Origin of the sequence: Stenotrophomonas sp. 8(2023) (assembly GCF_030345295.1) — a bacterium.
GTDB lineage: Bacteria > Pseudomonadota > Gammaproteobacteria > Xanthomonadales > Xanthomonadaceae > Stenotrophomonas > Stenotrophomonas muris.
In genome coordinates this window covers 4,397,970-4,455,640 of sequence record NZ_CP128404.1, presented here as the reverse complement: position 1 = coordinate 4,455,640, position 57,671 = coordinate 4,397,970, and the positions used below count along the sequence as shown (strand labels likewise).

Annotated in this window: 47 protein-coding genes and 1 riboswitch (2 of these 48 cut by a window edge); of the genes, 31 read left to right on the top strand and 16 right to left on the bottom strand. The window is 67.6% G+C overall.

Annotated elements, in window-relative coordinates; translation table 11 throughout:
* Nucleotides 1-718: the 5' portion of a ferrochelatase gene (hemH, locus tag QP609_RS20565; protein ID WP_046433311.1), read on the bottom strand. Its footprint begins 245 nt before the window's first position; only the first 718 of its 963 coding nucleotides appear in the window; it begins with the start codon at nt 716-718; the stop codon falls past the left edge of the window.
* A 165-nt stretch (nt 719-883) separates the two neighbouring features.
* Here hemH and QP609_RS20560 point away from each other — a divergent pair, with 165 nt between their 5' ends.
* From QP609_RS20560 to tatC, 4 genes are all read left to right on the top strand, one after another.
* Nucleotides 884-1,783, top strand: coding sequence for a YSC84-related protein (locus QP609_RS20560; protein ID WP_197621553.1), 900 nt, complete (start codon nt 884-886; stop codon nt 1,781-1,783).
* 75 nt (nt 1,784-1,858) lie between these two features.
* A complete protein-coding gene (gene tatA / locus QP609_RS20555; RefSeq protein WP_014648907.1) occupies nt 1,859-2,086 on the top strand; it encodes a Sec-independent protein translocase subunit TatA in 228 nt (75 codons plus the stop codon).
* Nucleotides 2,087-2,101: 15 nt separating this feature from the next.
* Nucleotides 2,102-2,560 carry a Sec-independent protein translocase protein TatB gene (gene tatB / locus QP609_RS20550; RefSeq protein ID WP_197621552.1) on the top strand — a complete coding sequence of 153 codons (459 nt, stop codon included), beginning with the start codon at nt 2,102-2,104 and terminating at the stop codon, nt 2,558-2,560.
* Complete coding sequence (gene tatC / locus QP609_RS20545; RefSeq protein ID WP_005420449.1) at nt 2,557-3,306, top strand: twin-arginine translocase subunit TatC; 750 nt, start codon at nt 2,557-2,559, stop codon at nt 3,304-3,306. Before tatB ends, tatC begins: the two co-directional genes overlap by 4 nt.
* Before the next feature lie 85 nt (nt 3,307-3,391).
* Here tatC and QP609_RS20540 read toward each other — a convergent pair whose 3' ends face one another.
* From QP609_RS20540 to QP609_RS20530, 3 genes are read right to left on the bottom strand one after another with little or no spacing between them, the layout of a single operon-like run.
* Nucleotides 3,392-4,303 (bottom strand): BPSS1780 family membrane protein, encoded by a 912-nt coding sequence (locus QP609_RS20540; RefSeq protein WP_014648905.1) that lies wholly within the window; start codon nt 4,301-4,303, stop codon nt 3,392-3,394.
* A 49-nt stretch (nt 4,304-4,352) separates the two neighbouring features.
* Nucleotides 4,353-5,099: a glutamine amidotransferase gene (locus QP609_RS20535; RefSeq protein ID WP_014648904.1), complete on the bottom strand. Its 747-nt coding sequence runs from the start codon at nt 5,097-5,099 to the stop codon at nt 4,353-4,355.
* On the bottom strand, nt 5,071-6,906 hold the full coding sequence (locus QP609_RS20530; protein ID WP_169411260.1) for a GspE/PulE family protein: 1,836 nt from the start codon (nt 6,904-6,906) through the stop codon (nt 5,071-5,073). The genes QP609_RS20535 and QP609_RS20530 overlap by 29 nt, the downstream gene beginning before the upstream one ends.
* A gap of 83 nt (nt 6,907-6,989) precedes the next feature.
* On the opposite strand from QP609_RS20530, the gene glyQ reads away from it, so the two are divergent.
* The 4 genes from glyQ to QP609_RS20510 all read left to right on the top strand — a co-directional run bounded on the left by glyQ (nt 6,990) and on the right by QP609_RS20510 (nt 15,927).
* A complete protein-coding gene (gene glyQ, locus QP609_RS20525; protein WP_014648902.1) occupies nt 6,990-7,901 on the top strand; it encodes a glycine--tRNA ligase subunit alpha in 912 nt (303 codons plus the stop codon).
* Between the two features lie 87 nt (nt 7,902-7,988).
* A complete protein-coding gene (gene glyS / locus QP609_RS20520; protein WP_197621551.1) occupies nt 7,989-10,064 on the top strand; it encodes a glycine--tRNA ligase subunit beta in 2,076 nt (691 codons plus the stop codon).
* Nucleotides 10,065-10,276: 212 nt separating this feature from the next.
* Complete coding sequence (locus tag QP609_RS20515) at nt 10,277-12,073, top strand: autotransporter assembly complex family protein (RefSeq protein ID WP_088375331.1); 1,797 nt, start codon at nt 10,277-10,279, stop codon at nt 12,071-12,073.
* Entirely contained in the window at nt 12,070-15,927 is a 3,858-nt protein-coding gene (locus tag QP609_RS20510; RefSeq protein ID WP_197621550.1) for a translocation/assembly module TamB domain-containing protein, read from the top strand. The genes QP609_RS20515 and QP609_RS20510 overlap by 4 nt, the downstream gene beginning before the upstream one ends.
* Nucleotides 15,928-15,938: 11 nt before the next feature.
* Here the strand turns inward: QP609_RS20510 and QP609_RS20505 are convergent, their stop codons facing one another.
* The 3 genes from QP609_RS20505 to QP609_RS20495 are packed head-to-tail and all read right to left on the bottom strand — an operon-like array spanning nt 15,939 to nt 20,322.
* Complete coding sequence (locus QP609_RS20505; protein WP_197621549.1) at nt 15,939-17,186, bottom strand: heat-shock protein; 1,248 nt, start codon at nt 17,184-17,186, stop codon at nt 15,939-15,941.
* Nucleotides 17,183-18,637, bottom strand: coding sequence for a heat-shock protein (locus tag QP609_RS20500; protein WP_234413115.1), 1,455 nt, complete (start codon nt 18,635-18,637; stop codon nt 17,183-17,185). Before QP609_RS20500 ends, QP609_RS20505 begins: the two co-directional genes overlap by 4 nt.
* On the bottom strand, nt 18,634-20,322 hold the full coding sequence (locus QP609_RS20495; RefSeq protein ID WP_197621548.1) for a molecular chaperone HscC: 1,689 nt from the start codon (nt 20,320-20,322) through the stop codon (nt 18,634-18,636). The genes QP609_RS20500 and QP609_RS20495 overlap by 4 nt, the downstream gene beginning before the upstream one ends.
* Nucleotides 20,323-20,448: 126 nt before the next feature.
* Between QP609_RS20495 and QP609_RS20490 the strand changes: the two genes are divergently transcribed.
* From QP609_RS20490 to QP609_RS20475, 4 genes are all read left to right on the top strand, one after another.
* Entirely contained in the window at nt 20,449-22,596 is a 2,148-nt protein-coding gene (locus tag QP609_RS20490; RefSeq protein WP_049442105.1) for a S46 family peptidase, read from the top strand.
* A gap of 233 nt (nt 22,597-22,829) precedes the next feature.
* The gene (locus QP609_RS20485; protein WP_014648893.1) at nt 22,830-26,288 is read left to right on the top strand and encodes a PAS domain-containing hybrid sensor histidine kinase/response regulator; all 3,459 of its coding nucleotides are present in this window, start codon (nt 22,830-22,832) and stop codon (nt 26,286-26,288) included.
* A gap of 140 nt (nt 26,289-26,428) precedes the next feature.
* A riboswitch (yybP-ykoY riboswitch) is annotated at nt 26,429-26,518 on the top strand.
* Nucleotides 26,519-26,606: 88 nt separating this feature from the next.
* A complete protein-coding gene (locus QP609_RS20480) occupies nt 26,607-27,182 on the top strand; it encodes a manganese efflux pump MntP family protein (protein WP_010482394.1) in 576 nt (191 codons plus the stop codon).
* Nucleotides 27,183-27,328: 146 nt separating this feature from the next.
* Nucleotides 27,329-27,784, top strand: a complete 456-nt coding sequence (locus QP609_RS20475; RefSeq protein ID WP_197621847.1) for a transposase — start codon at nt 27,329-27,331, stop codon at nt 27,782-27,784.
* A gap of 102 nt (nt 27,785-27,886) precedes the next feature.
* Here QP609_RS20475 and QP609_RS20470 read toward each other — a convergent pair whose 3' ends face one another.
* Together QP609_RS20470 and acs are read right to left on the bottom strand one after the other, a co-directional pair.
* Complete coding sequence (locus tag QP609_RS20470; RefSeq protein ID WP_006477308.1) at nt 27,887-28,552, bottom strand: response regulator transcription factor; 666 nt, start codon at nt 28,550-28,552, stop codon at nt 27,887-27,889.
* 110 nt (nt 28,553-28,662) lie between these two features.
* The gene (acs, locus tag QP609_RS20465; protein ID WP_197621846.1) at nt 28,663-30,606 is read right to left on the bottom strand and encodes an acetate--CoA ligase; all 1,944 of its coding nucleotides are present in this window, start codon (nt 30,604-30,606) and stop codon (nt 28,663-28,665) included.
* 245 nt (nt 30,607-30,851) lie between these two features.
* On the opposite strand from acs, the gene QP609_RS20460 reads away from it, so the two are divergent.
* The 4 genes from QP609_RS20460 (at nt 30,852) to xth (ending at nt 36,669) form a co-directional block, all read left to right on the top strand.
* Nucleotides 30,852-32,279, top strand: a complete 1,428-nt coding sequence (locus tag QP609_RS20460; RefSeq protein WP_032957835.1) for a DcaP family trimeric outer membrane transporter — start codon at nt 30,852-30,854, stop codon at nt 32,277-32,279.
* A 193-nt stretch (nt 32,280-32,472) separates the two neighbouring features.
* Nucleotides 32,473-34,137, top strand: a complete 1,665-nt coding sequence (locus QP609_RS20455) for an MFS transporter (RefSeq protein ID WP_014648890.1) — start codon at nt 32,473-32,475, stop codon at nt 34,135-34,137.
* 200 nt (nt 34,138-34,337) lie between these two features.
* The gene (locus QP609_RS20450) at nt 34,338-35,747 is read left to right on the top strand and encodes a coniferyl aldehyde dehydrogenase (RefSeq protein ID WP_197621025.1); all 1,410 of its coding nucleotides are present in this window, start codon (nt 34,338-34,340) and stop codon (nt 35,745-35,747) included.
* 154 nt (nt 35,748-35,901) lie between these two features.
* Nucleotides 35,902-36,669, top strand: coding sequence for an exodeoxyribonuclease III (xth, locus tag QP609_RS20445; protein WP_046433277.1), 768 nt, complete (start codon nt 35,902-35,904; stop codon nt 36,667-36,669).
* Between the two features lie 72 nt (nt 36,670-36,741).
* On the opposite strand, the gene QP609_RS20440 is transcribed toward xth, so the two are convergent.
* Nucleotides 36,742-36,993 carry a GlsB/YeaQ/YmgE family stress response membrane protein gene (locus tag QP609_RS20440; protein ID WP_014648887.1) on the bottom strand — a complete coding sequence of 84 codons (252 nt, stop codon included), beginning with the start codon at nt 36,991-36,993 and terminating at the stop codon, nt 36,742-36,744.
* 84 nt (nt 36,994-37,077) lie between these two features.
* Here QP609_RS20440 and QP609_RS20435 point away from each other — a divergent pair, with 84 nt between their 5' ends.
* The 9 genes from QP609_RS20435 (at nt 37,078) to QP609_RS20395 (ending at nt 45,207) form a co-directional block, all read left to right on the top strand.
* Nucleotides 37,078-37,677, top strand: a complete 600-nt coding sequence (locus QP609_RS20435) for a 4'-phosphopantetheinyl transferase superfamily protein (protein WP_046433275.1) — start codon at nt 37,078-37,080, stop codon at nt 37,675-37,677.
* A 39-nt stretch (nt 37,678-37,716) separates the two neighbouring features.
* On the top strand, nt 37,717-38,355 hold the full coding sequence (gene rsmG, locus QP609_RS20430) for a 16S rRNA (guanine(527)-N(7))-methyltransferase RsmG (protein WP_014648885.1): 639 nt from the start codon (nt 37,717-37,719) through the stop codon (nt 38,353-38,355).
* A 112-nt stretch (nt 38,356-38,467) separates the two neighbouring features.
* A complete protein-coding gene (locus tag QP609_RS20425) occupies nt 38,468-39,265 on the top strand; it encodes a ParA family protein (protein WP_014648884.1) in 798 nt (265 codons plus the stop codon).
* Complete coding sequence (locus QP609_RS20420) at nt 39,265-40,188, top strand: ParB/RepB/Spo0J family partition protein (RefSeq protein WP_014648883.1); 924 nt, start codon at nt 39,265-39,267, stop codon at nt 40,186-40,188. The genes QP609_RS20425 and QP609_RS20420 overlap by 1 nt, the downstream gene beginning before the upstream one ends.
* A 126-nt stretch (nt 40,189-40,314) precedes the next feature.
* Entirely contained in the window at nt 40,315-41,049 is a 735-nt protein-coding gene (locus tag QP609_RS20415; protein WP_041863971.1) for a suppressor of fused domain protein, read from the top strand.
* Between the two features lie 46 nt (nt 41,050-41,095).
* Nucleotides 41,096-42,061 (top strand): NAD-dependent epimerase/dehydratase family protein, encoded by a 966-nt coding sequence (locus QP609_RS20410; protein WP_053494542.1) that lies wholly within the window; start codon nt 41,096-41,098, stop codon nt 42,059-42,061.
* A 91-nt stretch (nt 42,062-42,152) separates the two neighbouring features.
* Nucleotides 42,153-42,875 (top strand): glycosyltransferase family 2 protein, encoded by a 723-nt coding sequence (locus QP609_RS20405; protein ID WP_005420380.1) that lies wholly within the window; start codon nt 42,153-42,155, stop codon nt 42,873-42,875.
* Nucleotides 42,875-43,222, top strand: a complete 348-nt coding sequence (locus QP609_RS20400; protein ID WP_014648879.1) for a lipid-A-disaccharide synthase N-terminal domain-containing protein — start codon at nt 42,875-42,877, stop codon at nt 43,220-43,222. The genes QP609_RS20405 and QP609_RS20400 overlap by 1 nt, the downstream gene beginning before the upstream one ends.
* Before the next feature lie 212 nt (nt 43,223-43,434).
* The gene (locus tag QP609_RS20395) at nt 43,435-45,207 is read left to right on the top strand and encodes a DUF885 family protein (RefSeq protein ID WP_197621026.1); all 1,773 of its coding nucleotides are present in this window, start codon (nt 43,435-43,437) and stop codon (nt 45,205-45,207) included.
* Nucleotides 45,208-45,302: 95 nt separating this feature from the next.
* On the opposite strand, the gene QP609_RS20390 is transcribed toward QP609_RS20395, so the two are convergent.
* The 5 genes from QP609_RS20390 to QP609_RS20370 form a co-directional block, all read right to left on the bottom strand.
* The gene (locus QP609_RS20390; RefSeq protein WP_049442091.1) at nt 45,303-48,512 is read right to left on the bottom strand and encodes a CusA/CzcA family heavy metal efflux RND transporter; all 3,210 of its coding nucleotides are present in this window, start codon (nt 48,510-48,512) and stop codon (nt 45,303-45,305) included.
* Nucleotides 48,513-48,522: 10 nt separating this feature from the next.
* Nucleotides 48,523-49,728 carry an efflux RND transporter periplasmic adaptor subunit gene (locus tag QP609_RS20385; RefSeq protein ID WP_046433252.1) on the bottom strand — a complete coding sequence of 402 codons (1,206 nt, stop codon included), beginning with the start codon at nt 49,726-49,728 and terminating at the stop codon, nt 48,523-48,525.
* Nucleotides 49,725-50,978 carry a TolC family protein gene (locus tag QP609_RS20380; RefSeq protein ID WP_049407169.1) on the bottom strand — a complete coding sequence of 418 codons (1,254 nt, stop codon included), beginning with the start codon at nt 50,976-50,978 and terminating at the stop codon, nt 49,725-49,727. Before QP609_RS20380 ends, QP609_RS20385 begins: the two co-directional genes overlap by 4 nt.
* A gap of 56 nt (nt 50,979-51,034) precedes the next feature.
* On the bottom strand, nt 51,035-51,367 hold the full coding sequence (locus QP609_RS20375; protein ID WP_014648874.1) for a hypothetical protein: 333 nt from the start codon (nt 51,365-51,367) through the stop codon (nt 51,035-51,037).
* A 240-nt stretch (nt 51,368-51,607) separates the two neighbouring features.
* Nucleotides 51,608-51,997, bottom strand: coding sequence for a RidA family protein (locus QP609_RS20370; protein WP_014648873.1), 390 nt, complete (start codon nt 51,995-51,997; stop codon nt 51,608-51,610).
* Nucleotides 51,998-52,105: 108 nt separating this feature from the next.
* Here QP609_RS20370 and QP609_RS20365 point away from each other — a divergent pair, with 108 nt between their 5' ends.
* Nucleotides 52,106-52,999, top strand: a complete 894-nt coding sequence (locus tag QP609_RS20365) for a LysR family transcriptional regulator (RefSeq protein ID WP_180835586.1) — start codon at nt 52,106-52,108, stop codon at nt 52,997-52,999.
* Between the two features lie 146 nt (nt 53,000-53,145).
* On the top strand, nt 53,146-53,655 hold the full coding sequence (gene dnaQ / locus QP609_RS20360; protein ID WP_014648871.1) for a DNA polymerase III subunit epsilon: 510 nt from the start codon (nt 53,146-53,148) through the stop codon (nt 53,653-53,655).
* A gap of 13 nt (nt 53,656-53,668) precedes the next feature.
* Here the strand turns inward: dnaQ and QP609_RS20355 are convergent, their stop codons facing one another.
* Nucleotides 53,669-54,883: a glycosyltransferase gene (locus QP609_RS20355; protein WP_197621028.1), complete on the bottom strand. Its 1,215-nt coding sequence runs from the start codon at nt 54,881-54,883 to the stop codon at nt 53,669-53,671.
* Between the two features lie 280 nt (nt 54,884-55,163).
* On the opposite strand from QP609_RS20355, the gene rpmB reads away from it, so the two are divergent.
* The 4 genes from rpmB to cls all read left to right on the top strand — a co-directional run.
* Nucleotides 55,164-55,400 (top strand): 50S ribosomal protein L28, encoded by a 237-nt coding sequence (gene rpmB / locus QP609_RS20350; protein ID WP_005411638.1) that lies wholly within the window; start codon nt 55,164-55,166, stop codon nt 55,398-55,400.
* Nucleotides 55,401-55,410: 10 nt separating this feature from the next.
* Nucleotides 55,411-55,578 (top strand): 50S ribosomal protein L33, encoded by a 168-nt coding sequence (gene rpmG, locus QP609_RS20345; protein ID WP_169411268.1) that lies wholly within the window; start codon nt 55,411-55,413, stop codon nt 55,576-55,578.
* 484 nt (nt 55,579-56,062) lie between these two features.
* Nucleotides 56,063-56,311, top strand: coding sequence for a hypothetical protein (locus QP609_RS20340; RefSeq protein ID WP_049442085.1), 249 nt, complete (start codon nt 56,063-56,065; stop codon nt 56,309-56,311).
* Nucleotides 56,312-56,436: 125 nt separating this feature from the next.
* Nucleotides 56,437-57,671, top strand: the 5' portion of a protein-coding gene (gene cls, locus QP609_RS20335; protein WP_014648869.1) for a cardiolipin synthase. It continues 184 nt past the right edge of the window; only the first 1,235 of its 1,419 coding nucleotides appear in the window; its start codon is at nt 56,437-56,439; its stop codon lies off the right edge, out of view.

Sequence of the window (57,671 nt, the reverse complement as noted above, 5' to 3'; positions counted from 1 at the left end):
CGCGGCCGAAGCGCGACTGGTAACCCATCTGCCAGTCGTCCTTGCCCAGGCCCAGCGCGTTGGCGATGGCCTGCGCGCTGGCCTCGCAGCGCTGCGGATACGGATCACCCGCGTCGGCCAGGCGCTGCGGGATGCCGTGGAAGGAGAACATCAGTTTCTGGCTGCGGCCGTGCTGTTCCCAGTAGCGGCGGATCGAGCCGGCAACGGCCTCGACCCAGCCCGGGTCGACCGAGTAGTCGCGTACCAGACTGACGGTCACGCCCGGGTTGCGCCGCTGCCAGGCGTCGACGCGGTCCTCGACCGAGGCGGTGGTGGTGGTGGAGTACTGCGGGTACAGCGGCAGCACCACGATGCGGCGTGCGCCTTCGGCGGCGAGGCGGTCGAGCTCGTGGGCCAGGGCCGGTTCGCCATAGCGCATTGCGTGGCGCACTTTCAGGGTTGGCAGCAGGGCCTGCATCGCCTGCGCCAGCTGCCGGGTATGGACCATCAGCGGTGAGCCATCCGGCAGCCAGACCTGGGCGTACTTGGCCGCCGAACGACTGCTGCGCAGCGGCAGGATCAGCCCGCGCAGCAGCGGCTGCCACAGCAGTGGCGGGATCGCGACCACGCGGCGGTCGGACAGGAATTCGGCCAGGTAACGGCGTACGGCGGGGGCCGTCGGCGTATCGGGCGTGCCTAGGTTGACCGCCAGCACGGCGGTATCGGGTGCGTCGAGCATGGGGTGCATTGTCGCCGATCCGGTGTCGCACCGGGATGCAGGGTTCGGATTGCAGGCATAGCGGGCATCTATGTGAGCGGGGAGCGCTCATTGGCGATTCATGACAACACTACTAATTTCAGTCACTTGCTATATCTTCCTATGGACTGACTTCTGGAGCCTGCCATGCGTCGCCCGATCCAAGCCCTGCTGATCGCCGCCAGCCTGCTGTCCAGCCAGGCCATGGCCGGACCGCAGGAAGACCAGCGCGCCCGCAATGCCGTGCGCGTGCTGGCGGAGATCCAGGAAATCCCTGAACAGGGAATTCCGGACAAGTTGCTCGACGAAGGCCGCGCGGTCATCGTCATTCCCGACACGATCAAGGCCGGCCTGGTCATTGGCGGTCGTCGCGGCCACGGGCTGATGTCGGTGCGCATGCCCAATGGCGCCTGGTCCAGCCCGGTATTCGTCAAGCTGACCGGTGGCAGCATCGGCTTCCAGGCCGGCGTGCAGTCTTCCGACGTAGTGCTGGTGTTCCGCAACGACCGCAGCCTGGACAACCTGGTCAATGGCAAGTTCACGCTTGGCGCCGATGCCGGCGTTGCCGCCGGTCCGGTCGGCCGCAATGCCGCCGCCGCCACCGACGGCCAGCTGAAGGCCGAGATCTGGTCGTGGTCGCGCGCGCGCGGCCTGTTCGCCGGTGTCGCGCTGGATGGCGCGGTGCTGCAGATCGACGATGCCGCCAATCTGGACGCCTACGGCAGCAACACCACGCCGCGCATGATCTTCGAAGGTCGCGCCGTCGGTTCGCCGTCGATGGACGTGGTCGCCTTCCGCGATCGCCTGGAAGAGGCCACCTACGCCGCCCGCAACAACCGCAACGGCAACGGTGGCAATGCACCGCGTCCGGCGCCGGCGCCGGCTGCCGTCCCTGTGCCTGTGCCCGTTCAGGCAGCACCGGCGGCCCCGGCCGAAGCCACCACCGCGCCGCTGCAGAACGTTCCGCAGAACCCGCCGCCGCAGCAGCAGGGCTTCCAGCCGGTCAACGACGGCGAAATCCGCACGGAAACGCTGGGCGGAAACTGACTTTCGTCACGCGCGCCGGCTAACACCCGGTGCGCTATGCTCGACAGCCTGATCACTAACGTAACGAGCGTCTTTATGGGCAGTTTCAGCATCTGGCATTGGTTGGTCGTGCTGGCCATCGTCCTGCTGGTGTTCGGCACCAAGCGCCTGACCAGTGGCGCCAAGGACCTCGGTTCGGCGGTCAAGGAATTCAAGAAGGGCATGCGCGACGACGACAAGCCGAACGCGCAGCTGGGCGACGAGTCGCGCAGCCAGGACGCCTCGCGCACCGCGCAGGACGAGCACGACCGCACCCCTCGCTGATCCGGAGCGGTCGCGGTGTTTGATATCGGCTTCAGCGAACTGCTGGTGATCGCCGTGGTCGCCCTGGTGGTGCTCGGTCCCGAGCGCCTGCCCAAGGCGGCCCGCTTTGCCGGCCTGTGGGTGCGTCGCGCCCGCAATCAATGGGATTCGGTGAAACAGGAACTGGAGCGCGAACTGCAGGCCGAGGAGATCAAGCGGCAGATGCAGGACGTGCGCCAGGGCATGCAGGACACCGAGAACCAGCTGCGTGCCAGCGGCGAAGCGATCCGTCGCGAAGCGCAGGAGGCGCAGCAGCAGGGCGATACGCTGGCGCAGGAGGTACGCGCACCGGCGCCTGCGGATCTGCCGCCGCATATGAGCGGCCTGACCCGTGCCGATGCACCGGTACAGGAGGGCGTCGCTCCCGAGCCGACGCCGGCGCCCCCCCCTGAAGCCGGTGCGCCGCCGCCGCCGCGCACGGAGCGCCAGCCATGAGTGAACAGGATTTCGGCGAGAGCTCGCTGGTCGAACATCTGGTGGAACTGCGCGGCCGCCTGGTGCGCGCATTGCTGGGCCTGGGCGTGGTGCTGCTGGCGCTGCTGCCGTTCACCCAGAAACTGTACAACGCGTTGGCCGAGCCGCTGGTCTCGCAGCTGCCGAACGGGCAGACGATGATTGCCACCAATCCGGCCGGCGCCTTCTTCGCGCCGTTGAAGCTGACCTTCTTCGTTGCCCTGTTCGTGGCGGTGCCGTGGCTGCTGTACCAGCTGTGGGCCTTCGTCGCGCCCGGCCTGTATGCGCGCGAGAAGCGCCTGGCGGTGCCGCTGCTGGTGTCCTCGGTGCTGCTGTTCTACACCGGCTGTGCCTTTGCCTACTTCCTGGTGCTGCCGGCGGTGTTCCACTTCCTCACCACCTTCAGCCCGGACGTGATTGCGATCACCCCGGATGCAAATGCCTACCTGGATTTCGTGCTGGCGATCTTCTTCGCCTTCGGCGGCAGCTTCGAACTGCCGGTGGCGATGGTGATCCTGGTGCTGCTGGGCTGGGTGACGCCGCAGCAGTTCAAGGAAGGCCGCGGCTACGCGATCGTCGGCATCTTCGTGCTGGCGGCGGTGCTGACCCCGCCGGACGTGGTTTCGCAGCTGATGCTGGCGATCCCGATGTGCCTGCTCTATGAGCTGGGCATCCACGCCGCACGCTGGCTGGTGCCGTCGTCGGCAGTCAAGAAGCCCGCCGCCTGAAAGAAAAAAGGGGACGGAGGGGATTAAGTCGTTTATGCCCAGTGTGTGCAGCTAACGACTTAATCCCCTCCGTCCCCTTTTTTCATCAGGCGTGGAAGATGTCGCTCGAGGTCGGCGTGGTCGGGATCGGCGGTGCGGCGCGGCTGCCACGGTGCACGAACATCTGCTTCCACGCGGCGTAGACCGCGCCGACATACAGCGGCATCAGCACCGTGGTCAGCACCAGCTGGGCGATGAAGGCGGCGGCCAGCGGGCCGCCGATCAGCATCGCGATCTGGATCACGATCACGAACAGGATGTAGATGCAGAACGCGGCGATCAGGCCGAGCACGGCGAACACGATCATTGCGCCGATGTTCTCGATGCAGCCCTGCAGGCTCAGGCGCAGCGCGTGCATGCCGCTCTGCTTGTCGAACACCACCAGCGCCGGCTGGGTGAACATTGCCAGCGACAGTGCGACCGCGCTCAGGAACACCAGCAGCATCCACAGTGCGATGCGCTTGGCCGGCAGGTTGGCCACCAGCGCCGCAGCATCGTCCGGCTTGATCTGCTGGCCACTGCGGCTGATCTCTTCCATCTTGGTCATGACCTCGCTGAAGGCGGTGAAGCCTTCGCGGCCGATCATCAGGAACAGCAGCGCGCCCAGCAGCAGCACCGCCAGCACCTGGATCGCCAGCGGCACCAGCAGGTGGCTGACGCGGTGGTCGCGGATCGGCTGCAGCAGGTGCGAGGCCAGGCCCGGGCGACCTTCGTCGATCTCACCCACGGCGTACAGCATGCCGCCGAACATGATCGGCGAGATGGCCAGGGTCATCAGCTGCACGGCCATGCCGGCGGCGCCGGGAATCAGCGTCGACAACAGGGTGACCACCCAGCTCACCAGCAGCCAGGTCAGACCGATCCGGGCCAGCTGCAGCGGCGCACGCCGATACAGCGAGAACGTATCCAGCAACCACTGGGCGCCCGCCGAGGCCGGCAGCTTGCGAATCTCTTTCATGGACATCCGGGAAGGACAGGAGGGGCCGGGCGCTTGCCCGTGCCGCCGATTATCCCTGTTTTGCCGCCGGCTGGGCTGAAGACAGCCGCGCCTGGCGAACGAAGCGGCGCAGCAGCTGGCGCGCCAGCGGTGCGGCGCTGACCGCGCGCTCGATGCTGCGGGCACAGCCGCCATGGCGGCCGATGCAGTCGGCGCGGGCACGCACGTAGCCGCGCATGTGGTGGGTGGCGAACTCGGGGTGGAACTGCACGCCCCAGGCCTGGCGCCCCCAGCGGAAGGCATGGCAGCCATCCAGCGGCGAGCGTGCCAGTACTTCGGCGCCGTCGGGCGCGCGCAACACGGTCTGCAGGTGGGTGGCGTGGGCGGCGAAGTGCTGCGGCAGGCCCTGGAACAGCGGGTCCTGCGCGGCCTGCGGCTGCAGCTCCAGTTCGATCGTGCCGGACTCGCGCCCGGCCGGGTTGTAGGCCACCTCCCCGCCCAGCGCGTGCGCCAGCAGCTGGTGCCCGTAGCAGATACCGAACACCGGCAGGTCGTCGTGGGCGGCCTGGCGCAGCCATGCGGCACTGCGCTCACTCCATTCGGCGTGGTCGGTGACGAAGGCGGCCGAGCCGGTCACCAGCACGCCGGCGAAGGCATGCGGGTCGGGCAGGGCATCCCCGTGTTCGACATCGACCACCACCGTCTCGTGCTCTTCCAGCCCGGCGGCCACCCGGATCCAGTGCGGGAAGCGCCCGTAGCGGCGCAGCGACGGCACCGGGCGGCCGGTTTCAAGGATCAGGAACGGGGCTGGGTTCATCCGGGGGCGGCAGGACTGACAGGACTTCCTCGATTGTAGTCAGCCCCTGCGCCACCTTTTCAAGCCCGGCCTGGCGCAGGGTTCGCAGCCCTTCAGCCCGCGCGGCACGGGTGAAACCGGCCAGATCCATGTCGGCGCGGATCTGCCCACGCAGCCGCGAGCCCAATGGCAGCAACTCATACAGGCCGATGCGGCCGAGGAATCCGGTGCGCCGGCACTCCAGGCAACCAACCGGCCGACAGGGCGTGGCGGCATCTGGATATGCAGCTTGGCTATCAGCCAGCACCGCCCAGTCGGCAGCACCAAGGGTGTGCGGCTGCTTGCAGTGCGGGCACAGGGTGCGCACAAGGCGCTGGGCGAGGATGCCGTTGAGGGTGCTGGCCAGCAGGTAGTGCGGCACGCCCAGGTCGAGCAGGCGGGTGACCGCCGACGGCGCGTCGTTGGTATGCAGCGTGGACAGCACCAGATGGCCGGTCAGCGAGGCCTGCACCGCCATCTGCGCGGTTTCCAGATCGCGGATCTCGCCGATCATGATGATGTCCGGGTCCTGCCGCAGCAGGGTGCGCACGCCGCTGGCGAAGTCCAGGTCGATGTTGGCCTGCACCTGCATCTGGTTGAACTCGGGCGCGATCATCTCGATCGGGTCCTCCACGGTGCACACGTTCACGTCCGGCGTGGCCAGCCGCTTCAGCGTGGAATACAGGGTGGTGGTCTTGCCTGAGCCGGTCGGGCCGGTGACCAGCACGATGCCGTGCGGGCGTTCGACCAGTGCATTCCAGTCGGCGGCCTCCTGCGGGCTGAAACCCAGCTGGTCGATGCTCTTGAAGGCGGCATCCGGGTCGAAGATGCGCATCACGCACTTCTCGCCGAAGGCGGTGGGCATGGTCGACAGGCGCATCTCGACCTCGCGGCCGCCCGGCGAGCGGGTCTTGATGCGGCCGTCCTGCGGGCGCCGGCGTTCGGCCAGGTCCATGCGGCCGAGCACCTTGATGCGGCTGACCACGGCGGTCATCACCGCCGGTGGCACCTCGAAGACCTTGTGCAGCACGCCATCGATGCGGAAGCGCATGCGCCCCATCTCGCGGCGCGGTTCCAGGTGGATGTCCGAGGCGCGCTGTTCGTAGGCATATTGCAGCAGCCAGTCGACGATGTGCACGATGTGCTGGTCGTCGGCATTGACGTCGCCGGTACGGCCCAGCTCGACCAGCTGCTCGAAGCTGGGCAGGGTGGTGCTGGCTTCGCCGCGGACATCGCCGCGCGCGCCACGCACCGAGCGGGTCACCCCGTAGAACTCCATGGTGTAGCGGTGCAGGTCGAGCGGATTGACCACCGCCAGCTCGATGCTGCGGCGGGTCAGGTGCTGCAGGTCGCGGCGCCACTCCTGCACCAGCGGCTCGCTGGTGGCCACCAGCACCCGTTCGGCATCCACCGCCAGCGGCAGGAAGCGGTGGCGGCGGGCGTAGGCATGGGAGACCAGCGCGGTGACAGCAGCGACGTCGACCCGGGTCGGATCGATGCGCAGGTAGCGGCTGCCGGTGCGCCGGGCCAGCCATTCGGTCAGGCGTTCCAGGGTCAGTTCGCCACCGTCGCGGGCGGCCAGCTTGAGGTTGGACAGCAACACCAGCGGGTGCACTTCACTGGCATTGCGCGCGCCCTGTGCGGAAAACCGCATGCGCTCGACGTCGTGCTCGGCCACCAGGCCATCGGCCAGCAGCGCTGCGCAGACCTGTTCGAAATGCAGGCGGCCCCACGGCAGCGGGATGTCGCCTGGCTCGCCGGGCGTGCCCACCGGCAGCCGATGTTCCATCTGCCTGCTCCTCCCGGGTACGGAATGCCCCGCAGGTCGGCCGTTATACTAACGCACCCCCTTGCCGGCCAAGACTCGTACGCATGTCCGCGACCCCGACCGTTCCGATCACCTTCCAGGGCCTGATCCAGACCCTGAACCAGTTCTGGGCCCAGCAGGGCTGCGTGCTCATCCAGCCGCTCGACCTGGAGGTGGGCGCCGGTACCTTCCACCCGGCCACCTTCCTGCGTGCGATCGGTCCGGAACGCTGGAACGCGGCCTACGTGCAGCCCTCGCGCCGCCCGACCGACGGCCGCTACGGCGAGAACCCGAACCGCCTGCAGCGCTACTACCAGTACCAGGTGGCGATGAAGCCGGCGCCGGACAACATCCAGCAGCTGTACCTGGATTCGCTGAAGGCGCTGGGCATCGACCCGCTGGTGCACGACCTGCGTTTCGTCGAGGACAACTGGGAATCGCCGACGCTGGGCGCCTGGGGCCTGGGCTGGGAAGTCTGGCTCAACGGCATGGAAGTGACCCAGTTCACCTACTTCCAGCAGGCCGGTGGCCTGGAGTGCCGCCCGGTGCTGGGCGAGATCACCTACGGTCTCGAACGCCTGTGCATGTACCTGCAGAACTGCGACAACGTCTACGACCTGGTCTGGACCTACGGCCCGGACGGGCAACCGGTGACCTATGGCGACGTCTACCACCAGAACGAAGTCGAGCAGAGCACCTACAACTTCGAATACGCCGACGTGGACGAAATGTTCCACCGCTTCGATGCCTGCGAGCGTGAAGCGCAGAAGCTGGTCGAGGTGGGCCTGCCGCTGCCGGCCTACGAGCAGGTGATGAAAGCCAGCCACACCTTCAACCTGCTCGATGCACGCCGCGCGATCAGCGTGACCGAGCGCCAGCGCTACATCCTGCGCGTGCGCGCGCTGGCCCAGGCGGTGGCCAAGGCGTACTACGAGCAGCGCGAGAAGCTGGGCTTCCCGGGTGCGAAGAAGGCCTGACGGGCCGTCGGCACCCACCCGCTTTTCATCAACTACCCGGGGCGCCGGACGCGTCGCGCGCTGCGCCCCCACCACAGGATCGAACCGATGAGCCAACTGTCCCCCCTGCTGATCGAACTGGGCACCGAGGAGCTGCCGGTCAAGGCGCTGCCGGGCCTGGCCCAGGCGTTCTTCGACGGTGTTGTCGAAGGCCTGCGCACGCGCGGCGTCGCGCTGGAACTGGGTGATGCACGCCCGCTGTCGACCCCCCGCCGCCTGGCCGTGCTGCTGCCGGGCGTGGGCCTGGAACAGCCGGAACAGCACAGCGAAGTGCTGGGCCCGTACCTGAACATCGCACTGGACGCCGAAGGCCAGCCGACCAAGGCGTTGCAGGGCTTCGCCGCCAAGGCCGGGATCGACTGGACCGCGCTGGAGAAGACCACCGACAACAAGGGTGAGCGCTTCGTGCACCGCGCGGTGACCCCGGGCGCACGCACCGCCAGCCTGCTGCCGGAGATCCTGCGCGAGGCGATTGCAGCGATGCCGATTCCCAAGCCGATGCGCTGGGGCGACCACACCTGGGGCTTTGCCCGCCCGGCGCACTGGCTGGTGCTGCTGCACGGTACCGAGGTGGTGGAGGCCGAACTGTTCGGCCTGCAGGCCGGCCGTGTCAGCCGTGGCCATCGCTTCCACCACGACCAGCCCGTGTCGCTGGCCCAGCCGCAGGACTATGTTGAAGCCCTGCGCGCCGCCTTCGTGCTGGTCGACCCGCGCGAGCGCCGTGCGCGCATCGTCGCCGAGGTCGAGGCCGCCGCGGCCAGGGCCGGTGGCAGCGCCCGCATCACCGACGACAACCTGGAGCAGGTGGTGAACCTGGTCGAGTGGCCGTCGGCGGTGCTGTGCAGCTTCGAACGTGCGTTCCTGGCAGTGCCGCAGGAAGCGCTGATCGAAACGATGGAGATCAACCAGAAGTTCTTCCCGGTGCTGGATGCCGCAGGCACGCTGACCGAGAAGTTCATCGGCATCGCCAACATCGAATCGAAGGACGTGGCCGAAGTGGCCAAGGGCTACGAGCGGGTGATCCGCCCGCGCTTTGCCGACGCCAAGTTCTTCTTCGACGAGGACCTGAAGCAGGGCCTGGCGTCGATGGGCGACGGCCTGAAGACGGTGACCTACCAGGCCAAGCTGGGCAGCGTGGCCGACAAGGTGGCGCGCGTGGCCGCCCTGGCCGAAGTGATCGCACCCCAGGTGGGTGCCGATGCCGTGCAGGCCAGGCGGGCTGCCGAATTGGCCAAGAACGACCTGCAGTCGCGCATGGTCAACGAGTTCCCGGAGCTGCAGGGCATCGCCGGCCGCCACTACGCCGTGGCCGGTGGCGAATCGACCGAGGTGGCGCTGGCCATCGACGAGGCCTACCAGCCGCGCTTCGGCGGTGATGACATCGCGCTGTCGCCGCTGGGCAAGGTGCTGGCCATCGCCGAACGCGTCGACACGCTGGCCGGTGGTTTCGCCGCAGGCCTGAAGCCGACCGGCAACAAGGACCCGTTCGCCCTGCGCCGCAATGCGCTGGGCCTGGCCCGCACGATCATCGAAAGCGGCTTCGAGCTGGACCTGCGCGCGCTGCTGGCCAGCGCCAACGCCGGCCTGGCCGCGCGCAACGTGCAGGCCGATGTCGGCGAGCTGTACGACTTCATTCTCGACCGCCTGAAGGGCTATTACGGCGACAAGGGCGTGCCGGCCACGCACTTCAACGCGGTGGCCGAACTGAAGCCGGCCTCGCTGTACGACTTCGACCGCCGCCTGGATGCGATCGGCACCTTCGCCGCACTGCCGGAAGCCGAAGCACTGGCTGCGGCCAACAAGCGCATCCGCAACATCCTGCGCAAGGCCGAGGGCGACATTCCGGCGCAGATCGACCCGGCGCTGCTGCAGGAAGAGGCCGAGCGCGCGCTGGCCGAAGCGGTCACCGCCGCCATCGACGACACCGGCGCCAGCCTGCACCAGAAGGACTACGTGGCCGTGCTGGCACGCCTGGCGCGCCTGCGCCCGCAGGTCGACGCGTTCTTCGACGGGGTGATGGTCAATGCGGACGATCTGGCGCTGCGTGGCAACCGCCTGGCGCTGCTGACGATGCTGGGCGAGCGCCTGGGCAAGGTCGCGGCGATCGAGCATCTGTCGAGCTGATGCCCGTATCGGTAGTGCCGGCCGCTGGCCGGCATTACCCCGCGCACCGCATCGCCGGTGGATGTCCATCGGGGTCATTGCCGGCATCGCGCACGATGCCGGCATCCTCGTCTGCATTCACGATGATCGCCACAAAGGTGCGTATTTTGACCGCCACTTAACAACCGATCCCGAATGACGTGATGCATTTCGCATCGTCACCTTCGGTCGGTATGCTGTCCCGCATGCAGCCAAAGAAATACGCCCTGCCGCTGATGGTCCTGTCGTTGGCCGCCACTTCCGTGGCCCACGCGCGCGGCACCATCGACAAGGTGGACATCAAGGGATTGGACAAGGGCGACGACGCCGCAATCATCGAGAACATCCAGGAATCGCTGTCGCTGTACGACACGATCGGCAAGGAACAGGGCGAATCGCGCCTGGAATACCTGCTGTCACAGGCCGAGCGGCAGACCCGCCAGGCACTGGAACCGTTCGGGTACTACAACCCGGTGATCAAGGTCGAGGCACCGCGCGAGGACGAACACGTGCGCGTGCTGATCCATGTCGACAAGGGCACCCCGGTGACCGTGCGCCGCGAGCACATCGACATCACCGGCCCGGCGATGTACGACCAGTACCTGCAGGATGACCTGGCCGCGTTCAAGCCGCGCAAGGGCCAGCGCTTCGAGCACACCCAGTACGAAGCCAGCAAGATCACCATCACCCGGCGCCTGGCCGAGCGCGGCTACTTCGACGCCGACTACACCCAGCGCCAGGTGCAGATCACCCGCGCCGACAACGCCGCCGACATCGACCTGACCTGGGACAGCGGCCGCCGCTACAACATGGGCCCGGTGCGCTTCCAGCAGGACTACTTCGTCGACAAGCTGTTCGATCCACTGGTCTACTGGGACCAGGGCAGCTACTACCACGAGGGCAAGCTGGACCGGCTGCGCGAGTCGCTGACCAAGCTGGACTACTTCAGCGTGATCGACATCCAGCCGCGCCCGGACCAGGCCGACGAGAACGGCGAAGTGCCGGTGGACGTGAAGCTGACGCGCGCCAAGCGCACCATCTATACCGCCGGCCTGAGCTACGGCAGCGAGAGCGGCCCGGGTGTACGCGGTGGCATCGAGCGGCGCTTCCTGAACAACCGCGGCCACAAGATGAACACGCAGCTGGACTATGCGCAGAAGCGCAAGAGTCTGGTGACCAGTTACCGCATCCCCGCCTTCAACTGGCTTGACGGCTGGTACACCTTCGCCGCCAGTGCGTATGACGAGCAGACCGATTACATCGACCTGCGCAACTTCAAGCTGATCGCCAGCCGCAGCGGCGAGATCAACGAGCACTGGACCGCGATCGCCTCGATCAACGCACTGCGCGAGCGTTGGCGCTATGCCTCCGGCACTGAATTCACCGATGCCGTCTACAACACCTCGACGCTGGTGTACCCGCAGATGGTTGCCGACTACGTCAACGTCGACGACGAGATGTTCCCGCGCAAGGGCATCAGCGGTACTGCGACAATGCGCGCCGGCGTTGAAGGTGCCGGCTCGGACACCAGCTTCGTGCAGGCCAACGCCGTGCTGCGCTGGTACATCCCGGTGGGTGAAAGCAACCGCCTGATCCTGCGCGGTGAGGGGGGTACCACCTGGACCAGCGATCTGGTGGCGATGCCGCCGAGCCTGCGCTACTTCGCCGGCGGTGACCGCAGCATCCGCGGCTACGCTTACCGCGAAGTCGGCCCGCGCACACCCAAACCCGACAAATACGCGCTGGGCGCCAAGAACCTGGTGATCGGCTCGGCCGAGTACGAGCACTACTTCAATGGCGGCCCGTGGGGCGCGGCGGTGTTCGTCGATACCGGCAGCGCCTTCGACAACACCATTGACCTGCACACCGGCGTCGGCTTCGGCGTGCGCTGGAAATCGCCGGTGGGCCCGGTGCGCGTGGATATCGCGCATGGCCTGAACAACCCGGATTCGCAGTTCCAGCTGTACCTCAACATCGGAGCGGACCTGTGAGCACGCCCGCACCCACCCCGAACACGCCGCCGCCGCGCGTGCGTTTCTACCGCCGCCGCCGCTTCTGGGCCTGGTCCGGCGTCGGCGTGATCGGCGTGGTGCTGCTGGCCCTGCTGGCGGTGTACTGGCTGCTGCAGACCGTGGCCGGCCGCGATGTGCTGCTGGCCCAGGTGGTGGCGCGACTGCCGGTGGGCGCCAGCTTCACCTGGGACAAGGTGGAAGGCCCGGTGGCCGGTCCGCTGACCCTGTACAACGTCGACTTCCGCTACGACGACATCCATTTCCACGCCGAGCGCGCGCACCTGGAGCCGGACCTGCGCCCGCTGCTGGGCCGCAAGCTGCTGCTGGACAAGCTGGAGCTGACCAACGCGACGTTGAACCTGGCCAAGAGTGATGAGCCGTTCAAGCTGCCATCGTGGCCGGATTCGCTGCCGCAGATCGAGATGCCGCTGGCGATCCAGGCCGATGCCATCGCCATCGACGGCTTCCGCATCAGCCAGGCCAACGAACCGGTGATCGACATCCGCCGGGTGCGTGGTGGCATCGAGATCGCCAATGGCGAGTTCCAGGCGCACAAGCTGGTGGTGGACAGCGACATGGGCAACTTCACCGCCCAGGGCCGTTACATTCCGGCCAAGGACTACGACACCGATGTGACGGTGACGGCGGTGCTGCCAGCACCGCGTGGGCGCACCGCCGCTACGGTGGGCCTGGTCGCACGTGGCGACCTGTCGCACATGGAAGTGGCCGTAGCCGGGCGCGCGCCGAAGCCGCTGCACGCGATGCTGGTGTTCGATGGCCGCACCGACCCGAGCTGGAGCGCCAGCATCCGCAGTGACGAGCTGGATCTGGCGCTGTTGTCGCCAGCATTGGCGAGCTCGGCGATTGCGCCGTTGTCGCTGGACTTCACCGCCGCCGGCAAGGGCGGCAATGCCAACCTGCGCGGCAGGGTGAAGCAGGGCGACCAGGAGCTGGAACTGGCACCGTCGGTGGTGTCGCTGCAGGACCAGGTGCTGAAGGTCTCACCGCTGCTGGTGAAGGGCCTCGGTGGCGAAGCGCGGCTGGAAGGCACCGCCGACTTCAGCCAGGACGATCAGCAGAAACTCAATTTCTCGGTGGTCGCACGCGATCTGACCTACGTGCCGGCACCCGACCCGAACACGGCTGGCAGCGCACCGGTGCCGGTCACCCTGAAGGAAGCACGCTTCGGCCTGGCCGGTACCCTGAAGGCCTGGGCCGCGATCGGCCGTGCCGAGATCGAACGCGAGGTGCAGAAGGCGCAGCTGCAGTTCGACGTACGCGGCAATGACCAGGCCGCGTCGATCCACCAGCTGCAGGCGCAGACGCCGGGTGGGCAGCTGCAGGTGGAAGGCCAGGTGGCCTGGGCGCCGCAGCTGGACTGGGACGCCAAGGCCACGCTGAAGGACTTCGACCCCGGCTATTTCGTGCCGGGCTGGAACGGCCGCCTGTCCGGCAACCTGGCCTCCAAGGGCCGTCAGCTGCCGCCGCCGGCCAATGCCGCACCGGGCACGGCCGGCACGCTGGAAGCCACCGTCGACCTGCCGTCGCTGAAGGGCATCCTGCGCCAGCGCAACCTTGATGCACAGGGCAAGTTCGCGCTGCAGGGCGCGCAGGGCCAGGGTGACCTGAAGCTGTCGCTGGGCAGCAGCCGGGTGACCGCGTCGGGCAAGGTCGGCGACCGCCTCGACATCGATGCACGTTTCGAACCGCTGCAGCTGAGTGACCTGCTGCCGGGCGCCGACGGCGGCCTGCGCGGCCAGGTGCAGGTGAAGGGGCCGCGCGATGCGCCGGACATCACCGCCGACCTGGTCGGCAATAACCTCAACTGGGAGGGCTACGGCGCCGAGAGCGTGAGCATCAAGGGCCACCTGCCGTGGCGCGGCGACAGCGGCACGCTGGCGGTGCAGGGCCAGCAGGTCAACGCCGGCATGCTGCTGGAGCGCTTGAACGTGGATGCGCAGGGCAGTGTGTCCAACCTGCGCCTGGCTGCGCAGACCCGCAATGAGATGGGCGCGATCGAGCTGCAGGGCAGCGTGCGCCAGCAGGGGGCGCAGTGGCGTGGCGAGCTGGCCTCGCTGCGCATCGCACCGGTGAAGGGTGATGCGTGGTCGCTGCGTGCACCGGCGGCGTTCGCGATCAATGGCAGCACCTACACCCTGTCCGAAGCCTGCCTGGCCGCCGCCAGCAGCGGCGCGCTGTGCGCACAGGCCAACTGGCCGCGAGAAGGCCTGGTGCTGCGCAGTGACGCGCTGCCGCTGGCGCTGGTGCAGCCGTGGCTGCCGCCGCAGTCCGGCCGCCGCATCTACCTGCGCGGCGACGTCAGCCTGGACGCGCAGATCCGCCCGCGTGGCGCGGCCTGGGAAGGCCATGTGGAAGTGCGCTCGAAGGAAGGCGGCGTGCGCCTGGGCGAGAACCGCAACACCGTGGGCGATACCACCCGCGGCGAGCTGGTGCGCTATGACCAGTTCTCGCTGAAGCTCGACATGACCCCGGCCAGCATCAAGGGCTACCTGGGCATGGGCTTCCAGGGCAATGGCTTCGTCGACGCGAAGATGCAGACCGGCTGGGAAGCCAGTGCACCGCTGAACGGTGAGCTCTACCTCAACATGTCGCGGCTGTACTGGCTGGAGCTGTTCTCGCCGGACATCGTGCGCCCGACCGGCCTGATCGAAGGCCACGTCAGCCTGCGCGGTACGCGCGGGCAGCCGTCGCTGGGCGGCGACGCGCAGCTGAGCAACTTCAAGGGCGAATTCCCCGCGCTTGGCCTGACCTTCGACCAGGGCAAGGGCAGCTTCGTGGCCCAGCCCGACGGCTCGGCCAAGATCACCGCGCAGGCCAACTCGGGCCAGGGCACGCTGTATGTCGACGGCGGCCTGTCGTGGTTCGGTGATGCACAGCCGCTGCAGCTGAAGATCCACGGCGAGAACGTGCTGCTGTCCAACACCAGCGAGCTGCGCATCGTCGCCAACCCCAACCTCGACTTCACGTTGGCCAAGGCGGCGATGGAGCTGCGTGGCACCGTGCACGTGCCCGAGGCCGACATCGACCTGGAGCGCCTGGACCGTGGCACCTCGGTGTCCGAAGACGTGGTGGTGCTGGACCCGGCCGATCCGGAAGAGTCGCGCACCTCGCCGCTGGACATGGACCTGACGGTCAGCCTCGGCGACAAGGTGAAGATGACCGGGTTCGGCCTGAAGGGCGCGCTGACCGGCAAGATGCAGGTCTGGGCCAAGCCCGGCCGTGAAATGACCGCCAATGGCGGCCTGGAAGTGAGCGGCCGCTACAAGGCGTATGGGCAGGACCTGACCATCACCCGCGGCAACCTCACCTGGAACTACAACGCGGTGTCCGACCCGCGCATCAACATCCGCGCCGAGCGCCGGATCGGTGATGTCACCGCCGGCATCGACGTGACCGGGCGTGCGCAGCAGCCGCGCGCGGACGTGTGGTCCGATCCGGCAATGTCGCAGTCCGAGGCACTGGCCTATCTGGTGCTGGGACGCAGCCTGACCGGTGCCAGCAGCGACCAGGCGCAGCAGGTCAACGCGGCCTCGGCGGCGCTCTCGGCGGGCAGCGGCCTGCTGGCTTCGCAGCTGGGCGCCAAGCTGGGCCTGGACGACGCCGGCGTGAGCCAGTCGCGCGCGCTGGGCGGCTCGGTGATCGGTGTCGGCAAGTACATCTCGCCCAAGCTGTACGTCGGCTACGGCGTGTCGCTGGTCGGTGCCGGTTCGGTGATCACGCTGAAGTACCTGCTGCGCCGCGGGTTCGACGTGGAAGTGGAGTCGAGCACCGTGGAAAACCGCGGGTCGATCAACTGGCGGCGGGAGAAATAACCCGCTGCCCCTCAACCACCCTCTGTGTCGGGATCGGTCTGGCTGACAACGGCGAAGGAGGGGGCTGGCCTGCGCGGACGAGGCCCGTGCGTGAGCATGCCGTGCCCATCAAGCGCCGACGGTGGCTCGACGGGCGCTGGCGCGGACGCCGTCCGCGATGGGGTGCCTCCAACGAAAGGCGTCAGCATGAGGACGCCAGACACGATGACCACCGAGGCATGGATTGCCACGTGTTTCATGCTGGACGTGCTGATCGCGATAGGGCGAGCGGCATCACCGAGCAATGCCAGCGCCGCCAGAACGGCCAGCACGACGAGAGCGCCCAGCAGGCAGCGGACAATGGCCACCTGCATCTTCATGAGATTGAAGTGCCCGGGTTGGGATACCGCCATCCAGAAGGCGACCTGATCCGTGTCCAGTGGCGCCAGCGTGTCACGGACACCATGCACTCCCAGACGCTGCATCGTTTGCCGCATGATGCCAGCACGCCCGGGCACGCTGGCCGACAGCAGCGATTGCAACCAGTGCCACGGTCGGGTCAAGCGTTCCATGCGGGCATGGGCCTCGGTAGCGGACACCCGGTCATGCGGTCGGTCCAGGGCTGCGGTGAGGGCCGTGTGGTTGCGCGGCTGCAGCTGCCAGCGGCGATGCAGCAGGTTGCGCCGTGCGCGGACCCGGTAGGGATCGATATCAGCCCGGATCTCATCCCAGCAGAAGTATCGACCGAGCAGATCGAAGTTGGACTCGCACAGCGGCTGGCCCTGGTGCAGCAGCTGCTGCAGTACCACGTCACCGATACGCGGCCTGTCGGCCAATGACCACAGCTCCGGGCGATGGGCCAGCCAGTGCTCGAAGCTGGCCGGGTCGGCGTCGCCGGCGGTGTTGATCAGCAGGCGCGCAAACCGGGGCAGGTTCAATGATGGCTCCACCACATCGTCCGGCATGTCGGTGTCGGGCGTGCATGGATGATGCAGCACCGGCATGTGGTCCATCGGCGAATGGCTGTCGTACGGCGCCGGTGGGCCGGGTGGGCTGTTGTCTGCAGGTGGCGTCGACAGCGCTTCTGCACTGCTTTCCTCCTGCCATTGCGTGCGGCTGCGTGCCCACAGCAGGGCCTGCTGGTAAGCCTCGTGCAGCGCCTGGAATGCCACCGGGTCTTCGTCCGGGCGTGCCGCGCGCAGTCTCTGCGCGTAGGCGCGCTTGATCGCCTTTTCGTCGGCGCTGGCGTCGAGCCCGAGAGCGTCCAGTGCCCGGTTCACACGGTGTTTCCAGAAGCAGGTGGAGGCAGGTCGATCGACAGGCGACGGCACCTGTCACGCAGGAACCAAGTGGTCCATAGCAGCAGGACCAGGGCGCAGCCCACTTCGGGGACGAACATGCCGATGCCCGGTCCAATCAGGTTGCGCGGCCGGAATCCCCGGCCATCCTCGCGCCGGATCCAGCGTGCCGTCGCCAGAGCAAGGCCAGGGAACAGCAGCAGCGTACCTTCCAGCCGCAGATCCAGGCCATGGACCAGGATCAGGCTGGCGAGGGCGATCAGCGGCGCTGGCAACGCCAGTAGCCATCCCCAGCGCGAAGGGGGCAGATCCAGCGTCAGCTGGCGCAGCGCCCAACGGACATGGACCCACAGAGCGCCGGCCAGGGCGAGCAGGACCCCGAGCAGCACGCCGCCTATGCCGAGCGCGGCGGCGGTGCGCAGGTCACGCTGGGCAAGACTCATGAGAGTCGAGCCACCGGCAATCGCGAGCGTCAGGGCAGCCAACAGGCCGCCCCGCAGCGCATTGACCTGGCAACGCCAGCGGTTGGGACGGGAAACGTCGGCAAGGCTGCGCCAGAACTGCACCTGCTGCCGATCCCAGGCGGCGGGCAATGGCTCCTGGCCGCCGCGTTCCAGCGCATCCAGCAGCGCGTTGACCTCAATGATGTGCTCGGGCAGCTGCGCCTGCCAGAGGGATCGTCGCGCGTGCCATGGCTGCGACAGGTAGCGCAGGCAACGCGCAAGGGTGACCCTCCCCAGCCGCAGGCTGCCCTCCTCCTCCAGCAGCGCCGACAGCTCCGCCGCATTGCCGGATTCGGCAGCCCAGCGCCGATGACCGCGCGACTGGATCGATGCCAGCCTGTCCGGATCCACGCCATCGTGTACATCATCCCAGCCAAAGCAGCGTGCCAGCAGACCCATGTTGGCTGCGCTGACGCTGTTGTGACTGCGTGCCAGTTCATCCAGCAGCGCGTCGCCCACCAATGGCTTGTAGCGCAGCGACCACAGCACCGGCGTGGCCTCCAGCCAGGGGCCGAAGTCTTCAGGGGAAGACAGATGGGCCATGCGCAGGATCGTGTGCGCATGGCCCGATACGTGGACCGCTCCCTCCAGTTCCGCCACTGGTGCCGTGCGCAGCAGCACAGGCGTGCCGCGAGGTGGCCATGGAGGCGAGTACGAACGCGTTTCGGGCGGCGCCCATGCCACGTCTGCGTCGGGCGGCCAGGGTGCGATGTCGGTTGCATGCTCCGCCGGTTCGTCTTCGTCCGCGATATCGGCCAGCGCTTCCTGGCGGACCCAGTCCAATGCCGCCTGATAGGCCTCATGCAGGTGCTGGAAGGCGACCGGATCCTCGTCGGGTCGAGTCACCCGCAGGCGCTTTGCATAGGCGCGCTTGACCGCGCGCTCGTCAGCCGTTTGGTCCAGCTCCAGGACGTGCAGTGCCCAGCTCATGCATCGCGCTCGAGGGCGTCGAGTGCCTCGTCCAGCTGACGGCGATGACGCTCGACGGCAACGGCATCCTGGCTCTCCAGCACATGGCGGAAGCTGCTCAGCCACGACTGCAACTGTTCACGGTGATGGATGCGTTCCTCGTACAGGCGCTCGGTGCGGGCGATCACCGCGAGGTTGGGCTGGGCGTCACGCGGGTGGATCTTCAGCGCTTCCAGCGCGCGCAGGCGCTGCTGGATCTCTTCGGGTGACAGCAGCCCGGGATTCTGTTCCAGGATGAGCTCGTGGCGCCTGCCGGTGGCATCCTCGGTGACTTCGACCTGCAGCAGCCCGTTCACGTCGTAGGTGAAGCGGGCGGTGACGCTGCGTTCCTGCATCGGGACAGAATGGGTCAGCGGCACGGTCAGCTCACCGAGCTTGATGTTGCGATCCACCGTCGGGCTCTCGCCCTGGAACACGTCGATGCGGATGGCACTTTGCCGCTCGTGCAGCGGGTAGAAGCGATCTTCGCGGCTGACCGGCACCACGCTGTTGCGCTGGATGATCGGGTGGAAATAGCCGCTGCGCTCGCCACCGGCAGCATCCTGGCGGGAGACCTGCGTGCCAAGCGTGTAGGGGCAGACATCGGTCAGCACGACTTCGCGCAGCGATTCGTCGCGCGCCTTCAATCCCGCTGCAACGGCGGCACCCAAGGCAATCGCCTGGTCCGGATGGACATGGCGCAGCGGCAGCCGGCCGAACATGCGGGTCGCAAGCCTGCTGACCATCGGCATGCGTACCGCACCGCCGACCAGGATGATGTCGTCCAGGGCCTCGGGCTTGAGCCGGGCGTCGCGGATCGCGCGCTCGATGGGCGCGCGCATGCGCAGCAGCAGTGGCTCGCAGAGCTGGGCGTAGCGAGCTTCATCCAGCTGCCACTGGCGTTCGCTGCCGGCCAGGGACAACTGCAGGCTGGCAGTGCCGCTCTGGCTGAGTTCGCGCTTGAACAGTTCCAGCCGACGCAGCAGCTGCGCCTGCTCGGCAGCGGACAGGTCGCTGGCGGACGTGCCCTGGTCGGCGTGGAAGGCCTGCACGAGTACCTGCAGGAAATCCTCGCCGCCCAGGAAATTGTCGCCGGCGCTGGCATGCACTTCGACCACGCCATCGAACAGTTCCAGGATGGAGACGTCGAAGGTGCCGCCGCCCAGGTCCAGCACCAGCACGCGGCCTTCGCCGTCACGCTCCTGCAGACCATAGGCCAGCGCAGCGGCCGTGGGTTCATTGATCAGGCGCTCGACGCGGATGCCGGCCAGTTCGCCGGCGGCCCGGGTGGCCTTGCGCTGGGCGTCGGAGAAGTAGGCCGGCACGCTGATCACCGCTTCCTCCACCTTGTGGCCCAGGGCGGCTTCGGCGTCGGCCAGCAGCGAGCGCAGCACCATGGCCGAGAGCTCCTCGGGACGGAAACTGCGCTCACCCAGCCGGGTCTCACGGTCGCTGCCCATCCAGCGCTTGAAATGGGCCACGGTCTGCTGCGGATGGCTGACCAGGCGGTCACGGGCCGGCTGGCCGACCAGTACGGCACCATCGACGAGGCTGACCACCGAAGGGGTCAACAGCTCGCCATGGGCATTGGGGAACAGCTGCGGCCCTGCTGCCGTGTGCCTGCCGATGAGGGAATGGGTGGTGCCAAGATCGATGCCGACGATCATCTGCGAACGTCCGATGTGCAGAAAACGGCAATTCTAGGAGCGCGGCGCAGGCCTGACTATCGGGCGTTGCCCGACAGCGCCCCACGGGCTATGGTCCCGGGCTGTTCTGTCGTACCGGATTGCCTCATGTCACCACGCAAAGCCCTCCCCACCGCCCTGGCCCTGGGCCTGACCCTCGCCACCGGCGCCCACGCCGATGAAGGCATGTGGATGCCGACGCAGCTGCCGGACCTGGCCCAACCGCTGCAGGCCGCTGGCTTCAAGGGCAATCCGGCCGACCTGGCCAACGTCACCGCGCCGCCGCTGAGCGCCGTGGTGCGCGCCGGTGGTGGCACCGGTTCGTTCGTGTCCGCCGACGGCCTGCTGCTGACCAACCACCACGTGGCGATGGGCGTGATCCAGTACAACAGCTCGCCCGAGCACGACCTGATCGCTGGTGGCTTCATCGCCAGGGACCGTGCCGACGAGCGCCCGGCCAACCCGGACTTCCGCGTGCTGGTCACCGTCGGCTTCGACAAGGTGACCGACCAGGTGCTGGCGCAGGCCCGTGGCAAGACCGGCCGTGCCTACTTCGATGCCGTGGATGCAGCCAGCAAGCAGATCGTGGCCGAGTGCGAGAAGGACGGCAGCGTGCGCTGCTCGGTGGCCAACATGTACTACGGCACCGATTTCTACCGCATTGCCCAGCTGGAACTGAGCGACGTGCGCCTGGTGTATGCGCCGCCGCGTGCGATCGGCAACTACGGCGATGAGATCGACAACTTCATGTGGCCCCGCCACACCGGCGACTTCACCCTGCTGCGCGCCTACGTGGGCAAGGACGGCAAGCCGGCCGCCTACAGCAAGGACAACGTGCCCTACCAGGCGCCGGCACACCTGCAGATGTCGGTGGAAGGCCCGAAGGAAGGCGATTACGCGATGCTGGCCGGTTACCCGGGCATCACCTACCGCCACCGCACCGCGGCCGAATTCGCCGGCCAGATCGATACCGTGCTGCCGCGCCGCGTATCGGTGTTCCAGCAGATGATCGACACCATCGAGGCCGCCAGCGCCAAGGACGCGCAGGCGCGTACCCGCTACGCCTCGCAGCTGCAGTCGCTGAAGAACAACCGCAAGCGCGCCGCCGGCGAACTGGAAGGCCTGCTGCGCAGCGATGCGAAGGCCCAGCGTGCCGCCGACGAGACGGCCATGCTGGCTGCCACCGACCGCAGGTACCAGGGTGACATCAAGGCGCTGCTGGCCAACCTGTCGCAGGGTGCGGCGGTGGGCGAGCGTGACCTGCTGCTGGAGCAGATGGCCGCGCAGAGCCAGCTGCTGCGCTCGGCGCTGCTGCTGGAGCGCCTGCGCATCGAATCGGCCAAGCCGGACGCGCAGCGCGAGAGCGGCTACCAGCAGCGCGACCAGGCGATGATCGAAGGGGTGCTCAAGCAGGTCCAGCGCCGTTACGCGCCGGAGGTCGAGAAGGCCCTGCTGACCACCCTGCTGACCCGCTACCAGCAGCTGCCGGACGCGCAGCGCGTGGCCGAGTTCGACGCGGCCTTTGGTCGTACCCCACAGCAGCTGGCCAAGGCGCTGGACACCCTGTATGCCGGTACCCAGCTGGGTGAGGAAGCGCAGCGCCTGTCGCGCTTTGCCGCCGCACGCGAAGGCAAGGCACTGGCCGCCGATCCGCTGATCAGCGTGGCCGGTCCGCTGGTGGCCGCGCAGCTGCGCATCGAGAACGAGAGCAAGACCCGCGAAGGCGAGCAGCTGCGCCTGCGCCCGGCGTACATGCAGGCGCTGTTCGCCTGGCGTGCCAGGCAGGGCCGCGCGGTGTATCCGGATGCCAACCGCACCCTGCGCATCAGCTACGGCAAGGTCGAGGCGCTGCACCCGCGCGATGGCGTGACCTACTCGCCGGTGACCACCGTGGCCGGCATCGTCGAGAAGAACACCAACGCCTACCCGTTCGATGCACCCAAGCCGTTGCTGGCAGCGATCGCCAAGGGTGACTTCGGCAGCACCGCCGATCCGGCACTGAAGACCCAGACGGTCAACTTCCTGACCAACCTGGACACCACGGGCGGCAACTCCGGCTCGCCGGTGCTCAACGCCAGGGGCGAACTGATCGGCCTGAACTTCGACAGCAACTGGGAGTCGGTCAGCGCCAGCTGGTGGTTCGACCCGCGCTACAAGCGCGCCGTGCACGTGGACATGCGCTACCTGCGCTGGCTGCTGGCCAAGGTCTACCCGGCGCCCGAGCTGCTGAAGGAAATGGGCGTGCCGGCCCAATAGCGCCGGTACCTGGCAGGCGCCCACCGCTTCCTGGTGGGTGCCCATTGATTCCCGGTAGGTGCCCACTGTTAGTGGGCACGGATGTCCCCGTCACGACCAACGGTCGTGACCCACCAGACGGATCAACGATCGTGACCCACCAGACGGACCAATGGTCGTGACCCACCGCCATGACCTACCCGCACGACCAGCGGTCGTGATCTACTGACCCCTGTCCTGACGGAAACGCACGCGTGGTCTCCAGCTGGATCCTGCTGCTGGTCTCGGTTGCCTATGCCGCGCTGCTGTTCGGCGTGGCGTGGTGGGGCGACCGTCGGCCGATGTACCCCGACCGGCCGTGGCTGCGGCCGGTGGTCTACAGCCTGGCACTGGCCGTGTACTGCTCGTCGTGGACCTTCTACGGCGCGGTCGGCACCGCCGTGCGCAACGGCGTGGGCTACCTGCCCATCTACATCGGCCCACTGCTGCTGCTGCTGTTCGGCTGGCGCATCATCGAGCGCCTGGCGCTGATCGCGCGCAGCCAGAACGTGGTCTCCATCGCCGATTTCATCTCCTCGCGCTTCGGTCGCTCGCGGCGGCTGGCGGCGCTGGTGGCGATCATCGCGCTGATCGGCATCATTCCGTACCTGGCGCTGCAGTACAAAGCGGTGGCGATGAGCCTGCAGGTGCTGACCGGCAACACCGGCCCGACCGGCTTCTTCACCGATCCCGCGCTGTACGTGGCGCTGCTGATGGCGCTGTTCGCCACCCTGTTCGGTACCCGCCAGGTCGATGCCACCGAACACCACCACGGCATGATGCTGGCCATCGCCTTCGAATCGGTGATCAAGCTGCTGGCGATGCTGGCCGTGGGCGTGTTCGCCTACCTGTGGCTGAGCAACCGCACCGACGCGGTGGTCGAGTCGGTGCATACGCTGTTCACCGGCCTGCCGCCGGTGGGCTTCATCTCGCAGACGCTGCTCAGTTTCCTGGCCATCATCTGCCTGCCGCGCCAGTTCCACGTGGCCGTGGTCGAGTGCGGCGATGTGCGCGACGTGCGCCGCGCGCGCTGGATGTTCGGCGGCTACCTGGTGCTGATCTCGGGCATGGTGCTGCCGATCGCCACCGCCGGCGTGACCCTGTTCGGCACCGGCGGCAGCGTCGCCGACGACTCGATGGTGCTGGCCCTGCCGCTGGCCGAGGGCCGCAACGCGCTGGCGCTGATCGCCTACGTGGGCGGCTTTTCGGCGGCCACCGGCATGGTCATCGTGTCGTCCATCGCGCTGGCTACCATGGTCAGCAACGACCTGGTGATGCCGGTGCTGCTGCGTCGGAGCGGTGACCACCAGGAGGCCGCCGACGTCGCCTCGCGCGTGCTGTGGATCCGCCGCCTGGCGATCCTGCTGCTGGCGTTGATGGCCTACAGCTACTACCGCACCAGCAGCAACGACAGCACCCTGGCCTCGTACGGCCTGATGGCGTTCGCAGCGGTGGCGCAGTTCGCGCCCGGCCTGATCGGCGGCCTGTACTGGCGCGGTGCCAGCCGGCGTGGCGTCGAGGTGGGCATGCTGCTCGGCTTCGCCACCTGGCTGTACACCCTGCTGTTGCCGGCGATGACCATGGCCGGCTGGGTCGATGCCGCCTGGGTGCAGCACGGCCCGTTCGGCATTGAGTGGCTGCGCCCGCAGCAGCTGTTCGGCATGACCGGCTGGGATCCGCTGACCCATGGCACGTTCTGGTCGCTGCTGGTCAATGCGGCGACGATGATGCTGGTGTCCGCACGCTGGCGACCCGGCGTCGACGAGCGCCTGCGCGCTGCCCCCTTCCTCGACCCGTATGCCGAACGCCCGTCGGTGGCCGGCGGCTGGCCCGGCCACGTGCACGTGGGCGACCTGCTGGCACTGGCCTCGCGCGTGGTCGGCGAGCGCCACGCGCGGCGTTCGTTCTTCGAGCAGGCGCAGTCGCTGGGCCGCGAGCTGCAATCCTCGGCGCCTGCGGACCGGCCGTGGGTACAGTTCACCGAGCGTCTGTTGGCGGCCTCGATCGGCGCGGCATCGGCGCGCCTGCTGCTGACCAGCCTGCTGCGTGGCTCGGGCATGGACCTGGGCGAAGTGGTGGCGGTGCTGGACGAAGCGGGGCAGGAGCTGCGCTTCAACCGCGAGATCCTGTCGACCACGCTGGAGAACATCAGCGCCGGGGTCAGCGTGGTTGATCCGGACATGCGCCTGACCGCATGGAACCGCCGCTACCAGGACATGTTCGGCTACCCCGACGGCATGCTCTACGTGGGCCGCCCGGTGGCCGACCTGATCCGCTACAACGCCGAGCGCGGCGAGCTGGGCGAGGGCGATATCGAAGTGCAGATCAACCGCCGCATCGGCTACATGCGCGCCGGCTCACCGCACGTGTTCGAGCGCACCCGCAGCGACGGCAAGGTGATCGAGATGCGCGGCCAGGCGCTGCCCGGCGGCGGTTACGTGACCAGCTACAACGACATCACCGACTACAAGCACGCGGAAAAAGCACTGCTGGAGGCCAACGAGACGCTGGAACAGCGCGTGGCCGAGCGCTCGCACGAGGCCGAGGTCGCGCAGCAGTCGAAGACCCGCTTCCTGGCGGCGATCAGCCATGACGTGCTGCAGCCGTTGAACGCCGCACGGCTGTTTGCTTCGGCGCTGCGCGACAGCGACCATGTGAGTGACGAGCAGAAGCACCTGGCCGAGCGCGTGGATGCGTCGCTGCGTGCTGCCGAAGAGCTGCTTGATGGCCTGCTGGACGTGTCGCGGCTGGATGCCGGTGGCCTGCACCCGGTGATCGGCGAGTTCGACGTGAGCGCGCTGATGCGCGAACTGGCCGCGCAGTACACGCCGGTCGCCGCCGGCCGTGGCCTGCGCCTGGACCTGTTCACGCGTCCGGCCTGGGTGCGCAGTGATCGCCGCCTGCTGCGCCGCGTGCTGCAGAACTTCCTGGCCAATGCGCTGCGCTACACCCGCCAGGGCCGCATCGTGCTGGCGGTGCGCCAGCGTGGCAACGAAGTGGAGCTGCAGGTATGGGATACCGGCCCGGGCATTCCCGAGCACCACATGCGGCAGATCTTCGACGAGTTCCACCGCTACCAGCAGCCGTTCGATTGGGGCGAACAGGGGTTGGGCCTGGGCCTGTCGATCTGCCAGCGCATCTCGCGCCTGCTTGACCATCGCCTCAATGCGCGCAGCCGGGTTGGCAAGGGCTCGATGTTCTCGATCATCCTGCCGCGGGTGGCGCCGCTGCCGGGCTATACCGAACTGGCCGCGCCGGTACAGGCCGCAGCCGCGCCGCTGCGCAGCGATTCGCTGGCCGGCCTGCGCGTGCTGTGCGTAGACAACGACGAAGAGATCCTCGACGGCATGCGCGCGCTGCTCGGTCGCTGGCAGGTGCAGGTGATTACGGCATCGACGGTGGATCAGGCGCTGGAGAAAGTGGCCGAGCGGCCGCAGGTGATGCTGGTGGACTACCACCTGCACGACCGCATGGACGGCCTGGATGCGCTGGTGGCGCTGCGTGAAGCCGCCGGTTACCCGCTGCCGGGTGCGTTGTTGACCGCCGATGGCCGCGACGAACTGAAGCGGATGGCACGCGAACGCGGCTACCGCGTGCTGACCAAGCCGATCAAGCCGGCCTCGCTGCGCGCCTTCCTGGGCGCGCTGCGCGATGCCGGCAATAGCGATGCCTGATCGGCAATTGTAGAGCCGAGCCCGTGCTCGGCTCCCGAACGCATGGCGGCGCCGATATAGCCATCGCTATACAAACCAGCCCTGCCTGCGCGTTTCGCTGGAAATGCGCCACGTGCGGATCGCGATGCTAAGCTTCGCGTCCCCTTGGGGAGTAGCCGGATTCCTTCGCAGGAATCGTCCACGTCAACATACTCGGCCAGTGCGCCGTGGCGTGGACAACCATGATGGTTGGCGAGACCAGCGGCCCGCGCGCGCAACGTCAGGTTGGGCGCGAGCGCAGGCCGTGCGTCCGTCCCAGCCCGACCTCAGCCACCGCCCATGTCCCCCATTTCGATCCTCCTGATCGGCTTTGCCATGTCCACCGATGCCTTCGCCGCTGCAATCGGCAAGGGTGCGGCCATGCGCAAGCCGGTGTTCCGCGATGCATTGCGTGCCGGCATCATCTTCGGCGTCATCGAGGCGATCACGCCCATCATCGGCTGGCTGCTCGGTCGGGCTGCCCTGCAATACGTCGAAGCCTTCGACCACTGGATCGCCTTCGGCCTGCTCGGCGCACTGGGCATCCACATGATCTACAACGGCCTGCGCCCGGACAGTGCCGAGGAAGACGAAGACCCCTCGCAGCACCACGGCTTCTGGAAGCTGGCGCTGACCGGTTTCGCCACCAGCATCGACGCGATGGCGGTGGGCATCGGCCTGGCCTTCATGGACGTGCATATCGGCGTGATGGCCGCGGTCATCGGCCTGTGCACGCTGACCATGGTCACCGTCGGCATCATGCTCGGCCGCGTGCTGGGCAGCATGGTCGGCAAGCGTGCGGAGATCATCGGTGGCGTGATCCTGGTGATCATCGGCGCAACGATCCTGTACGAACACCTGCACGGCGTGGGGTAACGCCCGCCCCTGTAGAGCCGAGCCCATGCTCGGCTGCTTCACATGGCAGCCGAGCGTGGGCTCGGCTCTACATTGGAGCATTCGCCGACATGCAGCACGGCATTTCGCTGATGGAGAGGCTGTCATGCGTGCCATAGCCTCTTCGCATGGCCAGTCCCGCACTCCGCTTTGGTCGCTGGTCGCAGACCGGCAATGTCTACGCGATCACGGCTGTGACACGCGCACGCCGTCCCTGGTTCGACGACAAGGCCAATGTCGATCTGCTGATCGAAGCGCTGCGCACCGTAGAGCGGACGGGGCGGACCTCCTCCCTCGCCTGGGTGATCATGCCGGATCACCTGCATTGGTTGGTCGAGTTGCGTACCGGAACGCTGGCCGGCTGCATGCAGATCCTGAAGTCCCGGAGTGGAAGATCCATCGCCAGGCGCGTTGATGCGAACGCACCGATCTGGCAGGCGGGGTTCTACGATCATGCGCTGCGCAGCGATGAGTGCCTGCGCACGCAGGCGATGTACATTGCAGCCAATCCAGTGCGTGCTGGGCTGGCCACGCGCATCGGGGAATACCCCTATGTATGGAGTCGATGGGGGCTTTGGGGGTGATCGATATTGAGGCCAAGAGCAGCCGAGCATGGGCTCGGCTCTACAGGGGCATCATGAAGGCTGCGGAGCCGAGCACATGCTCGGCTCCGCAGTCCGTTACGATCAATCTTCTTCCGGCGGCAGCACGATGGCGTCGTCGTCGATGGCCAGCTTGCCGGCCATCAGCACGGCCTGGGTGCGGTTGGTCACGCCCAGCTTGCGCAGGATGGCGGTGACGTGGGCCTTGATCGTCGCTTCGGAGACGTTGAGGTCGTAGGCGATCTGCTTGTTCAAGCGGCCGGCGCCCAGCATCTGCAGCACGCGGAACTGCTGCGGGGTCAGCTCGCGCAGGCGCTGGCCGACTTCGCGTTCTTCGCTGCCGGTGGGTGGCACGTTGTGCGCTTCCGGCGGTGCCCAGGTCTCGCCATCGAGGATGGTGCCCAGTGCGTGGCCGATGGTGTCCGAGTCGGCCGACTTCGGAATGAAGCCCAGCGCGCCGTGGTCGAGGGCACGGCGCATCACCGTGGCTTCTTCGCGCGCGGACACCACCACCACCGGCAGGTGCGGATGCAGCGAGCGCATGTGCACCAGCGCGTTGAAACCCTGCGCACCGGGCATGTTGAGATCCATCAGGACCAGGTCGGCGTCATTGTGCTGGTCGGCCAGTGCATACAGCGCTTCCACGCTGTCGGCCTCGAACAGCTGCACGCCGGGGATGACCCGCTGCACGGCCCCGCGCAGGGCCTCGCGGAACAGCGGGTGGTCATCGGCAATCAGGAGGGTGGTCATGGTCGGGGGGAACCGTGGGGGGAAACTGCATGGGGCCAGATCCTCCGGGGTCAGAGCCCGTTCCTGGCGGAACGGGATCCGACCCCGGGGATCCGACCCCGGGTCGTACGTCAGCGCACCTTGCGCTCGTCCACCAGCGACGCCACCACCGACGGATCGGCCAGGGTCGAGGTGTCGCCAAGCTGGTCCGGCGCGTTCTCGGCAATCTTGCGCAGGATGCGGCGCATGATCTTGCCCGAGCGGGTCTTCGGCAGGCCCGGCGCCCACTGCAGGTGGTCCGGCGTGGCGATCGGGCCGATTTCCTTGCGCACCCAGGCAACCAGTTCCTTGTGCAACTCGTCGCTCGGTGCCTCTTCGGCCACCAGGGTGACGTAGGCGTAGATGCCCTGGCCCTTCACGTCATGCGGGAAGCCGACCACGGCCGCTTCGGCCACCTTCGGGTGCGAGACCAGCGCGCTTTCCACTTCGGCGGTGCCGATGCGGTGGCCGGACACGTTGATCACATCGTCAACGCGGCCGGTGATCCAGTAGTAGCCGTCCTCGTCGCGGCGGCAACCGTCGCCGGTGAAGTAGCTGCCCGGGTAGGTGCGGAAATAGGTATCGATGAAGCGCTGGTGGTCGCCGTACACCGTGCGCATCTGGCCCGGCCAGGAATCACGGATGATCAGGTTGCCCTCGGTCGGGCCGTCCTGGATCTCGCCATCGGCATTGACCAGCGCCGGCTGCACGCCGAAGAAGGGCAGGGTGGCCGAACCGGGCTTGAGGTCCATCGCGCCGGCCAGCGGCGAGATCAGGATGCCGCCGGTCTCGGTCTGCCACCAGGTATCGACGATCGGGCAGCGGCTGTCGCCGACCACTTCGTAGTACCAGCGCCAGGCTTCCGGATTGATCGGCTCGCCGACGCTGCCGAGCAGGCGCAGCGACGCGCGCGACGTCTTCTTCACCGGCTCCTCGCCTTCGCGCATCAGCGCGCGGATGGCGGTCGGGGCGGTGTAGAAGATGGTCACCTTGTGCTTGTCGATGACGTTCCAGAAACGCGAGGTGTCCGGGTAGTTCGGCACGCCTTCGAACATCAGCGAGGTCGCGCCGTTGGCCAGCGGCCCGTACACGATGTAGCTGTGGCCGGTGACCCAGCCGACATCGGCGGTGCACCAGTAGACGTCGTCTTCGCGCAGGTCGAACACCGCTTCATGGGTGTAGGCCGCGTACAGCAGGTAACCGCCGGTGGTGTGCAGCACGCCCTTGGGCTTGCCGGTGGAACCGGAGGTGTAGAGGATGAACAGCGGGTCTTCCGCGTTCATGCGTTCCGGTTCGCAGCTGGCCGGCTGGCTGTCCACCACATCGTGGAACCAGCGGTCGCGCGGGGCCTGCATGTCCACCGCGCCGCCGGTGTGGCGCACCACCAGCACGGTTTCAACCGTATTCGTGCCCGGCAGCTTCAGCGCGGCATCAACGTTGGCCTTCAGCGGAATCCTGCGGCCACCGCGCAGGCCCTCGTCGGCGGTGATGATCAGCTTGCTCTGGCAGTCGCTGACGCGGTCGGCGATCGAATTCGGCGCGAAGCCACCGAACACCACCGAGTGGATCGCACCGATGCGCGCACAGGCCAGCATGGCCACCGCGGCGTCGACGATCATCGGCAGGTAGATGGTGACGCGGTCGCCCTTCTTGACGCCGAGGTTGCGCAGCGCGTTGCCGAGGCGGCAGGTGCGCTCGTACAGCTCGCGATAGGTCACGTGCTGGGCCGGTGCATCCGGGCCGTCCGGCTCGAACAGCAGGGCGGTCTTGTCGCCGCGCGTTTCCAGCTGGCGATCCAGGCAGTTCACGCTGGCATTGAGCTCGCCATCTTCGAACCACTTGATGTGGAAGTCGGACAGGTCATAGCTGACGTTCTTGATCTTCGTCGGCTTGCGCATCCATTGCAGGCGCTCGGCGGCCTTGCCCCAGAAACCATCCGGGTCGGTCACCGACGCCTGGTACTGCTGTTCGTACGACGTCTTGTCGATGCGTGCCTTGGCGGCGAACTGCGGATCGACGGGGTAGATATCAGCCATGGCACCCTCACTTGCACGTTGACTTTGTATGTGCGGTCGCAGCATCGCAACGACCGATCCCCCTCAGTTTGCCCCATTCACCCCCGGCCGCGTCACCACCCTGGTTAGACCATGGTCGAAAGTGAGCGCCCAGCAGGGCCGGGTTCGACCAATGGCCAATAGCCGCTGTGCGCGAACGCCCCGCAGTCTCGGCTCGACCGTGCCCCACGCGCGGCATCACCTTGCCACTTGGGAGAGAGGGCAACATGAGCCACCGTACGTTGAAAGCCGTGCGCACACCTTTGGCGGCCTGCCTGTTGGTCGCCCTGGTCGCACCGGGCATGGCGTTCGCAGAGACCGCCAAAGAGAAGGCACTGGAAGCACGCGTTGCCGAACTGGAACGCCAGGTCCAGCTGCTGCTGTCTTCGCAGCAACAACAACAGACCCAGATCAGCCAGACCCAGCAGGCGGTGACCGAAGTGCGCACGGTGCAGGCCGGGCAGAAGCCGGTCGCCTCGGTGCCGGCGGGCAAGCAGCCGATCCAGGTCACCACCATCACTCCGGGCGCCGCGCCCGGCACCACGGTCAAGATCGGTGGCTTCATCAAGGCCGACTTCCTGGCCACCCAGACCAGCGATGGCCAGCTGGCCGACGACGCCACCGGCCGTTCGCTGTACCTGCCGGGCCAGACCCCGGTGGAAGGCGCCGGCGGCAGCGGCAAGCGTTCGGGCACCGACTTCAACGCCCACGCCAAGTTCTCGCGCTTCAACCTGGGCATCGACAACGTGAGCGAATCGGGCAACAAGGCCGGTGCGTTCTTCGAGATGGACTTCTTCGGCAACTCGCTGGGCAACCAGACCGCCACCAATACCTATGGCGTGACCCTGCGCCACGCCTACATGTACTGGAACAACTGGATGGCCGGCCAGACCTGGTCCAACTTCATGGACGCGGCCGCGCTGCCGGAGGCGGTCGACTTCGTCGGCCCCACCGACGGCGTGATCTTCGTGCGCCAGGCCCAGGTGCGCTACACCCAGGGCGGCTTCAGCGTCGCACTGGAAAACCCGGAAACCACCACCCTCACCGGTACCCGCAACCCGGTCACCGGGGCCTGGACCAACGCCAGCGCCAACTCCGACCGTGGCAGCCTGCCCGACCTGACCATGCGTTATGGCTGGAAGGGCGACTGGGGCACCTTTGGTGTCGGTGGCATCGTCCGCCAGTTGAAGGTGGACAACCAGGCCACCGGCGCGAAGGCCGACAAGGTGGCTGGCGGCCTGACCCTGGGCGGCAAGTGGGTGATGGGTGACAGCGATTCGCTGCATTACCAGCTGACCGGTGGCGAAGGCATCGCCCGCTACATCGGCCTGGGCATCACCGCCGACAGCGCCTACGACGTGGCCCGCGACGAGCTCAACCCGACCGGCGTGCTGGCCGGCTACGTGGGCTGGCGGCATGCGTTCTCGCCGAAGCTGCGCACCAACCTGATCTACGCGCGCAGCGACTACGACAACGACAGCATCCTCGGCCCGCTGGTGACCAAGAGCGTGCAGAGCATCCGCGGCAACATCTTCTATTCGCCGCTGCCCAAGGTCGATATCGGCGCCGAGCTGATGTACGGCCGCCGCGAAGTGGAGAACGGCAACAAGGGTGACATCACCCGGTTGCAGTTCACCACGAAGTACAGCTTCTAAGAGCGTGCCGGCCAGCGGCCGGCACCTACCGAGATGGGGTGCCGGCCAAGGTCGGCACCTACCGAGATGGGGTGCCGGCCAAGGTCTGCATCTACCGAGATGGGGTGCCGACCAAGGTTGGCACCTACCGAATTGAGTGCCGGCCAACGGTCGGCACCCACCCACAACGATTGCTTCGGAGGGGAAGCGTCTTATGTCCAGCACTGCACCAGGCCCGCACCATGCGGCGGGCACCCTGACCAAGGGCCACAAGAAAGTCATCTTCGCCTCGAGCCTCGGCACGGTCTTCGAGTGGTATGACTTCTTCCTGTACGGCTCGCTCGCGGCCATCATCGCCAAGCAGTTCTTCAGTGGCGTCAATGAAACCACGGGCATGATCTTCGCCCTGCTGGCGTTCGCTGCCGGCTTCTTCGTGCGTCCGTTCGGCGCGGCCTTCTTCGGCAGCCTCGGCGACCGCATCGGCCGCAAGTACACCTTCCTGGTCACCATCCTGATCATGGGCATCTCGACCTTCCTGGTCGGCGTGCTGCCCAACTACGCCTCGATCGGTTTCGCCGCACCGGTGATCCTGATCATCCTGCGCCTGGCCCAGGGCCTGGCGATGGGCGGCGAGTACGGCGGTGCCGCCACCTACGTGGCCGAGCACGCGCCGGACGACAAGCGCGGCCTGTACACCAGCTTCATCCAGTGCACCGCCACGCTGGGCCTGTTCCTGTCGCTGCTGATCATCCTGGCCTGCCGCATGACGCTGGGCAACGAGGCCTTCGAAGCCTGGGGCTGGCGCATCCCGTTCCTGGTCTCGATCCTGCTGCTGGGCATTTCGGTATGGATCCGCCTGCAGCTGAGCGAATCGCCGCTGTTCCAGCAGATGAAGGCTGAAGGCAAGGGCTCCAAGACCCCGTTCCGCGACAGCCTGAAGGGTGGCAACCTGAAGCTGATGCTGCTGGTCCTGCTCGGTGCGGCGGCTGGCCAGGCGGTGGTCTGGTACGGCGGCCAGTTCTACGCGCTGTTCTTCCTCAGCAGCATGCTGAAGGTCGATGCCACCACCTCCTACCTGCTGATCGCCGCTGCGCTGGCACTGGGCACGCCGTTCTTCATCTTCTTCGGCTGGCTGTCCGACCGCATCGGTCGCAAGAAGATCATCCTGGCCGGCTGCCTGCTGGCGGCCATCACCTACATTCCGATCTTCAAGGGCCTGACCCACTTCGCCAACCCGGCCATCGAAGAAGCCCGCAGCAGCTCGCCGGCCCTGGTCGTGGCCGATCCGGCTACCTGCTCGTTCCAGTTCGATCCGGTCGGCCTGCGCAAGTTCACCAGCTCCTGCGACGTGGCCACCGCCGCGCTGACCAAGGCCGGTGTGCCGTACGACGTGCAGCCCGCCGCCGCCGGTTCGCTGGCGATGGTGAACGTGGGCAGCGCCAGCGTCACCTCGTATGAGGCCGCCGGCCTGACCAAGGAAGAAGGCAAGGCCAAGGCCGATGCGTTCGGTGCGGAACTGAAGACCGCCCTGACCACCGCCGGCTACCCGGCCAAGGCCGATGGCGCCCGCATCAACATCGCCGGCACCATCTTCATGCTGTGGCTGCTGGTGCTGTACGTGACCATGGTCTATGGCCCGATCGCCGCCTACCTGGTCGAACTGTTCCCGACCCGCATCCGCTACACCTCGATGTCGCTGCCGTACCACATCGGCAACGGCTGGTTCGGTGGCTTCCTGCCGGCGATCTCGTTCGCGCTGGTGGCCGGTACCGGCAACCTGTACTACGGCCTGTGGTACCCGATCGCGATCGCACTGATGTCGGTGGTGATCGGCGGCCTGTTCCTGCGCGAGACCAAGAACGTGGATATCACCAAGTAGCCGGTGGGTTCCATGCAGTGAAGGAAAGGCCGCGGTGCAGACCGCGGCCTTTCTGTTTTCTGCGCCGTGTCATTCCGGCGCGCATTACGGTAGTGCCGGCCGCTGGCCGGCAAGCTCATGAATCTCAGCAGACATCAGGCCGTTGCCGGCCAGCGGCCGGCACTACCATTGCGTTGCGCAGCACCCCGTATAGTCGGCCCATGACCACCACCACGCCGGCAGACCTTCCCGCCCTCCTGCACACCCTGCGCAGCGCCTGGCAGGCCCAGCGCCCGACGCTCGACCAGCGCGAAGCCGACCTGCGCCGCCTGCGCGAGGCATTGAAGCCGCGCCTGGACGAAATGGCCCAGGCCATCGCCGAGGACTTCGGGCATCGCGCCCACGTTGAATCGAAACTGGCCGATGGCATGAGTGTGCTGTCGGCCATCGACCACCTGCGGCGCCACCTGCGGCGCTGGTCGAAGCCGCAGCGCGTATCGGCCGGCTGGAAGCTGTGGCCGGCGCGCGCGCAGCTGCGGCCGACGCCGCTGGGCGTGGTCGGGGTGATCTCACCGTGGAACTACCCGGTCACGCTGGCGCTGGTGCCGTTGGCCACCGCGATTGCCGCCGGCAACCACGTGCTGCTCAAGCCCTCCGAACACACGCCGCGCACCAGCGCGTTCCTGGCCGATCTGCTGGCCAGCGTGTTCCCGCCCGATCGGGTGGCGGTGGTGCAGGGTGGGGCGGATGTGGCCGCAGCGGTGTCGTCGCTGCCGCTGGACCATCTGCTGTTCACCGGCTCGACGGCGGTTGGCCGCAAGGTGATGGCCGCCGCCGCTGAGCATCTGGTACCGGTCACACTGGAGCTGGGCGGCAAGTCGCCGGCGATTGTCTGTCGCGATTTCCCGCTGGACAAAGCCGCTGCGCGGCTGGCCACCGGCAAGTGGTTCAACGCGGGCCAGACCTGCATCGCGCCGGATTACGTGCTGATCGATACCGTTCGCCAGCGCGAATTCGTACAGGCGCTGCAGCAGCAGGTGCGCGAGCGCTATGGCGACTTCAGCGATGCCGACGACTACACCCGCATCATCAATGAAGGTCAGTACCGGCGCCTGCAGGGCTATCTGGCACAGGCGCGGCAACGCGGGGTGCCGGTGATTCCGTTGGCGCAGGTGGATGACGCGCGCGCCGACCGCGAGCGCCTGCTGGTGCCGACCGTGGTGCTGGACCCGCCGGACGACCTGGACCTGATGCGCGAGGAGATCTTCGGCCCGATCCTGCCGGTGCGGGCCTACCCGGATCTGGACGCCGCGCTGGGCGACGTGCTGTCCCGCGACCGGCCGCTGGCGCTGTATCCCTTCAGCCACGACACGGCGACGGTGGAGCGCATCCTTGGCCAGGTGGTGGCCGGTGGGGTGACGGTGAATGACACGCTGCTGCACTTCGCCGCCGATGGCCTGCCGTTTGGCGGGGTAGGGGCCAGCGGCATGGGCGCGTACCACGGCCGCGCCGGGTTCGATGCGATGAGCAAGCGGCTGCCGGTGCTGTGGCAGTCGCGCTGGGCGGCCAGCGACCGGCTGCGGCCGCCGTATTCGAGGATTGCGGGGTTGTTGCGGTTCCTGCTGCGATGAAGCCACGCATGGCGTGGCTCCACTTGATTCAGGGCCTGATTCTTCTGTAGAGCCGAGCCCACGCTCGGCTGCTCTTGGCTGGTCCAGGCAGACACAGCCGAGCGTGGGCTCGGCTCTACAAGGCAACCCAAGCCCACCCGGGTAGAATGCCCCCATGAAGATCGCCTCGTGGAACGTCAATTCGCTCAATGTCCGCCTGCCGCACCTGGAGCAGTGGCTCAAGGACTTCGGCCCGGACATCGTCGGCATCCAGGAAACCAAGCTGGAGGACCACAAGTTCCCCGATTCGGCGCTGATCGCCGCGGGCTACCGCAGCGTGTTCGCCGGCCAGAAGACCTACAACGGCGTGGCGCTGCTGTCGCGTGAGCCGGCGCAGGACGTGCAGATCGGCATTCCCGGTTTCGAGGACGAGCAGAAGCGCGTCATCGCCGGCACCTTCGGCGACCTGCGGGTGATCAACCTGTACGTGGTCAACGGCCAGGACATCGGTACCGACAAGTACGACTACAAGCTGCGCTGGCTGGAAGCGGTGCATGCCTGGATCGCCGGAGAACTGCAGCGCCACCCGAAGCTGATCGTGATGGGCGACTTCAACATCGCCCCGGACGCGCGCGACGTGCACGACCCGGCGGTGTGGAACGACAACCACATCCTGACCTCCACCGCCGAGCGCGGCGCATTGAACAAGCTGCTGCAGCTGGGCCTGCACGATGGCTTCCGCCTGCACAACGACGAGGCGGGTACCTTCAGCTGGTGGGACTACCGTGCCGCCGGCTTCCGCCGCAACCTGGGCCTGCGCATCGACCTGACCCTGGTCTCCGATGCGCTGAAGGGCAGTGCGGTGGCCTCGGGCATCGACCGCGAGCCGCGCACCTGGGAACGCCCGAGTGACCATGCGCCGGCCTGGGTGCAGATCGGTTGAACGAACAGGGCCCGACGATTGCCGGGCCCGTTCTGGAACATCTGCCGGCCAGTGGCCGGCACTACCCTCAGATCACCGTATGCTCTTGCGGGTGAACAGGTTGACGATCGCCAGCAGGATCACCGCACCGATCAGCGAGAACAGGAAGGTGCGGAGGGTGATCGCTTCGTTGATGCCGCCGCCGAACAGCCAGCCGGAAATCAGCGCGCCGACGATGCCGACCACGATGTTGAGGATGATGCCCTGCTGGGCATCGCGCTTCATGATGATGCTGGCCAGCCAGCCTACGATGCCGCCGACGATCAGCCAGATGATGATGCCCATGATCGAACCTCCGGTGGGGAACTGTGACCAGTTGACGCGCAGGGCTGTGAACCCGTCGTGGAATTGCGTGATGGGCGTGTGCGCATGAGCCTGCCAGCCACCCTCGATGGCCCCTGGCGCTTCGGTCCGGTGACGGTCTGGCGGCGCCCGCATGTGCCGGGCCAGCGTGGTGAACCGCAGGCGCGGCAGGTGCTGGCGCAGGCATTGGGCGCCGACCCGCAGACGCTGCCGCTGGTCCGTGATGACAAGGGCCGGCCGGAACTGAGCGGCCCGTTGGCCCACTACGGCACCGGCTGGAGCCACAGCGGCGAGGTGCTGCTGGTGGCGCTGGGCGAAGGCGTGCGGCTGGGCGTGGACCTGGAGCTGCTGCGGCCGCGACCGCGCCTGCTGGAAATCGTGCGGCGCTTCTTCCACCCGCAGGAGGTGGCCTGGCTGGAACGCCTGGATGAGGCCGGGCGCGAGCACTGGTTCTTCCGCGTGTGGTGCGTCAAGGAGGCTATCCTCAAGGCGCATGGGCAGGGCATCTCGTTCGGCCTGCACCGCCTGCAGCTGGCGCCCGGGCCCGATGGCGCCCTGCACCTGCGCTGGTGCGACCCGGAACTGGGCGAGGCCGCACGCTGGCACCTGCACGAGTGGCAGGCCAGCGGCCAGTTCCGCGCCGCATTGGCCTGGTATCCACACTGAAGCGGGGAATCGGCGCGCAAAACCGGCGATAATGCCGGCATGAGCGAACACCCACTTCCCGCCAGCGTGTCTGCCACGCTGGAACAGGGCCTGGCCAGCATGGGCCTGGACGCCGCGCTGGCGCCGCCGTTGCTGCGCTACCTGGCCCTGCTGCACCGCTGGAACGGCACCTACAACCTCACCGCCATCCGCGACCCGCAGGAGATGGTCACCCGCCACCTGCTCGACTCGCTGGCGATGCAGCCGTTCGTGGCCGACGGCAGCCTGGCCGACCTTGGCACCGGCCCCGGGCTGCCCGGCATCCCGCTGGCGATCGCCTGCCCGGGCCTGCAGGTCACCCTGGTCGAGAGCAACGGCAAGAAGGCGCGCTTCATGCGCGAAGCCGTGCGCCAGCTCGGCCTGGGCAACGCCCGCGTGGCCGAGTCGCGCGCCGAGGCGCTGGACGAGGCCGGCCGCTACGACCAGCTGACCGCGCGCGCGATGGACACCCTGGCCGGCATCGTCCGCGTCGGTGGCCACCTGCTGCGCCCCGGCGGCGTACTGCTGGCCATGAAGGGCGTCTACCCGCATGAGGAGATCGCGGACCTGCCGGCGGGCTGGCAGGTGCGTGAGGTGACCCCGTTGAGCGTGCCCGGCCTGGCCGGCGAACGCCACCTGGTCACTGTTACAGGCCCCTGATTCCCGCCGCCAGCCCCTTGTGGAACAACGGGTTGGCGATCCACGATTTCCGCAAGGGGCCGGTTGTACGCATAATGACCGGTCCCAGCACACGTCGACGAGGCACACCCGCATGGCCCGCATCATCGCCATCGCCAACCAGAAGGGTGGCGTCGGCAAGACCACGACCGCCGTCAACCTGGCCGCTTCCCTGGCCAACGCACCCAAGCGCGTGCTGTTGGTCGACCTGGATTCGCAGGGCAACGCGACCATGGGCAGTGGCGTGGACAAACGCGAGCTGGCCGCCTCCACCTGTGACCTGCTGCTCGGCGAGAACAGCGCTGCCGATGTACGCGTGCAGACTGCCGAGGGTTACGACCTGCTGCCCGGCAATATCGACCTGACCGCCGCCGAGATCCAGCTGATGGGCCAGAGCGAGCGCGAGCAGCGCCTGAAGCGCGCGCTGGCGCCGATCCGCGACGAGTACGACTACATCCTGATCGACTGCCCGCCGGCGCTGTCGCTGCTGACGCTCAACGCGCTGGCCGCCGCCGACTCGGTGATCGTGCCGATGCAGTGCGAGTACTACGCGCTGGAAGGCCTGAGCGCGCTGGTGGAAACCATCGAAGCGCTGCGCACCAGCCTGAACCCGGCGCTGGAGATCGAAGGCGTGCTGCGCACCATGTTCGACGTGCGCAACAACCTGGCCAACGCAGTGTCGGCCGAGCTCACCGAGCACTTCGGCGACCGCGTGTTCCGCACCATCGTGCCGCGCAACGTGCGCCTGGCCGAGGCACCCAGCCATGGCCAGAGCATCGTCGGCTACGACCGCGCCTCGCGCGGTGGCGTGGCCTACCTGGGCCTGGCCGGCGAGATCATCCGCCGCAACAACGAACGCAACAAGGCCGGCAAGGCCGTGGAGATCGTCTGATGACCAGCAGCAAGCCGGCAGCCAAGAAGCGAGGCCTCGGCCGTGGCCTGGATGCGCTGTTGGGCCCGAAAGGCGCGGTCAGCCAGGTGCAGGCCACCACCGCGGTGATCGAGCCGCTGCCGGGGGAAGTGCTGCGCAAGTTGCCGGTCGGCCAGCTGCAGCCGGGCAAGTACCAGCCGCGCCGCGAGATGGACGAGGGCAAGCTGTCCGAGTTGGCCGACTCGATCAAGTCGCAGGGCGTGATCCAGCCGATCCTGGTGCGCCAGCTGCCGGCAGGCAACTACGAAATCGTCGCCGGTGAACGCCGTTGGCGCGCATCGCAGCTGGCCGGCCTGGACGAAGTGCCGGTGGTGGTGCGCGAGCTGGAAGACCGCACCGTCATCGCGATGGCGCTGATCGAGAACATCCAGCGCGAAGACCTCAATCCGCTGGAAGAAGCCGAGGCGCTGCAGCGCCTGATCAGCGAGTTCACCCTGACCCATGCCGAGGCCGCCGAGGCCGTCGGCCGCTCGCGCGCGGCGGTGTCCAACCTGCTGCGCCTGCTGGAGCTGCCGGTGGCGATCCGCCTGCTGCTGGAAACCCGCCGCCTGGAAATGGGCCACGCCCGCGCGCTGCTGACCCTGGCTCCCGAGCTGGCTGGCAAGCTGGCCCAGGAAGCAGCCGATGAAGGCTGGTCGGTGCGCGAGGTCGAGCGCCGTGCGCAGGCCTTCGCCGCCGGCAAGGTGCCGAGCAACCGCCCGGCGGCCACGCCGAAGGTGCAGCAGGCTGATATCGCCTCGCTGGAGACCGAACTGTCCGAAGCATTGGGCGCCAAGGTGGCGATCAATCATGGCCGCGGTGGCAAGGGCAAGCTGATCATCCACTACACCGACCTGGATACCCTGGACGGCGTGCTGGAAAAGCTGCGCACGCGCCAGGGCTGAGCCCGGCGCAGTGACAGTGGCGCGGCCCGTTCCTGCCGTGTCCCGCCAATGACAGGGAACGTACCGCCGCGCGCGCCGAGGGAATGCACTGCCTTCCGGTCCGTGGCCTCATCCAGGGAGCAGGACATGAGCAACGAATACGAGGACGTCAGCCCGGACGGCACCCAGATACTGGTACATCGCCGCGAAAAGGACTTCGTGCTCGCCACCGGCGAAGAACGCCACATCGAGGCGATCAGCGCCCACCTCGAACGCCATCTGGGCCCGGTATCCGGTGTCTTCCACGAGATCATCTCCGACCTGGTGCACATTGACGTGCACGTGGTGCCGGCCAATGGCCACTGCCCTTACCTGCGCCTGGTCACCTCCGGCATGAGCGACCTGCCGATGACCGTGCCCGCCGAGGTGGACGCGGACGTGCCGCGCTACATGGAACTGATGGTGACCCTGCCGGCGGACTGGCCCATCTCCCAGGACGCCTTCGAGGACGAGCGCAATTACTGGCCGGTGCGCCTGCTGAAGGGCATGGCGCGGTTGCCGCACGAGTACGACACCTGGCTGGGCTTCGGCCACACCATTCCCAACGGCCATCCCAGCGAGCCCTATGCGCCGGGCGTGGGCTTCGACGGTGCCATCGTGCTGACGCCGGTAACCACCCCGGAGGACTTTGCCACGCTGGAACTGGACGACGGCAAGACCATCAGCTTCATGAGCCTGGTCCCGCTGTACCCCGAAGAGATGGACCTGAAGCTGAGGAAGGGCGCCGAGGCGCTGCTCGACCGCTTCGACGCGAAGAAGATCCAGGATGTAATCGAACCCGGCCGCACCAACGTGGCGAAGAAGCGTTTCGGTTTGTTCTGAGACCGGTAACATCAGGGGCCTGAACTTCGTTTCCAGGCCCCCTGCCATGACCATCCTGCTCACCGGCGCTGCCGGCTTCATCGGTGCCTACACCGCCCGCGCACTGCTGGAGGCCGGCCAGGCCGTGGTCGGCCTGGACAACTTCAACGATTACTACGACCCGCAGATCAAGCGCGACCGCGTGGCCGCGCTGTGCCCGTCGCTGGACCTGCGCGCGCTGGACCTGACCGACCGCGAGGGCCTGGCTGCGCTGTTCGATGAAGTGCAGCCGACGGCGGTGATCCATCTGGCCGCCCAGGCCGGCGTGCGCTATTCGCTGGAAAACCCGCACGCCTACGTCGACAGCAACCTGGTCGGCTTCGTCAACATGCTCGAACTGTGCCGCCACCGTGGCGTGCAGCACCTGGTGTATGCCTCCAGCAGCTCGGTCTACGGCGATTCGGCCACGCCGCCGTTCTCCGAGGACCAGCGCGTAGACCAGCCGCGTTCGCTGTACGCGGCGACCAAGGCGGCCAATGAGCTGATGGCCCATACCTACGCGCAGCTGTACGGCCTGCATGCCACCGGCCTGCGCTTCTTCACCGTGTATGGCCCGTGGGGCCGGCCGGACATGGCACCGCTGCTGTTCTCCCGCGCGGTGCTGGCCGGGCGGCCGATCGACGTGTTCAACGAGGGCCGCATGCAGCGCGATTTCACACATGTCTCCGACATTGTGTCCGGTATCCTCGGCGCCCTCGCGCATCCGGCCGACGGCCCGGTGCCGCACCGGGTGTTCAACCTCGGCAACCATACGCCGGTCGAGCTGGAGCGCTTCATCAGCGTGATCGAGCAGGCCGCCGGCCGCCCCGCGCAGAAGGTGTACAAGCCCATGCAGCCCGGCGACATGGTGCGCACGATGGCCGATACCCGGCGCGCACATGACGCTTTCGGCTTCGATGCGGTGACCCCGATCGAAGAAGGCCTGCCGCCTGTGGTGCAGTGGTGCCGCGAGTATTTTGGCGATCGCGCCTGAGGATGGATCCTCACGCCGCGGGGTTCATCTTCGGATAACCTCGGCAGCGGAGAATGCGCGGTCTTTGTCCCCCCCTTTGGCCGAGTGCCTTATGAGCCAACCCGAGCTTTCCGTTGTCGTCCCGGTATTCAACGAGCGCGACAATGTCGCCCCGCTGGTCGCCGAAATCACCGCCGCGCTGCGTGGCCGGCTGCCGTTCGAAATCGTCTACATCGACGATCACTCGCGCGATGACACCCTGGCGGTGCTGCAGGGACTGAAGGCGACCACCCCGGAACTGCGCGTGCTGCACCATGTGAACCAGAGCGGGCAGAGCACCGCGGTGCGCACCGGCGTCAAGCACGCGCGCGCGCCGTGGATCGCGACCCTGGATGGCGATGGCCAGAACGATCCGGCCGATATCCCCAAGCTGCTCGCCGCACGCGACGCCGCCGAGGCGCAGGTGAAGCTGTTCGCCGGCTGGCGCGTCAACCGCCAGGACAGCGGCAGCAAGCGCTGGGCCAGCAAATGGGCCAACGCCATCCGTGCACGCATGCTGCGCGACGATACGCCCGATACCGGCTGCGGCATCAAGCTGTTCGAACGCAGCGCGTTCCTCGACCTGCCGTACTTCGACCACATGCACCGCTACCTGCCGGCGCTGATGCAGCGCGCCGGCTGGAAGACCACCAGCGTGCCGGTCAACCACCGCCACCGTACCGCTGGCGTGTCCAAGTACAACAACCTCGGCCGCGCGCTGGTCGGCATCCGCGACCTGCGTGGCGTGGCCTGGCTGATCACCCGCAGCAAGCGCACCGCGGTGGAGGAGCGCTGATGGATCTGGAGCTGCATTGGCTCGACCAGCCGCTGACCTGGCTGTACTGGACCGGCCTGCACGTGACCGGCTGGAAGCTGATCGGCTATACCGGCGCGCTGATGTTCGGCGGCCGCTGGCTGGTCCAGTTCGTCGCGTCCAAGCGCGCCGGCAAGCCGGTGATCCCGCGCCTGTTCTGGTACATGAGCGTGCTCGGCAGCCTGATGACGCTGAGCTACTTCCTGTTCTCGGCCAAGCAGGACTCGGTGGGCGTGCTGCAGAACCTGTTCCCGGCGTTCACCGCGCTGTACAGCCTGCACCTGGACATCAAGCACCGCGGCTGGAAGCGCGACAAGGCCAGCCACTGAGGCCCCGGGGTCGGATCCCTTTTCATGGGAAAGGGCTCTGACCCCGTCCGGATCACCCTGTCCGGATCCGCGGCGCATCCACGCATGACGTGGGTCTACTGCGTACCTGGCTACCGGGGCCCCGGTCTGCTGCGCAGGCAGGACCTTCGTCCCATGCCACGGGCGATGGGGGGTGCCATGATCGGGGTCTGCCTTCCCGGGAACCTGTGCTCGTGAAAACCCGTCTTGCCGTTGCCCTGCTGATCGCCCTGTCCGCCCCCGCCGTGGCCCTGGCCGCGCCGCCCGCCACCGCCGCACCGTCCGGCGTGGCCACTGAATCGCCCGCCGACGCCGCCTTCCGCGCGCTGTACGAGAAGGAATGGAAGTGGCGCCAGCAGGGCGGTGGCGAGGCCAGCGAGGACGAGGACGCCCCGGCCAACGCCACCCGCATGCCCGACGTCGGCCCGGCCGCGCAGCAGGCGCGCCTGAAGGTGTGGGATGAGACCCTGGCCGCGCTGAAGAAGATCGACCCGAAGACCCTGTCGGCCGACAACCAGGTCAACTACGCGATCTACCACGACCAGGTGTTCAACCTGGCCGAAGAGACGCGCCTGCGCGGCTACGAGATGCCGTTCAACGCCGATTCCTCGTTCTGGTCCAACCTGTCCTTCATGGCCCGGCGCGAGATGAAGACCGTGCAGGACTACCAGAACTACATCGCACGCCTGAATGATGTACCGCGCTACTTCGGCCAGCAGACCGAGAACATGCGCGCCGGCCTGAAGCGTGGTTTCAGCGTGCCGCGCGCGGTGCTCGATGGCCGCGAAGTGTCCATCGCCACCGTCGCCGAGCTGAAGGACCCGACCGAGTCGCCGCTGTACGCGCCGTTCAAGAAGCTGCCCACCACCATCCCGGCCGCCGAGCAGGCCAGGCTGCAGGCGCAGGCGCGCGCGGCGATCAGCGGCAAGGTGGTGCCGGCGTTCCAGCAGCTGCGCACCTTCTTCGTCAACGAGTACGTGCCGCAGGCGCGTACCACCCTGGCCGCCGAAGCGATGCCCGATGGCAAGGCGTACTACCGGCAGCAGATCCACGAGTACACCACGCTGGACCTGTCGCCGGACGAGATCCACCGCATCGGCCTGGATGAGGTCGAGCGCATCCAGAAGGAAATGAACGACATCATCAAGCAGGTGAAGTTCAAGGGCAGCTTTGCCGAGTTCCTGACCTTCCTGCGTACCGATCCGCAGTTCTATGCAAAGACACCGGAAGAGCTGCTGTCGCGTGCCGCGTGGATCTCCAAGCGGGCGGACGGCCAGCTGGGCAAGTACATGACGTTGCCGCGCGCGCGCTTCACCATCGTGCCGGTGCCGCCAGACATCGCACCGTTCTGGACGGCCGGCCGCGGTGGCATGGGCACCTACTGGCTCAACACCTACAACCTGCCGTCGCGCCCGCTGTACAACCTGCCGGCGCTGACCCTGCATGAATCCGATCCGGGCCACTCGCTGCAGGGCGCGATCGCCGCCGAGCAGAAGAACCTGCCGGAGTTCCGCCGCAACGCCTACATCTCCGCCTATGGCGAAGGCTGGGCGCTGTACTGCGAGAAGCTGGGCGTGGAGATGGGCATCTACGAAACCCCGTACGAGGATTTCGGCCGCCTGACCTACGAGATGTGGCGTGCCGCGCGCCTGGTGATCGACACCGGCGTGCACAGCAAGGGCTGGACCCGCGAGCAGGCGTTGGCCTACCTGCGTGACCACACCGCGCTGAGCGAGCATGAAGTGACCACCGAGGTGGACCGCTACATCTCCTGGCCTGGCCAGGCGCTGAGCTACAAGCTGGGCGAGATCGCCATCGTGCGCCTGCGTGCGCAGGCCGAGAAGGAGCTGGGCGACAAGTTCGACATCAAGGGCTTCCACGACACCCTGCTCAAGCAGGGCTCGGTGCCGCTGCCGGTGCTGGAACAGCAGATCCAGGCCTACATCGCCGAGCGCAAGAAGGCCTGACCGTGCAAGGGTAGTGCCGGCCGCTGGCCGGCAACCCGACCCGGTCACGGGGTCGGATCCCTTTCCTGTGGAAAGGGCTCCGACCCCCTCTCGCCTCACCCCACCGGCCGCGGCTTGGCCACCCGTGCTGCGAAGGTCGGCAGCACCAGCAGGGTCAGCACGGTGGCGGTGATCAGGCCACCGATCACCACCGTGGCCAGCGGCTTCTGCACCTCCGCACCGGAACCGCTGGCAATCGCCATCGGGATGAAGCCGACGATCGCCACCAGCGCCGTGGTCAGCACCGCGCGGATGCGGCTGGAGGCACCGTTGATTGCTGCCTGCAGCGGCAGGTCGCCGGCGTCCAGGCGTTCGCGGATCGCCTGCATCAGCACCAGGCCGTTCAACGTGGCCACGCCGGAGACGGCGATGAAGCCAACTGCCGCCGATACCGAGAACGGCATGCCTCGCAGCAGCAGCGCGAGGATGCCACCGACCAGCGCCAACGGCACGCAGCTGAACACCAGAATGGCTTCCTTGCCGCTGCGCAGGGCCATGAACAGCAGGCTGCCGATCAGCAGGAACACCACCGGCACCACGGTTGCCAACCGCTTCTCCGCGCGCTGCAGGTTCTCGAACTGACCGCCCCAGGTCAGGTAGGCGCCCGGCGGCAGCGCCACGTCGGCCACCGCGGCCTGCGCCTCGCCGACGAAGCCGCCCAGATCGCGACCGCGCACGTTGGCCTGCACCACCACGCGGCGGCTGCCGTTGTTGCGGCTGATCTGGTTCGGCCCTTCGCTCACGGTAATGCGCGCCACCGACGACAACGGAATCACGAGCCCCGATGGCGTGGCGATCGGCAGCGAGGCCAGCTGGTCCGGATCGTTGCGCGAGGCATCGTCCAGGCGCACCACCACGTTGAAGCGGCGGTCGCCTTCGAAGATCTTGCCGGCCGTGGTACCGCCGATGCCGGTGGACAGCGCATCACTCACATCTGCAGCGCTCAACCCGTACTGTGCCGCCGCCACGTGGTCGATCGCCACGTTGAGCGTGGGCAGGCCGGAGATCTGTTCCACCCGCACGTCGGCCGCGCCATCCACCGCACGCAGCTTCAACGCCACCTGGTCGGCCACCTTCTGCAGCTGGCTGAAGTCATCACCGAAGATCATTACGGCCAGGTCGGTACGCACGCCGGAAATCAGTTCGTTGAAGCGCAGCTCGATCGGCTGGCTGAACTCGAAGCTGTTGCCCAGCTGCTGCCCGGCCAGTTTCTCGAAGCGCGCCACCAGTGCGTCCTTGGCCAGCGTCGGATCGGGCCAGTCCTTGCGTGGCTTCAACACGATCACGCTGTCGGAAATGTTGGTCGGCATCGGGTCGATCGCCGCCTCGGCGGTACCGGTGCGCGAGAACACGGTTTCCACTTCCGGCTGCTTGGCAATCGCCTTTTCCAGCGCCAGCTGCATTGCCAGTGACTGCTCCAGCGAGGTCGATGGCACGCGCAGGGCCTGCATCGCCACGTTGCCTTCATCCAGGGTCGGCATGAACTCGCGGCCCAGCAGCGAGAACGCGCCGATGCCCACCACCACCATCATCACCGCACCGGCCAGCACCGTGCGCGGGTGCGCCACGGCCTTGCGCACCACCGGTTCGATGCGCGCACGCAGCACGCGGATCAGCCTGGTTTCGTGCTCGCCGTCGTCCGCGTGCGCATCGCCGTCCTTCACCTTGGGCTCGCGCACCAGCAGCGCGGCCATCGCCGGCACGAAGGTGAAGGAAAACAGGAAGGCACCGACCAGGGCCAGCATGAACGTGGCCGCCATCGGGTGGAACGTCTTGCCCTCCACGCCCTCCAGCGTGAGGATCGGCGCGAACACCAGCAGGATGATCAGCTGGCCGAAGGCCGCAGGGCGCGCCATCTTAATGGCCGAATCGGCGGCTACGCGCAGGCGTTCCATCGCGGTCAGCGCACGGCCCAGTTCGGCGCGGCGCTGGCCCAGCATCAGCAGTGTCGACTCGACCACGATCACCGCACCGTCCACCAGGATGCCGAAGTCCAGCGCACCCAGGCTCATCAGGTTGCCACTGATGCCGAAGCGGTTCATACCGATCACTGCGAACAGGAACGACAGCGGAATCACCAGCGCGGTGATCGTTGCCGCACGCAGGTTGCCCAGCAGCAGGAACAGCACCACCACCACCAGCAGCGCGCCCTCGGTGAGGTTCCTGGCGACGGTCTTGATGGTGGAATTGACCAGCACGCTGCGGTCCAGCACCGGTGCCGCCACGATGTCGGCCGGCAGTGACTTGTTTACCTGTTCCAGGCGCGCGGCCGCTGCCTGGGCCACGGTGCGGCTGTTGCCACCGGCAATCATCAGCGCGGTGCCCAGCACGGCTTCATGGCCGTTGCGGCTGGCCGCACCCAGCCGCGGCGCGCGGCTCAGTTCCACCGTGGCCACATCGGCTACGCGTACCACCACGCCATTGCGGGTCGCCACCGGGGCCTGTGCCAGGTCGTCGGTGGTCAGCGCCAGGCCGTCGGCACGTACCACCAGGCCCTCGCCGGCACGCTGTACGAAGCCGGCACCGGCCTGCACGTTGGAACGCTGCAGCGCAGTGACCAGGTCGGCCAGGCCGAGGCCATGCGCGGCCAGTCTGGCGCTGTCCGGATGCACGCCGTATTCCTTCACGTAGCCGCCGACCGTATCGACGCCGGCCAGCCCCGGGCTGGAACGCATCTGCGGCGCGATGATCCAGTCCTGCACGGTGCGCAGGTAGGTCGCACGTTCTTCGGGCGTACGCAGCAGGTTGCCTTCCGGTGTGCGGTAGACCTCGCCGGCCTGCCAGCCCGCTTCATCGGGTTTGGCCAGTTTGGCCGGATCGAACGCGGTGAAGTCCACCGTCCACATCAGCACCTCGCCAAGGCCGGTGGTGACCGGCGACAGCATCGGTGATGCACCATCGGGCAGGTCTTCCGATGCCTCGCGCATGCGTTCGGCCACCTGCTGGCGGGCGAAGTAGATGTCGGTGGCATCGGTGAAGATCGCGGTGACCTGCGAGAAACCATTGCGCGACAGCGAACGCGTGGTGGTCAGGCCGGGAATGCCGGCCAGCGCGGTTTCCAGCGGATAGGTCACCTGCCGCTCGATCTGCTCCGGTGTCAGCGCCGGTGCCACCGTGTTGATCTGTACCTGACGGTTGGTGATGTCCGGCACCGCGTCGATCGGCAGCTTGCCCAGCTGGAACAGGCCCACCGCGGCGATCAGTGCGGCCATGAACACCACCAGCCAGCGGTGGCGCACCGCTGTTTCAATGATCAGCTTGAACATGGTCGCCTCCTCAGTGGCCGTGCTCGGCTTCGCCCTTGGCCAGCTCGGCCTTGAGCAGGAAGGCATTGGCACCGACGATGCGCTCGCTGCCGGTCAGCCCAGCGAGGATCTCGATGCGGTCACCGGCACGGCGCCCGGCCAGCACCGGCTGCGCCTTGAAGCCACCTTCGACGGCGACAAACACCGCGCTGCTGCCATCAACGTTCTGCACTGCATCGGCCGGGACGCTGAGCGAACCGTCCTGGCCTTCGGTGACCACCACGGCCGAGACCGGCGAACCGGCCGGCGGCAGCGACGCATCCACCGGGGTGGCGCGGATCACCGCGACGCCGCCCTGCTGGCGCACATCGGCGGCCGAACCGGTGACGGTGGCGGTGAAGCTGCCACCCGGCACGCTCACTTCCAGCGTCATGCCGGGCGTGACCTGTGCGGCCAGCGCCGGCGGTGCGGTGAACACCAGCTCGTTCATTGTAGGGTCGGCGACATCGGCGACTGCACTGCCGGCGGCGACTACACCGCCCGGAGTGACCTGCACGTTGCCGACGATGCCGGCCACCGGGCTGGTGATGCGCACGCGGCCACTGGCATCGGGCGCACCGTTGGCAGCGGCCTGGGCCTGCGCGGCAGCGGCCTGGGCCTGTGCCGCCAGCGACCGTGCGCGCGAGGTTTCCATCTCCTGGCGGGCGACCACGCCCTGGTCGACCAGCGCCTTGTCGCGACCATAGGCCAGGCGCGCGGCCTCGGCCTCGGCCGAGGCGGCCAGCGCATTGGCGCGGAACACCGCCGCTTCGCCGCTGACCACGATCGCCAGTGCCTGGTTCTGCTTCACCGCGGTGCCCGGTGCGACCAGCACGCGTTCGACGCGGCCGGTCACGGTCGACGCCACCGAGGCGCGTGCACCGACCGACGGTTCGACCCGGCCGGACAAGCGCGTGGAGCTACCGCCACCACGACCGACCGCGACCACTTCGATACCGGACGCCTTGATCTGCTCAGGAGTCAGCTGCACGACACCCTCATCGCCATCGGCGGGCGCCTTTGCGGATTCGGCCTTGGCCGCCTTGCTGTCGGCGGCATGGCCGTGGCCATCGTCGGTGCCGGCCTTGGCCGCAGCCGGGTCTTCATTGGCAGGTGTCTGCGCGTTGCCAGCGCAGCCGGCCAGCAGCGCGGCCAGCAGCACGCCGCCGATCAGCGGGAAAGTACGGGAGAGCGTCATGGGACCTCCACAAAAGGTGCGCGCCCTTCAAGGCGGGCAAGATCGATTTCCGCGGCGACGCGCGACAGGCGCGCATCCACGGCGGTGCCGCGGGCGGCGATGAGGGCGCTGCGCGTGCTGCGCAGTTCCAGCTGCGAGATGCGCCCGGCGTCGAAGCCGATGCGGGCCAGGCGATACGCCTCTTCGGCGGCGACCACGCTTTCATCGGCGGCGCGGGTACGGCTGCCGGCGGCCTTCAAACCGGCCACTGCGGAGAGGCGTGCCGCCTCGCTGTCGCGGCGCTGCTGGTCCAGGCGTGCCTCGGCCGCGCGCTGGTCGGCATTGGCGGCGCGTATGCCCCCGCGGTTGCGGTCGAACAGCGGGATGCTGAGGCTGACCCCGAGGTTGTAGGCGCGCTCGCCCCCCTCGCGGAAGCGGGTCTGCGCGGCAGTGACGCTCAGGTCGGGCAGGGCGCGCTTGCGCTCCACGTCGACCAGCTTGCCCGCCGCATCCGCTTCGGCTTCGGCGATGCGCACCGCCAGCGCGGTATCGGTGGCACCGCGTGGCAACGGCGGCGCGCGGTCGAGCAGGCTGTCGCCGATCGACTGCACCGGCGCATCCAGCAGCGCGGCACCGGCCAGGCGGGCCAGCGCGGCATCGCGGAAGGCCTGCGCCTCATCCAGCGCGGCGCTGGCGTTGGCGACTTCGCTCTGCGCCTGCACGGCGCGCAGCTGCGGCTCGCGGCCCTGCTTGACCATCGCGTTGACCGCGTTGGCGTCAGCGCGGGTGAGGCTCAGTGCTTCTTCGGCCAGGGTGTAGCGGCGCAGTGCACTTTCCGCCTGTGCATAGACCACCGCCAGCTGGCTGGCCACGTCGCTGCGGCTTTGGGCACCACGCAGGTTGGCGGCCTGTGCCTCGGCACGGGCGGCACGGACACGCGCGCCACGCTGGCCCCAGACCTCCAGCGGCTGGGACAGGGTGAGCACGGTATCGGCCTTGCCCATGCCGCCATAGGAGCCGGTGCCCCAGGCGTTTTCGGCGGAGTAAGAGAGGGAAGGGTTGGGCAACGCACGGGCCTGGTCGGCGCGCGCGTCGGCGGCCTCGGCCAGCGCCGCACCGACGCGGGTGCCGGGCAGCTGGTCCAGGCGTTCAAGCAGGGTGTCGTAGGAAGGGGCGGCTTGCGCCATCACCGATGCCGCCGGGGCCAGGCCCAGCAACACGGCGACGACCCGCCCGGCCGCACGCAGCGGCCGACGTGTCAGGGTCGACATGAAGAATTTCCGGAGGTGAGGGGAACCGAAGCCCGCGAATGCGGGACGCGCTCAACTCACGCCCGGGGAGGACGCGTCAGTTCATCCTGGGCGACCGCATAGGTCGCCGCGTCGCCGGCATTCATCCAGCGCGCCGGAAGCGGCGCACCGAAGGCGGCGAAGGTACTGGCCGGCAGGCTCAGATTGGAGTGGTGGCAGTGGTTGTGGCCACAGGCACCGACGTGCTTGCCGTCGGCATCGCCATCGGCATCCGGTGCGGACTCCACATGCACCGTGCTGGCATGCGGTTCCACCGTGCAGGCCAGCGCGTCGGCCACCGGCACGACCACGAATGCCGCCATCAGCAGCATCAGCAGGGTCGAACGGAGGTGGCGGGTGATCCAGCGCATGGACGGCAGGCTAGCAAGCGGTTTTCGCCGGATACAATATCAATGGACGCTTCGGGAATTCGTCGGAATCTCCCGTTCAGCTGGGCCGGGCGCGGGGTCGGATCCCTTTCCTCCGGAAAGGGCTCTGACCCCACCACATCGTTCGGGTGCGCCGCGCACATGTGCTCTGGTAGGTGTCGACCTTGGTCGACACGCTTTTCGACCCCACCGCGTTGCCGCCAGCGGCCGGCACTACCCGTATCACGGCAGCTTCGCGATCACCTTGATCTCGAACTGGAACCCATACAGCCAGGTCACGCCGATACCGGTCAGGGTCGGGTGCGGCGCCTCGCCCCAATACTCCGGCACGATTGCCCAGGCCTTCTCAAAGTTCTTCTCTGGATCGACCAGGAACACGGTCACGTCGATCACGTCATCGAACGTGCAGCCGGCAGCAGCCAACACCGCATTGAGATTCTCGAAAGCGCGGCGCACCTGCGTTTCGAAGTCTGGCTCGGGCGAGCCGTCCTCACGGCTGCCGACCTGGCCGGATACGAACAGGAAGCCGTTGGAACGGATCGCAGGCGAGTAGCGGTTGCGCTCGTACAGGGCCTGGCGGCCGGCGGGGAAAACGACATCACGCTGTGACATGGGGAAGATCCCGTGGGAGAGAACGCCATCCTCCCCGTCAGCGCTGTCTGGATAAACCGCGATGATCGGCCTAGATTGATTGTCAATTCCAAACAATCATGGCCCGCCATGGACCGTTTCGAGGCGATGCGGGCCTTTGCCCGGGTGGTGGAAACCGGCAGCTTCACCCGCGCCGCGCAGACCCTGCAGATCAGCCGCACCACGGCCACCCAGCTGGTGCAGCAACTGGAGGCACACCTGCGGCTGCGCCTGCTCAACCGCACCACGCGCCGGGTCAGCGTCACCGCCGACGGCGCGGCCTACTACCCGCGCATCGCCCGCCTGCTGGCCGAGCTGGAAGAAGTGGAGGGCGGGCTGGGCGACGCGGCCACCCAGCCGCGCGGGCGGCTGCGCGTGGATGTGCCCGGGCCCTACGCGCGGCTGCGGCTGGTGCCGGCGCTGCCGGACTTCCAGGCGCGCTACCCGGAGATCCAGCTGGACATCGGCGTGAGTGACCGCGAAGTCGATGTCATCGCCGACAACGTTGACTGCGTGATCCGGGGTGGCACCCCGGCCGACCCGGCGATGGTAGCGCGGCCGCTGGCGGCGCTGCCGATCGGCTTCCACGCAAGCCCCGACTATGTGCAGCGTTTCGGCCTGCCGACCGATCCGCGCGCGCTGCAAGGGCCCGATCACCACATGGTTGGCTTCCTCAGCCCGCGCAGTGGCCGCGCACGCGTGTTCGTTGCACAGCGCGGCGATGAACGCGTTGAGGTGCAGGGCCGCTATACGGTCGGCTTCGATGATGGAAACGCCTATCTGGCCGCTGCGTTGGCGGGGTTGGGCGTGGTGGCGCTGCCCAGCTACATGGCCGAGCCGCACGTGGCGCGCGGCGAGCTGTTGCCGGTGTTGCCGGACTGGCAGCTGCCGCCGATGCCGATGCATGTGATGTTCCCGCCGAACCGGCACATGAGCCAGCGGCTGCGGGTGTTCATCGATTGGGTGGTGGAGGCGTTGGGTTGATCGCGCGCGCGCATCTGTAGAGCCGAGCCCACGCTCGGCTGCTTCTGGCATCACCAAGCCCGCGCTACGCGCGCCAGCCGAGCGTGGGCCCGGCTCTACCGGCATGCGAAAATCACTACAGCACGTAACAGGAAACATCGCCACGCATGAGTCGCATCGTCGCACTGGATACCGAAACCACCGGCATCTCCCACCGCCTGGGGCACCGGGTGATCGAAATCGGTGCCGTCGAACTGATCGATGGCCAGCTCACCGGCCGCCAGTTCCACACCTACCTGCAGCCGCAGCGCAGGGTCGACTGGGGTGCACAGCGCGTGCATGGCATCAGTGATGCGATGCTGGTGGGCAAGCCACTGTTTTCCAGCAAGGCTGCTGAACTGCTCGACTTCCTGCGCGGCAGCGAGATGGTCGCGCACAACGCCACCTTCGATGTGGGCTTCCTGGACAACGAGCTGCGTCTGTCCGGTATCCCCGGCACGCTGGCCCAGCACTGCCGCATCACCTGCAGCCTGAAGCTGGCGCGCGGGCGCTGGCCCGGCCAGGGCAACAAGCTGGATGATGTGCTGCAGCGCCTGCGCATTCCCAGCCAGCGCGGCCTGCACGGCGCGCTCAAGGATGCCCATCTGCTGGCGCAGGTGATTCCGCACCTGCGCTGAGGCCTGGCCGCTGTTACACCGGCCGCAACCAGCGCTCGATCATCGCCACGCCACGTGCCACCCCGTCCTCATGGCCCATCGCCACGCCCAGGGCTGCCGCGCGTGCGCGTGTTGCGTCGGTTTCAACGAAGGTGATGGCTGCCGCCAGCGTTGCTGCATCCAGTCGCTTCGATGACAACGGTGCCGGTGCCACGCCCAACCGATACAGGCGATCGGCCCAGAAGAACTGATCCGCGGCGAACGGCATCACCAGCGAGGGAATGCCGGCGCGGCAGGCCGAATGCGTGGTGCCGCTGCCACCATGGTGGATGGCGAGTGCGCAATGCGGGAACAGTGCTTCGTGTGGCGTCGGGCCGAGCACGAACACATCTGCTGGCAGCGCACCCGTCGGCAATCCGGCCCACCCTGGAAACAGCAGCACCCGGCGCGGTGCCAGCGCCTGCAGCAGGGCCGGCAGTACGCGCTCGCGATCGAATCCGGTCATGCTGCCAAAGCCCAGATAGACTGGCGGCGGCCCGGCATCGAGGAAGGCCTGCAGATCGGCCGGCGGCGTCCAGGGCGCATCAGGAAGCCGCCATTGGCCACAGGCGATGTGGTCGGCCGGCCAGTCCGCCGGTGGCGGCAGCAGCTGCGGCGAGATGCCATAGAGCATCGGCAGGTCGGACCACAGCGCGCGACGCGGCGATTGCCCCAGTTGCTGGCGTGCCGCGTTGATCGGCCGACGGAACTGGCGCCAGATCAGGCCGTTGACCCACCCGTAGCTGGCCCGGTTCAACCAGCCCGGCGAGCGTCCGGGTGGCAGGAACGGAGAGCGGAAGGCCCGCGTCGGGGTCAGCGGAATCATGCCGGTGCCGATGACCGGCAGACCCCGACGTTCGCCCACGCTCATGCCGACAAGGGCCGCCAGTCCGCCGGTCAGAATCGCATCGCAGCCTTCGGCGGCGGCATCGGCCTGGCGCATCCAGCCGCTGACATGCTGCAGCGCCATCCGTGCCAGACCGGTACTGGCGGCGGCAACACCGTTGCCCCGCGAGACAAGGGCGACCACTTCGTCATGGATGTCACCCTCAAGGGCCGCGTGGGGCACATCCAGGGCCTGCGCGCTGCCCAGGGTGCCGCCATCGGCCAGCAGTGTCACCGCGTGGCCTGCGCTGATCAGCCCATGGCAGAGCATGGCGAGCGGACGCGTATCGCCTTCGGTTCCGTAGGTCAGGGCCAGCAGCCGCATGGAAAGCTCCGCAGTGATCCGGGCCAGTATGCCGGTTGGCGAAGTCCCCCCGCCCCGCCGGTCCAGTCCCCGCCTGTGGGTAACTTGCGCAAGTGTTTGAACCCGTGCATAATGCGCGGCTCGCTGTGTCCGGTTTTCTACCGGGCGGCGCTCCCGGGAGCACGTCCCCGGCCGCCCAACGCCAGCGTAACCCTTTGATTCTCTTGACGTGTGGTGGGCAACCATCGAGGCCGCCGTCGCCCGGGCTACGGGCTGACAACTACTACTATCGAGGTGCGCAATGTCCCGCGTATGCCAGGTTTCCGGCAAGCGAGTGCAGACGGGTAACAACGTCTCGCACGCCAACAACAAGACCCGTCGTCGTTTCCTGCCGAATCTGCACGAGCGCCGTTTCTGGGTGGCCAGCGAGAACCGCTGGGTCAAGCTTCGTGTTTCCGCGCATGCACTGCGCACCATCGACAAGAACGGCATCGATTCCGTTCTGGCTGAGCTGCGTGCGCGCGGCGAAAAGGTCTGAGGAGTAAAGCATCATGGCAGGCAAGCGCGATAAGGTCCGTATGATTTCCTCGGCCGGTACCGGCCACTTCTACACGACCGACAAGAACAAGAAGAACACCCCGGGGAAGATGGAATTCCTGAAGTACGATCCGGTCGTGCGCAAGCACGTCCTGTACAAGGAAGGCAAGATCAAGTAATCCGCACGGATTGCTGGTCCCCGCGAAGAAACCCGCCCTTGCGGCGGGTTTTTTCATGCCTGGCGTGCAGACTTCGGTAGCGGCCGACCTTGGTCGGCACTGCCGCACTCCCTGCGCACGCTGTCGCCAATGGCACCCTGCCTGAGGTGAAGGGCCGAATGCGATAAGTGATTGTTCCTACCGGTTCTGCCGCCTCGCGCGGTTCAAATCGATTGGAACGACGGGCCCCGCCGTGCCCATGATGGCTGGCCGCTGCGGTTGCAGCGGTCGGGCTTGCAATCCCGTGAAGTCAATCAATCAGTAGACTCGCCCGCCGTCGCCGGAGATCCCTCCGGCGACGGTTGGTGACCTATCCGCCTCTATGGCGGACGGTGCGAGGGGGCCTTGCGCCCGCCGGTTCGTTTGCTGATTGATTGCTTCCCGGTATTGCAACCACGCATCGTCCGCCACCTTCACGGTGGCCAGATCCGTTGAAGGAGGTTGCATGAACACCCCATCACACCGGCAGGACCTGGAACTGGGCTGGCTGCGCCTGCAGCGCATGCTGCAAGGCATCGAGGGCATGGCGCTGCTGCTGTGCGACCACCATCTGGCACTGGCCAACGGCGCGCCGTCGCCGCTGCCCGAGGCGCAGCTGGAGCGGGCCGCACAGGCGATCGCCTGCATGGCGCTCAACGGCCGCCGCCATGCCGACACGGTGCGGCAGCTGTGCGAGGTGCCGGTGCGGCATTGATCCATCCTGTAGAGCCGAGCCCACGCTCGGCTGCTGTGCGGTCGGACCGGAAGGCCGTCGAGCGCGGCTCGACTCCACAAGGGCCGGTGGGCAGAATGGCCCATCACCTCCCGACGGGCGACACGATGCTGTTCGAGTGGTTGCTGGGTTCGTACCTGCTGCTGATCGACTGGCTGATCCGGCTGGTTGCACTGTGCTGGATCCCCACCCGCACCACGCCGGGGGCGGCGCGTAGCTGGCTGCTGCTGGTCGGCTTCGTGCCGCTGCTGGGCCTGCCGCTGTACCTGCTGTTTGGCCATCCATGGCTGTCGCGCGAGCGCATCCGCCGCCAGGCCGAGGCCTCGCAGGTCATCCGCGAGGAACAGGCGCTGCAGCATCGCCTGCGCTGGACACCGCAGCCGGACACCGCCAGCGCCGAGATCGTGCCGCTGGTGCAGCGCCAGGGCGACTTCATGCCGGTGCACGGCAACGCCGTCGATCTGCTGACCGACTACGACGAATCACTGCACACGCTGATCGCCGACATCGACCAGGCCGAAGACCGCGTGCACCTGCTGTACTACCTGATGTTCGACGACGCGGTGGGCGAGGCGATCGTCGAGGCCCTGCAGCGTGCGGCTGCACGTGGCGTGCAGTGCCGCGTGCTGCTCGACGCGGTGGGCGCCAAGCGCGGCCTGCGTGCCTATCGCAAGCGCCTGCAGGCGCGCGACATCGAAGTGCGCGCGATGCTGCCCGGTGGCCTGCGCTGGCGCCGCAGCGGGCGCATGGACCTGCGCAACCACCGCAAGATCGCGGTGATCGACAACGAAGTGGCCTATGTCGGTTCGCAGAACCTGGCCGGCCCGCAGTTCGTGCCTGGCCACCCGAACCGCGAGCTGGTGGCGCGCGTGCGCGGCCCGGCGGTGGCGCATCTGGAAGCGGTGTTCGCCAGCGACTGGTACATGGAAACCGGCCAGCGCCTGGACGTGATCGCCGATGTGCCCGAGTGCAGCGACGACATCGCCACCCAGTTGCTGCCCAGCGGCCCCGCCTATCCCTACAGCAACGCACGCGATGCGGTGGCGGCGCTGATCCACCTGGCGCGGCGCCGGCTGGTGATGGTCACCCCGTACTTCGTGCCCGACGAAGCCACGCTCAGCGCCTTGCGCATTGCGGCGTTGTCCGGCGTGCAGGTGCAGCTGATCCTGTCGGCCAGCAACAACCAGCGGCTGACGTCGTGGGCGCAGGAGGCCTACTACGACGAGCTGCTGCGCTGTGGCGTGCGCATCGCGCTGTACGAGCCGCAGTTCCTGCACGCCAAGCACATGAGCGTGGACGAGGACATCGCCGTGCTCGGCTCGATCAACATGGATATCCGCTC

Bases quoted from the DNA above. Each gene is read 5' to 3' on its own strand.
- QP609_RS20530 (WP_169411260.1), bottom strand. From the start codon at position 6,906: ATGGAACATCGGCTGCCGGTGGGCACGCCCGGCGAGCCAGGCGACATC.
- rsmG (WP_014648885.1), top strand. From the start codon at position 37,717: ATGAGCGAACACCCACTTCCCGCCAGCGTGTCTGCCACGCTGGAACAG.
- QP609_RS20455 (WP_014648890.1), top strand. From the start codon at position 32,473: ATGTCCAGCACTGCACCAGGCCCGCACCATGCGGCGGGCACCCTGACC.
- rpmB (WP_005411638.1), top strand. From the start codon at position 55,164: ATGTCCCGCGTATGCCAGGTTTCCGGCAAGCGAGTGCAGACGGGTAAC.
- QP609_RS20400 (WP_014648879.1), top strand. From the start codon at position 42,875: ATGGATCTGGAGCTGCATTGGCTCGACCAGCCGCTGACCTGGCTGTAC.
- QP609_RS20390 (WP_049442091.1), bottom strand. From the start codon at position 48,512: ATGTTCAAGCTGATCATTGAAACAGCGGTGCGCCACCGCTGGCTGGTG.
- QP609_RS20405 (WP_005420380.1), top strand. From the start codon at position 42,153: ATGAGCCAACCCGAGCTTTCCGTTGTCGTCCCGGTATTCAACGAGCGC.
- QP609_RS20410 (WP_053494542.1), top strand. From the start codon at position 41,096: ATGACCATCCTGCTCACCGGCGCTGCCGGCTTCATCGGTGCCTACACC.
- QP609_RS20385 (WP_046433252.1), bottom strand. From the start codon at position 49,728: ATGACGCTCTCCCGTACTTTCCCGCTGATCGGCGGCGTGCTGCTGGCC.
- QP609_RS20425 (WP_014648884.1), top strand. From the start codon at position 38,468: ATGGCCCGCATCATCGCCATCGCCAACCAGAAGGGTGGCGTCGGCAAG.
- tatC (WP_005420449.1), top strand. From the start codon at position 2,557: ATGAGTGAACAGGATTTCGGCGAGAGCTCGCTGGTCGAACATCTGGTG.
- glyQ (WP_014648902.1), top strand. From the start codon at position 6,990: ATGTCCGCGACCCCGACCGTTCCGATCACCTTCCAGGGCCTGATCCAG.
- QP609_RS20435 (WP_046433275.1), top strand. From the start codon at position 37,078: ATGAGCCTGCCAGCCACCCTCGATGGCCCCTGGCGCTTCGGTCCGGTG.
- dnaQ (WP_014648871.1), top strand. From the start codon at position 53,146: ATGAGTCGCATCGTCGCACTGGATACCGAAACCACCGGCATCTCCCAC.
- QP609_RS20415 (WP_041863971.1), top strand. From the start codon at position 40,315: ATGAGCAACGAATACGAGGACGTCAGCCCGGACGGCACCCAGATACTG.
- QP609_RS20560 (WP_197621553.1), top strand. From the start codon at position 884: ATGCGTCGCCCGATCCAAGCCCTGCTGATCGCCGCCAGCCTGCTGTCC.
- acs (WP_197621846.1), bottom strand. From the start codon at position 30,606: ATGGCTGATATCTACCCCGTCGATCCGCAGTTCGCCGCCAAGGCACGC.
- QP609_RS20515 (WP_088375331.1), top strand. From the start codon at position 10,277: ATGCTGTCCCGCATGCAGCCAAAGAAATACGCCCTGCCGCTGATGGTC.
- QP609_RS20440 (WP_014648887.1), bottom strand. From the start codon at position 36,993: ATGGGCATCATCATCTGGCTGATCGTCGGCGGCATCGTAGGCTGGCTG.
- glyS (WP_197621551.1), top strand. From the start codon at position 7,989: ATGAGCCAACTGTCCCCCCTGCTGATCGAACTGGGCACCGAGGAGCTG.
- QP609_RS20460 (WP_032957835.1), top strand. From the start codon at position 30,852: ATGAGCCACCGTACGTTGAAAGCCGTGCGCACACCTTTGGCGGCCTGC.
- xth (WP_046433277.1), top strand. From the start codon at position 35,902: ATGAAGATCGCCTCGTGGAACGTCAATTCGCTCAATGTCCGCCTGCCG.
- QP609_RS20450 (WP_197621025.1), top strand. From the start codon at position 34,338: ATGACCACCACCACGCCGGCAGACCTTCCCGCCCTCCTGCACACCCTG.
- QP609_RS20540 (WP_014648905.1), bottom strand. From the start codon at position 4,303: ATGAAAGAGATTCGCAAGCTGCCGGCCTCGGCGGGCGCCCAGTGGTTG.
- QP609_RS20420 (WP_014648883.1), top strand. From the start codon at position 39,265: ATGACCAGCAGCAAGCCGGCAGCCAAGAAGCGAGGCCTCGGCCGTGGC.
- QP609_RS20365 (WP_180835586.1), top strand. From the start codon at position 52,106: ATGGACCGTTTCGAGGCGATGCGGGCCTTTGCCCGGGTGGTGGAAACC.
- QP609_RS20355 (WP_197621028.1), bottom strand. From the start codon at position 54,883: ATGCGGCTGCTGGCCCTGACCTACGGAACCGAAGGCGATACGCGTCCG.
- QP609_RS20480 (WP_010482394.1), top strand. From the start codon at position 26,607: ATGTCCCCCATTTCGATCCTCCTGATCGGCTTTGCCATGTCCACCGAT.
- QP609_RS20375 (WP_014648874.1), bottom strand. From the start codon at position 51,367: ATGCGCTGGATCACCCGCCACCTCCGTTCGACCCTGCTGATGCTGCTG.
- QP609_RS20380 (WP_049407169.1), bottom strand. From the start codon at position 50,978: ATGTCGACCCTGACACGTCGGCCGCTGCGTGCGGCCGGGCGGGTCGTC.
- QP609_RS20490 (WP_049442105.1), top strand. From the start codon at position 20,449: ATGTCACCACGCAAAGCCCTCCCCACCGCCCTGGCCCTGGGCCTGACC.
- QP609_RS20535 (WP_014648904.1), bottom strand. From the start codon at position 5,099: ATGAACCCAGCCCCGTTCCTGATCCTTGAAACCGGCCGCCCGGTGCCG.
- QP609_RS20495 (WP_197621548.1), bottom strand. From the start codon at position 20,322: ATGATCGTCGGCATCGATCTTGGCACCACCCATTCCCTCATCGGCAGG.
- QP609_RS20470 (WP_006477308.1), bottom strand. From the start codon at position 28,552: ATGACCACCCTCCTGATTGCCGATGACCACCCGCTGTTCCGCGAGGCC.
- QP609_RS20340 (WP_049442085.1), top strand. From the start codon at position 56,063: ATGAACACCCCATCACACCGGCAGGACCTGGAACTGGGCTGGCTGCGC.
- QP609_RS20500 (WP_234413115.1), bottom strand. From the start codon at position 18,637: ATGAGCTGGGCACTGCACGTCCTGGAGCTGGACCAAACGGCTGACGAG.
- QP609_RS20370 (WP_014648873.1), bottom strand. From the start codon at position 51,997: ATGTCACAGCGTGATGTCGTTTTCCCCGCCGGCCGCCAGGCCCTGTAC.
- QP609_RS20475 (WP_197621847.1), top strand. From the start codon at position 27,329: ATGGCCAGTCCCGCACTCCGCTTTGGTCGCTGGTCGCAGACCGGCAAT.
- tatA (WP_014648907.1), top strand. From the start codon at position 1,859: ATGGGCAGTTTCAGCATCTGGCATTGGTTGGTCGTGCTGGCCATCGTC.